The 56,446-nt window shown below is 75.4% G+C and carries 53 protein-coding genes and 1 tRNA gene (1 of these 54 cut by a window edge); 22 read left to right on the forward strand and 32 right to left on the reverse strand.

The window, feature by feature from the left end; genetic code table 11:
• Positions 1 to 206 precede the first annotated feature (206 nt).
• Both ACI79L_RS19800 and ACI79L_RS19805 read left to right on the forward strand, forming a co-directional pair.
• Positions 207 to 710 carry a phage holin family protein gene (locus ACI79L_RS19800; protein ID WP_456938428.1) on the forward strand — a complete coding sequence of 168 codons (504 nt, stop codon included), beginning with the start codon at positions 207 to 209 and terminating at the stop codon, positions 708 to 710.
• A 140-nt stretch (positions 711 to 850) separates the two neighbouring features.
• The gene (locus ACI79L_RS19805) at positions 851 to 1,654 is read left to right on the forward strand and encodes an alpha/beta fold hydrolase (protein ID WP_456938429.1); all 804 of its coding nucleotides are present in this window, start codon (positions 851 to 853) and stop codon (positions 1,652 to 1,654) included.
• Between the two features lies 1 nt (position 1,655).
• Here ACI79L_RS19805 and ACI79L_RS19810 read toward each other — a convergent pair whose 3' ends face one another.
• The 5 genes from ACI79L_RS19810 to nth are packed head-to-tail and all read right to left on the reverse strand — an operon-like array spanning position 1,656 to position 5,426.
• Positions 1,656 to 2,837 carry a MarP family serine protease gene (locus ACI79L_RS19810; protein WP_456938430.1) on the reverse strand — a complete coding sequence of 394 codons (1,182 nt, stop codon included), beginning with the start codon at positions 2,835 to 2,837 and terminating at the stop codon, positions 1,656 to 1,658.
• A gap of 3 nt (positions 2,838 to 2,840) precedes the next feature.
• Positions 2,841 to 3,299: a cupredoxin domain-containing protein gene (locus ACI79L_RS19815; RefSeq protein WP_456938431.1), complete on the reverse strand. Its 459-nt coding sequence runs from the start codon at positions 3,297 to 3,299 to the stop codon at positions 2,841 to 2,843.
• Positions 3,296 to 4,066 carry an NUDIX hydrolase gene (locus tag ACI79L_RS19820; protein WP_456938432.1) on the reverse strand — a complete coding sequence of 257 codons (771 nt, stop codon included), beginning with the start codon at positions 4,064 to 4,066 and terminating at the stop codon, positions 3,296 to 3,298. The genes ACI79L_RS19815 and ACI79L_RS19820 overlap by 4 nt, the downstream gene beginning before the upstream one ends.
• A complete protein-coding gene (locus ACI79L_RS19825; protein WP_456938433.1) occupies positions 4,063 to 4,647 on the reverse strand; it encodes a TlpA family protein disulfide reductase in 585 nt (194 codons plus the stop codon). Before ACI79L_RS19825 ends, ACI79L_RS19820 begins: the two co-directional genes overlap by 4 nt.
• Positions 4,644 to 5,426: an endonuclease III gene (gene nth, locus ACI79L_RS19830; protein WP_456938434.1), complete on the reverse strand. Its 783-nt coding sequence runs from the start codon at positions 5,424 to 5,426 to the stop codon at positions 4,644 to 4,646. The genes ACI79L_RS19825 and nth overlap by 4 nt, the downstream gene beginning before the upstream one ends.
• 40 nt (positions 5,427 to 5,466) lie before the next feature.
• On the opposite strand from nth, the gene ACI79L_RS19835 reads away from it, so the two are divergent.
• Entirely contained in the window at positions 5,467 to 5,760 is a 294-nt protein-coding gene (locus tag ACI79L_RS19835) for a hypothetical protein (protein ID WP_456938435.1), read from the forward strand.
• 202 nt (positions 5,761 to 5,962) lie between these two features.
• Positions 5,963 to 6,640: a Crp/Fnr family transcriptional regulator gene (locus ACI79L_RS19840; RefSeq protein ID WP_456938436.1), complete on the forward strand. Its 678-nt coding sequence runs from the start codon at positions 5,963 to 5,965 to the stop codon at positions 6,638 to 6,640.
• Between the two features lie 121 nt (positions 6,641 to 6,761).
• Here ACI79L_RS19840 and ACI79L_RS19845 read toward each other — a convergent pair whose 3' ends face one another.
• From ACI79L_RS19845 to ACI79L_RS19855, 3 genes are read right to left on the reverse strand one after another with little or no spacing between them, the layout of a single operon-like run.
• Positions 6,762 to 7,553, reverse strand: a complete 792-nt coding sequence (locus tag ACI79L_RS19845; RefSeq protein WP_456938437.1) for an NUDIX hydrolase — start codon at positions 7,551 to 7,553, stop codon at positions 6,762 to 6,764.
• The gene (locus ACI79L_RS19850; protein ID WP_456938438.1) at positions 7,550 to 8,029 is read right to left on the reverse strand and encodes a RidA family protein; all 480 of its coding nucleotides are present in this window, start codon (positions 8,027 to 8,029) and stop codon (positions 7,550 to 7,552) included. The genes ACI79L_RS19845 and ACI79L_RS19850 overlap by 4 nt, the downstream gene beginning before the upstream one ends.
• 10 nt (positions 8,030 to 8,039) lie before the next feature.
• Positions 8,040 to 8,213, reverse strand: a complete 174-nt coding sequence (locus ACI79L_RS19855) for a hypothetical protein (RefSeq protein WP_456928384.1) — start codon at positions 8,211 to 8,213, stop codon at positions 8,040 to 8,042.
• A gap of 95 nt (positions 8,214 to 8,308) precedes the next feature.
• Here ACI79L_RS19855 and ACI79L_RS19860 point away from each other — a divergent pair, with 95 nt between their 5' ends.
• The 3 genes from ACI79L_RS19860 to ACI79L_RS19870 are packed head-to-tail and all read left to right on the forward strand — an operon-like array spanning position 8,309 to position 12,793.
• Positions 8,309 to 9,298, forward strand: coding sequence for an ArsA-related P-loop ATPase (locus ACI79L_RS19860; protein WP_456938439.1), 990 nt, complete (start codon positions 8,309 to 8,311; stop codon positions 9,296 to 9,298).
• The gene (locus ACI79L_RS19865) at positions 9,295 to 10,527 is read left to right on the forward strand and encodes an ArsA family ATPase (protein ID WP_456938440.1); all 1,233 of its coding nucleotides are present in this window, start codon (positions 9,295 to 9,297) and stop codon (positions 10,525 to 10,527) included. Before ACI79L_RS19860 ends, ACI79L_RS19865 begins: the two co-directional genes overlap by 4 nt.
• Before the next feature lie 40 nt (positions 10,528 to 10,567).
• Positions 10,568 to 12,793, forward strand: coding sequence for a transglycosylase domain-containing protein (locus ACI79L_RS19870; RefSeq protein WP_456938441.1), 2,226 nt, complete (start codon positions 10,568 to 10,570; stop codon positions 12,791 to 12,793).
• Between the two features lie 33 nt (positions 12,794 to 12,826).
• Here ACI79L_RS19870 and ACI79L_RS19875 read toward each other — a convergent pair whose 3' ends face one another.
• Positions 12,827 to 13,279, reverse strand: coding sequence for a GatB/YqeY domain-containing protein (locus ACI79L_RS19875; protein ID WP_456938442.1), 453 nt, complete (start codon positions 13,277 to 13,279; stop codon positions 12,827 to 12,829).
• A 69-nt stretch (positions 13,280 to 13,348) separates the two neighbouring features.
• Between ACI79L_RS19875 and ACI79L_RS19880 the strand changes: the two genes are divergently transcribed.
• The 4 genes from ACI79L_RS19880 (at position 13,349) to ACI79L_RS19895 (ending at position 16,946) form a co-directional block, all read left to right on the forward strand.
• On the forward strand, positions 13,349 to 14,260 hold the full coding sequence (locus tag ACI79L_RS19880) for a metallophosphoesterase (RefSeq protein ID WP_456938443.1): 912 nt from the start codon (positions 13,349 to 13,351) through the stop codon (positions 14,258 to 14,260).
• A 58-nt stretch (positions 14,261 to 14,318) separates the two neighbouring features.
• Positions 14,319 to 14,392, forward strand: a tRNA-Pro gene (locus ACI79L_RS19885).
• A gap of 83 nt (positions 14,393 to 14,475) precedes the next feature.
• Positions 14,476 to 15,831 carry a hemolysin family protein gene (locus ACI79L_RS19890; protein WP_456938444.1) on the forward strand — a complete coding sequence of 452 codons (1,356 nt, stop codon included), beginning with the start codon at positions 14,476 to 14,478 and terminating at the stop codon, positions 15,829 to 15,831.
• Complete coding sequence (locus ACI79L_RS19895; RefSeq protein ID WP_456938445.1) at positions 15,828 to 16,946, forward strand: hemolysin family protein; 1,119 nt, start codon at positions 15,828 to 15,830, stop codon at positions 16,944 to 16,946. The genes ACI79L_RS19890 and ACI79L_RS19895 overlap by 4 nt, the downstream gene beginning before the upstream one ends.
• Positions 16,947 to 17,013: 67 nt before the next feature.
• Here ACI79L_RS19895 and ACI79L_RS19900 read toward each other — a convergent pair whose 3' ends face one another.
• A complete protein-coding gene (locus tag ACI79L_RS19900) occupies positions 17,014 to 18,291 on the reverse strand; it encodes an MFS transporter (RefSeq protein WP_456938446.1) in 1,278 nt (425 codons plus the stop codon).
• 227 nt (positions 18,292 to 18,518) lie between these two features.
• On the opposite strand from ACI79L_RS19900, the gene ACI79L_RS19905 reads away from it, so the two are divergent.
• Positions 18,519 to 20,330 carry a prolyl oligopeptidase family serine peptidase gene (locus ACI79L_RS19905; RefSeq protein ID WP_456938447.1) on the forward strand — a complete coding sequence of 604 codons (1,812 nt, stop codon included), beginning with the start codon at positions 18,519 to 18,521 and terminating at the stop codon, positions 20,328 to 20,330.
• Positions 20,331 to 20,385: 55 nt separating this feature from the next.
• Here ACI79L_RS19905 and ACI79L_RS19910 read toward each other — a convergent pair whose 3' ends face one another.
• The 3 genes from ACI79L_RS19910 to ACI79L_RS19920 are packed head-to-tail and all read right to left on the reverse strand — an operon-like array spanning position 20,386 to position 23,966.
• Positions 20,386 to 21,645: a glycosyltransferase 87 family protein gene (locus ACI79L_RS19910; protein WP_456938448.1), complete on the reverse strand. Its 1,260-nt coding sequence runs from the start codon at positions 21,643 to 21,645 to the stop codon at positions 20,386 to 20,388.
• Between the two features lie 6 nt (positions 21,646 to 21,651).
• Positions 21,652 to 22,701: an aspartate-semialdehyde dehydrogenase gene (locus tag ACI79L_RS19915; RefSeq protein ID WP_456938449.1), complete on the reverse strand. Its 1,050-nt coding sequence runs from the start codon at positions 22,699 to 22,701 to the stop codon at positions 21,652 to 21,654.
• The gene (locus ACI79L_RS19920; protein ID WP_456938450.1) at positions 22,698 to 23,966 is read right to left on the reverse strand and encodes an aspartate kinase; all 1,269 of its coding nucleotides are present in this window, start codon (positions 23,964 to 23,966) and stop codon (positions 22,698 to 22,700) included. The genes ACI79L_RS19915 and ACI79L_RS19920 overlap by 4 nt, the downstream gene beginning before the upstream one ends.
• Before the next feature lie 94 nt (positions 23,967 to 24,060).
• On the opposite strand from ACI79L_RS19920, the gene ACI79L_RS19925 reads away from it, so the two are divergent.
• The 3 genes from ACI79L_RS19925 to leuA all read left to right on the forward strand — a co-directional run bounded on the left by ACI79L_RS19925 (position 24,061) and on the right by leuA (position 28,505).
• The gene (locus ACI79L_RS19925) at positions 24,061 to 25,653 is read left to right on the forward strand and encodes a phospholipase D family protein (RefSeq protein WP_456938451.1); all 1,593 of its coding nucleotides are present in this window, start codon (positions 24,061 to 24,063) and stop codon (positions 25,651 to 25,653) included.
• A gap of 284 nt (positions 25,654 to 25,937) precedes the next feature.
• Positions 25,938 to 26,591 carry a helix-turn-helix domain-containing protein gene (locus tag ACI79L_RS19930; protein WP_456938452.1) on the forward strand — a complete coding sequence of 218 codons (654 nt, stop codon included), beginning with the start codon at positions 25,938 to 25,940 and terminating at the stop codon, positions 26,589 to 26,591.
• Between the two features lie 177 nt (positions 26,592 to 26,768).
• Positions 26,769 to 28,505 carry a 2-isopropylmalate synthase gene (gene leuA, locus ACI79L_RS19935; protein WP_456938453.1) on the forward strand — a complete coding sequence of 579 codons (1,737 nt, stop codon included), beginning with the start codon at positions 26,769 to 26,771 and terminating at the stop codon, positions 28,503 to 28,505.
• Positions 28,506 to 28,526: 21 nt separating this feature from the next.
• On the opposite strand, the gene mnhG is transcribed toward leuA, so the two are convergent.
• The 8 genes from mnhG to ACI79L_RS19975 all read right to left on the reverse strand — a co-directional run bounded on the left by mnhG (position 28,527) and on the right by ACI79L_RS19975 (position 36,729).
• On the reverse strand, positions 28,527 to 28,892 hold the full coding sequence (mnhG, locus tag ACI79L_RS19940; protein WP_456928369.1) for a monovalent cation/H(+) antiporter subunit G: 366 nt from the start codon (positions 28,890 to 28,892) through the stop codon (positions 28,527 to 28,529).
• Complete coding sequence (locus tag ACI79L_RS19945) at positions 28,889 to 29,191, reverse strand: monovalent cation/H+ antiporter complex subunit F (RefSeq protein WP_456938454.1); 303 nt, start codon at positions 29,189 to 29,191, stop codon at positions 28,889 to 28,891. Before ACI79L_RS19945 ends, mnhG begins: the two co-directional genes overlap by 4 nt.
• Positions 29,188 to 29,742, reverse strand: coding sequence for a Na+/H+ antiporter subunit E (locus tag ACI79L_RS19950; RefSeq protein WP_456938455.1), 555 nt, complete (start codon positions 29,740 to 29,742; stop codon positions 29,188 to 29,190). Before ACI79L_RS19950 ends, ACI79L_RS19945 begins: the two co-directional genes overlap by 4 nt.
• Positions 29,739 to 31,397, reverse strand: a complete 1,659-nt coding sequence (locus ACI79L_RS19955; RefSeq protein ID WP_456938456.1) for a Na+/H+ antiporter subunit D — start codon at positions 31,395 to 31,397, stop codon at positions 29,739 to 29,741. Before ACI79L_RS19955 ends, ACI79L_RS19950 begins: the two co-directional genes overlap by 4 nt.
• Positions 31,394 to 31,825: an NADH-quinone oxidoreductase subunit K gene (locus ACI79L_RS19960; RefSeq protein ID WP_456938457.1), complete on the reverse strand. Its 432-nt coding sequence runs from the start codon at positions 31,823 to 31,825 to the stop codon at positions 31,394 to 31,396. The genes ACI79L_RS19955 and ACI79L_RS19960 overlap by 4 nt, the downstream gene beginning before the upstream one ends.
• A gap of 84 nt (positions 31,826 to 31,909) precedes the next feature.
• Complete coding sequence (locus ACI79L_RS19965; protein ID WP_456938458.1) at positions 31,910 to 34,777, reverse strand: Na+/H+ antiporter subunit A; 2,868 nt, start codon at positions 34,775 to 34,777, stop codon at positions 31,910 to 31,912.
• A 117-nt stretch (positions 34,778 to 34,894) separates the two neighbouring features.
• Positions 34,895 to 35,554 carry a response regulator gene (locus tag ACI79L_RS19970; protein WP_456938459.1) on the reverse strand — a complete coding sequence of 220 codons (660 nt, stop codon included), beginning with the start codon at positions 35,552 to 35,554 and terminating at the stop codon, positions 34,895 to 34,897.
• Positions 35,551 to 36,729, reverse strand: a complete 1,179-nt coding sequence (locus ACI79L_RS19975; RefSeq protein WP_456938460.1) for a sensor histidine kinase — start codon at positions 36,727 to 36,729, stop codon at positions 35,551 to 35,553. The genes ACI79L_RS19970 and ACI79L_RS19975 overlap by 4 nt, the downstream gene beginning before the upstream one ends.
• A gap of 185 nt (positions 36,730 to 36,914) precedes the next feature.
• Between ACI79L_RS19975 and ACI79L_RS19980 the strand changes: the two genes are divergently transcribed.
• Positions 36,915 to 37,622 carry a hypothetical protein gene (locus tag ACI79L_RS19980; protein WP_456938461.1) on the forward strand — a complete coding sequence of 236 codons (708 nt, stop codon included), beginning with the start codon at positions 36,915 to 36,917 and terminating at the stop codon, positions 37,620 to 37,622.
• 92 nt (positions 37,623 to 37,714) lie between these two features.
• On the opposite strand, the gene ACI79L_RS19985 is transcribed toward ACI79L_RS19980, so the two are convergent.
• Complete coding sequence (locus ACI79L_RS19985; protein WP_456938462.1) at positions 37,715 to 39,475, reverse strand: ABC-F family ATP-binding cassette domain-containing protein; 1,761 nt, start codon at positions 39,473 to 39,475, stop codon at positions 37,715 to 37,717.
• 227 nt (positions 39,476 to 39,702) lie between these two features.
• Between ACI79L_RS19985 and ACI79L_RS19990 the strand changes: the two genes are divergently transcribed.
• A complete protein-coding gene (locus tag ACI79L_RS19990) occupies positions 39,703 to 40,470 on the forward strand; it encodes a hypothetical protein (RefSeq protein ID WP_456938463.1) in 768 nt (255 codons plus the stop codon).
• A gap of 41 nt (positions 40,471 to 40,511) precedes the next feature.
• On the opposite strand, the gene ACI79L_RS19995 is transcribed toward ACI79L_RS19990, so the two are convergent.
• Genes ACI79L_RS19995 through ACI79L_RS20005 form a run of 3 tightly spaced genes read right to left on the reverse strand, consistent with a single transcriptional unit; the run spans position 40,512 to position 43,974 of the window.
• Positions 40,512 to 41,411, reverse strand: coding sequence for a transglutaminase family protein (locus ACI79L_RS19995; protein WP_456938464.1), 900 nt, complete (start codon positions 41,409 to 41,411; stop codon positions 40,512 to 40,514).
• Positions 41,408 to 42,358 carry an alpha-E domain-containing protein gene (locus ACI79L_RS20000; protein WP_456938465.1) on the reverse strand — a complete coding sequence of 317 codons (951 nt, stop codon included), beginning with the start codon at positions 42,356 to 42,358 and terminating at the stop codon, positions 41,408 to 41,410. Before ACI79L_RS20000 ends, ACI79L_RS19995 begins: the two co-directional genes overlap by 4 nt.
• Positions 42,352 to 43,974 carry a circularly permuted type 2 ATP-grasp protein gene (locus ACI79L_RS20005; RefSeq protein WP_456938466.1) on the reverse strand — a complete coding sequence of 541 codons (1,623 nt, stop codon included), beginning with the start codon at positions 43,972 to 43,974 and terminating at the stop codon, positions 42,352 to 42,354. Before ACI79L_RS20005 ends, ACI79L_RS20000 begins: the two co-directional genes overlap by 7 nt.
• Positions 43,975 to 44,141: 167 nt before the next feature.
• Here ACI79L_RS20005 and ACI79L_RS20010 point away from each other — a divergent pair, with 167 nt between their 5' ends.
• From ACI79L_RS20010 to ACI79L_RS20025, 4 genes are all read left to right on the forward strand, one after another.
• Positions 44,142 to 45,128, forward strand: coding sequence for a pirin family protein (locus ACI79L_RS20010; protein WP_456938467.1), 987 nt, complete (start codon positions 44,142 to 44,144; stop codon positions 45,126 to 45,128).
• 90 nt (positions 45,129 to 45,218) lie between these two features.
• Positions 45,219 to 46,130 carry a DUF5996 family protein gene (locus tag ACI79L_RS20015; RefSeq protein WP_456938468.1) on the forward strand — a complete coding sequence of 304 codons (912 nt, stop codon included), beginning with the start codon at positions 45,219 to 45,221 and terminating at the stop codon, positions 46,128 to 46,130.
• Between the two features lie 62 nt (positions 46,131 to 46,192).
• Positions 46,193 to 47,164: a pirin family protein gene (locus ACI79L_RS20020; protein WP_456938469.1), complete on the forward strand. Its 972-nt coding sequence runs from the start codon at positions 46,193 to 46,195 to the stop codon at positions 47,162 to 47,164.
• Positions 47,161 to 47,589, forward strand: coding sequence for a PPOX class F420-dependent oxidoreductase (locus ACI79L_RS20025; RefSeq protein WP_456938470.1), 429 nt, complete (start codon positions 47,161 to 47,163; stop codon positions 47,587 to 47,589). The genes ACI79L_RS20020 and ACI79L_RS20025 overlap by 4 nt, the downstream gene beginning before the upstream one ends.
• A gap of 32 nt (positions 47,590 to 47,621) precedes the next feature.
• Here ACI79L_RS20025 and ACI79L_RS20030 read toward each other — a convergent pair whose 3' ends face one another.
• The gene (locus tag ACI79L_RS20030; RefSeq protein WP_456938471.1) at positions 47,622 to 49,691 is read right to left on the reverse strand and encodes a TPM domain-containing protein; all 2,070 of its coding nucleotides are present in this window, start codon (positions 49,689 to 49,691) and stop codon (positions 47,622 to 47,624) included.
• Positions 49,692 to 49,801: 110 nt separating this feature from the next.
• Here ACI79L_RS20030 and ACI79L_RS20035 point away from each other — a divergent pair, with 110 nt between their 5' ends.
• The gene (locus ACI79L_RS20035; protein ID WP_456938472.1) at positions 49,802 to 50,161 is read left to right on the forward strand and encodes a Rieske (2Fe-2S) protein; all 360 of its coding nucleotides are present in this window, start codon (positions 49,802 to 49,804) and stop codon (positions 50,159 to 50,161) included.
• Positions 50,162 to 50,165: 4 nt separating this feature from the next.
• On the opposite strand, the gene ACI79L_RS20040 is transcribed toward ACI79L_RS20035, so the two are convergent.
• The 6 genes from ACI79L_RS20040 to recR form a co-directional block, all read right to left on the reverse strand.
• Complete coding sequence (locus ACI79L_RS20040; RefSeq protein WP_456938473.1) at positions 50,166 to 51,305, reverse strand: ABC transporter ATP-binding protein; 1,140 nt, start codon at positions 51,303 to 51,305, stop codon at positions 50,166 to 50,168.
• Entirely contained in the window at positions 51,302 to 52,381 is a 1,080-nt protein-coding gene (locus tag ACI79L_RS20045) for an ABC transporter ATP-binding protein (RefSeq protein WP_456938474.1), read from the reverse strand. The genes ACI79L_RS20040 and ACI79L_RS20045 overlap by 4 nt, the downstream gene beginning before the upstream one ends.
• On the reverse strand, positions 52,378 to 53,319 hold the full coding sequence (locus ACI79L_RS20050) for an ABC transporter permease (protein ID WP_456928347.1): 942 nt from the start codon (positions 53,317 to 53,319) through the stop codon (positions 52,378 to 52,380). The genes ACI79L_RS20045 and ACI79L_RS20050 overlap by 4 nt, the downstream gene beginning before the upstream one ends.
• A 16-nt stretch (positions 53,320 to 53,335) precedes the next feature.
• Positions 53,336 to 54,340 (reverse strand): ABC transporter permease, encoded by a 1,005-nt coding sequence (locus ACI79L_RS20055; protein ID WP_456938475.1) that lies wholly within the window; start codon positions 54,338 to 54,340, stop codon positions 53,336 to 53,338.
• 87 nt (positions 54,341 to 54,427) lie between these two features.
• Positions 54,428 to 56,134 (reverse strand): ABC transporter substrate-binding protein, encoded by a 1,707-nt coding sequence (locus tag ACI79L_RS20060; protein ID WP_456938476.1) that lies wholly within the window; start codon positions 56,132 to 56,134, stop codon positions 54,428 to 54,430.
• A gap of 192 nt (positions 56,135 to 56,326) precedes the next feature.
• Positions 56,327 to 56,446, reverse strand: partial view of a recombination mediator RecR gene (gene recR / locus ACI79L_RS20065; protein ID WP_456938477.1) — the end only. Its footprint extends 480 nt past the window's final position; the window shows 120 of its 600 coding nt (coding positions 481-600); the start codon falls outside the window, past its right edge; its stop codon occupies positions 56,327 to 56,329.

Below are 56,446 nucleotides of genomic sequence, written 5' to 3' on the forward strand. Positions count from 1 at the left end.
CAATAAATCTCACCCCCCGCGCCCCCCCCGCCCCCCCCCCCCCCCCCCCCCCGCCCCCCCCCCCCCCCCCCCCCCCCCGCCCCCCCCCCCCGCCCGCGTCCCGGCCGCCCGATCGGGTTCCGGGTGCGTGATCCGGGCGGTCACGGGGCAAGATCCTCCCCAGGCCGTCCGCGGCCGTCCGCCAGTCCGACCAGGGAGGAGCCCCCGTGGCCCACAGCGCGTCGACCACCCAGCCCGCCGGGCGGCATGCCGTCAGCGCCGACCCCTCCGTGGGCGTGCTGGTGCAGAGCGCCATGGCCGACGTCTCCACGCTGATCCGCGGGGAGATCGAGCTGGCCAAGACCGAGATCGGCCGCTCGGCGAAGAAGGCCGGCATCAGCGGGGGGCTGTTCGCCGCCGCCGGCGTGCTCGTGGCCTTCGCCGGCATCTTCCTGTTCATCATGCTCGCCGAGCTCTTCACCTGGCTGGGCCTGCCCCGCTGGGTCTCCTACCTCATCGTCACGGCGGGCCTGCTGCTGATCGCCGGCCTCGTCGCGCTGATCGGCATGCGCATGGTCAAGCGGATCGACAAGCCGGAGCGGACCCTGGAGTCGCTGCGCGAGCTGCCCGACGTCATGCACCGCGAGCAGCCGGGTCAGCGGCGCCGCGCGCTGCCGACGGTGAGCAACGGGCGCGTCGAGCGGCGCTCCCCCGACAGCTACCTGGTCTGAGCGTCGCGAGGTCCGGGGGCGCTCCCCCCGACGAGCGCCCCGACGCCACCAGCGTCCTGCTGCCCGGCTCCTGGATCCACCGCGACGTCTCCGCCAACGGCGTCCGGCTGCACCTGGCCGAGGCCGGGGAGGGCCCGCTGGTGCTCCTGCTGCACGGCTTCCCGCAGTTCTGGTGGACCTGGCGCGCCCAGCTCCCGGCCCTCGCCGCGGCCGGCTTCCGGGCGGTCGCGCCGGACCTGCGCGGCTACGGCGCCAGCGACAAGCCCCCGCGCGGCTACGACCTGCCGACGGCGGCCGGCGACGTCGCGGCGCTGGTCCGCGCGCTCGGCGAGCGGGACGCCGTCGTCGTCGGGCACGACTGGGGCGGGCTGGTCGCCTGGACGATGGCCGCGCTGCACCCGCGCAGCGTGCGCCGCCTCGTCGTCGTCTCGATGGCCCACCCGCGGCTGCTGCGCGCCGGCCTCCGCGACCCCGCCCAGCGGCGGGCGCTGCGGCACGTGCTGGGCTTCCAGGTGCCGCGGCTGCCCGAGCGGCGGCTGACCCGCACCGACGACGACCCGGTCGCGGAGTTCCTGCGCACGTGGGCCGGGCGGGACTGGACGCACACCGCCGACTTCGCCGAGGCCGTCGAGCGGTACCGGTCGGCGGCGCGGATCCCGCAGGCGGCCTACGGCTCGATGGAGTACTTCCGCTGGGCCGGGCGCTCCCAGCTGCGGCCCGACGGGCTGCGCTACGCCCGCCGCATGGCCGCGCCGGTCACCGCGCCGACCCTGCAGCTGCACGGCGACGCCGACCCGCTGGTGCTGCCGCGGACCGCCCGCGGCTCGGGCCGCTACGTGGCCGGCGCCTACGAGTGGCGCGAGCTCCCCGGCATCGGCCACTTCCCGCCCGAGGAGGCCGCCACCGAGGTCACGGCGGCGATCACGGGCTGGGCGGCCGGCTGAGTCATTCGCACGGGCCGGTGTCGACCTCGACGGTGGCGGTGGCGCCGGCGGTGGCGGCGGGCGCGACCTGCTGGGCGGTGAGCGCGTAGCCGGTCCGGGGGTCGTCGATCGCCGAGGCGAACACGACGCCGAGGACCTGCCCGGCCGGGTCGAACAGCGGCCCGCCGGAGTTGCCGGCGCGCACCTCGCCGTGGAGCGCGTAGACGTCGCGCTGCACGGTGCGGGTGTTGCGGAAGTCCGGGCCGCTGATCGGGCCCTCGTCGCGGACGCGGGCCGGGCCGATGAACAGCTCCCCGCCACCCGGGTAGCCCATGATGATCGCGTCGTCGCCGGTGCCGGCGACCTCCGGGGCGAAGGCCAGCGGCACCTGCGGGAGGTCCGGGACGGCGAGCACCGCGACGTCGACCTCCTCGTCGACGTACACCGGCGTCGCGTCGTACTCCTCGCCCTCGGCCTCGACGACCGGGGCGTCCACGCCGGCGAGCACGTGCGCGTTGGTCATCACCCGGCCGGGCGCGTAGACGAACCCGGAGCCGTCGATCTGCCGCGAGCACGACGGCGCGATGCCGCTGATCTTCACGACCGACCCCCGCACCTGGCCGACGACCGGGCTCGCGGCCAGCGCCGGGTCCGGGTCCTCGACCTCGCGCGCCTCGGTGGGCGTGAGCGGGTCCAGGACGTCGGGCAGCCCGCGCCGGTCGATCGCCTCGCGCAGCGAGTCGTAGACCGCCCGGACGCCGTCGGGCACGGCCCGGTCCACCGCCTGCACCAGCGCCGACTTGCGCACCTGCCCGGCCAGCCCGGGGAACGGCGCGGTGGCCAGCGGGGTGGCGACCATCCACGCCACGAGCAGCACCGCGATCGCCGACACCACGGCGCCGGCGACCGAGTCGAGCACCTCCGCGGGCTCCCAGGTGACCCGGCGGCGCACCGCCCGCCCGATCGCGCCGGCCAGCACCTGCCCGAGCAGCGCCCCCGCCAGGACGACGACGAGCGCGGCGAACACCCGGGTGACCGGGGAGCCGTCGAGCCGGTCGGCGACCGGCCCGGACAGCTGGGCGCCGAGCACCGCGCCGCCGAGGAAGCCGAGGAACGAGGTGGCCGACACCAGCAGGCCCTGCCGGAAGCCGGTGAAGGCGAAGACCAGGGCCAGCACGATGAGGACGAGGTCGACCAGCGACATGGGTCAGCCGCGCACCGTCATGACGCCGGTCTGGCCCAGCTGGACGTGGAAGCTGCACTCGAACGGGTGGTCGCCGGGGGCGGTGACCTCGAACTCGATGGTCTCCGTCGCCCCCGCGGCCAGCAGCGGGATCTCCTCGCGGATCTCCTCGACGCCGGCGCCGGGCGTGAAGCGGAAGTTGTGGGTGGCCTGCGTGGCGGTGCTCTGCACCGTCAGCCGGACCCGGCCGGGCGCCACGGTGAAGGTGTCGGGGACGAACACGTAGTCGTCCGGCGTCTGGACGGTGACCTCCTGGACGCCGTCCTCGGCCGTGGTGACCGTGCCGAGCGACGCCTCGGGGCTCGGCTGCGCCGCGGCACCGCCGCCGCCGTCGTCGCCGGAGCCGCAGCCGGCCAGCACCCCGGCCGCCAGCGCCGCGCCGGTCAGCGCCGCGGGGAGGCGGCGCGTCCAGATCCTGCTCATCGCCGCGGAACCGTACTTGTCGCGGCGTCCCCGGTCGCGCCGTCGGCCACCGTCGGCGCGGCGGCGTCCTCGGCGCCGCCCTCCCCCAGCGACCCGGGCGCGGCCGCCGGCCGCGCACCGGCCGCCGCCAGCGGGCGCACGTCGCGGACGTCCCAGGGCCGCGCGAGGCCCGCGGCCTCGAGGACGGCGTCGAGCAGCCCGGCGGTGAAGCCCCACACGACCATCCCGGCGACGCCGAACGCCGGGCCGACGTAACCCGCCGGGTGGCGCACCCGGAACCGGTTGGCCGGGTCGGTGAGGTCGGCCAGCGGCACCCGGGCCACCCGGGCCACCTCCCGCGGGTCGCCGACCGCGACGTCGCGGGGGTCGTCCCACCAGCCCACGACCGGGACGACGAGGTTGTCCGACGGCCCGAGGAACAGCTCGGGCAGGGTGGCGAGCACCCGGACGCCGGCCGGGTCGACGCCGGCCTCCTCGTGCGCCTCCCGCAGCGCGGTGCCGACCGGGTAGTCCTCCCCCGGGTCGGCGCCGCCACCGGGGAAGGCCGGCTGCCCGGCGTGCGTGCGCAGCAGCGCGGACTTCTCGATGAGCAGGACGTCGGCGCCGTGCGGGCCCTCGCCGAAGAGGATGAGCACCGCGGACCGGCGCGCGGTGTCGGTGGCCGCCTGCACGCGGTGCCGCAGCGGGAGGTCGGCCGCCTCGGCCACCAGCCGCAGCAGGTAGTCCGGCAGCCCGGTGGTGTCCGCGCCGGGCAGGAGCCCGGTCACAGCGGCACCCCGAGGTGCTCGCCGACCAGGGCGCGCAGCTCGTCGAGGGACTCGACCGCGCCGGTCCGCACGAAGGCCACCGACCCGTCGGCGGCGAGGAACACCGTGTGGGGGAGGCCACGCAGCCCGAGCGCCGCGGCGACGTCGCCGTGCCCGTCGAACGCGCCGGGGATCGTCACCCCGGCGTCCTCCGCGAAGGACGCCGCCTGCGGGACGCCGTCCTGGCTGATCACGCCGACGACCCGGACGCGGTCGCCGGCGGCGTCGGCGAGCTGCTGCACCAGCGGCAGCTCCTCCCGGCAGGGGCCGCACCAGCTCGCCCACAGGTTGAGCACGGTGGGCACGCCCGGGGCGCGGCCGAGGTCGAGGGTGCCGCCGCTGAAGCACTCGATCGGCGCGACGCCCGCCAGGTCGCCGCCGGCAGCGGGGGCGTCGGGCTGCTCCGGGCAGGCCGCCAGGTCCGTCCGCGTCTCCGCGACGGTGGCCCGCTCGGGCGCCTCGGGCTCGTCGGCCGCGGCGGTGCAGGACGACAGCAGCACCCCGAGGCCGGCCAGCAGCGCGGCCGCGCGCCGGGCGCTCACTCGGTGTCCGACGCCGCGGGCGTCTTGACCAGCTTCGTCGCCGCCTCCGGGTCGGTCGGCCCGATGCCGTAGGACGGGCACCAGCGGGCCAGTCCGCACGCCCCGCAGGCGGCCTTCTTGGCGTGGCAGACGCGCCGGCCGTGGAAGATCACGCGGTGGCTGAACATGGTCCAGTCGCGCTTGGGGACCAGCTCGGCGACCTCGGCCTCGACCTTGACCGGGTCCTCCTCGGCGGTCCAGCCGAAGCGGCGGACCAGCCGGCCGAAGTGGGTGTCGACGGTCAGCCCCGGGATGCCGAAGGCGTTGCCGAGGACGACGTTCGCCGTCTTGCGGCCGACGCCGGGCAGCGTGACCAGGTCGGCCATGCGGCCGGGCACCTCGCCGTCGAAGCGCTCGACCAGCGCCTGCGCCAGGCCCAGCACCGAGTTGGCCTTGGCGCGGAAGAAGCCGGTGGGCTTGAGGATCGCCTCGAGGTCGGCCCGGTCGGCGCCGGCGAGCGCCACGGCGTCGGGGTACCTCGCGAACAGTGCGGGCGTGACCTTGTTCACCGTCTTGTCGGTGGTCTGCGCCGAGAGCACGGTGGCCACGAGGAGCTCGAAGGCGTTGGTGAAGTCGAGCTCGCAGTGCGCGTCGGGGTGGATGACGGCCAGCTCACGGGCCATCCGGCGGGCGCGGCGGGTGCGGGCCAGCGGCGTCTCGTCCGGGTCGAAGGGCACGGCGGCCGGACGGCGGGCGGGAGCACGGCGCGCAGCGGGGCGCGCGTAGGCCGGCGTGGACACGCGGTCGAGGGTAGGCGGCAGCGGCGACACCCTCGGAGCCGTGCCACCATGGCTGTACTGGCCCGCTCAGCAGCGACCGGACCCGGGAGGTGACGTGGTCGCGCTCATCGTCATCCTCTTCCCCCCGATGGTCATCGCGTTCCTGCTGGTCATGGAGCGCGTCGAGGAGCCCCTGCGCCGTCCGACGTCCCCGCGCGAGGTGGCCGAGTTCCTCGAGTCGGCGACCCCCGGTGAGGTGGACACGCTGGCCGCGTCGGGCATCCGCCGGGCGATGGCCCGCTGGCGCCGCCGCCGCCGGTCGCGGGTCCGCCAGAGCACGGGACCGCTGGTCTGACGAAGGACCACCCTTCCCCCCACGCCTCTCGAGGTCGGCGCGGGCCCCTGGATGGTGGCCGCCGCGAGGGGCCGACTCACCCCGCGGGGGCACCCCGTGTGTCTCCGAACGGGTGACCGTGCGCACAGCCGCCTAGACTCCGTGTGGATGCGGGGCCGACGCCCCGCAGGTCGAACGCGGAACGGTGGGGTGGAGAGAAATCGTGGTGGACGAGGTGCTGGCCCAGTCGGGGCTCTTCCAGGGACTCTCGGAGGACGCCGTCGACCCCGTCGCCAGCCGTCTGGAGACGATCACCCTGCCCCGCGGTCGGGTCGTGTTCAACGAGGGTGAGCCGGGCGACAGCCTCTACATCGTGCTGAGCGGCAAGATCAAGCTGTCCCGGCGCTCCCCCGACGGCCGCGAGAACGTGCTGGCCGTCATGGGCCCCTCCGACCAGTTCGGCGAGCTGTCGGTGTTCGACCCCGGCCCGCGCACGGCCACGGCCACCGCGGTCACCGACGTCAAGCTGGCCAAGATGCCGCAGTCGGTGCTGCGCCCGTGGATCGAGGCGCACCCCGAGGTCGGCGAGCGGCTGCTGCACGTGCTCGCCCGCCGGCTGCGCCGCACCAACGACTCGGTGGCCGACCTCATCTTCACCGACGTCCCCGGCCGGGTGGCCAAGGCGCTGCTGCAGATGGCCGACCGGTTCGGCAGCCGCGAGACCGACGGCCTGCGGGTCAAGCACGACCTCACGCAGGAGGAGCTGGCCCAGCTGGTCGGCGCCTCGCGCGAGACGGTCAACAAGGCGCTGGCCGACTTCGTGCACCGCGGCTGGATCCAGCTGCAGGGCAAGTCGGTCGTCGTCCTCGACGAGGACCGCCTCCGCCGCCGCGCGCGCTGAGCGTCTGAACGCGAGAGGCCCGGAACCAGGACGGTTCCGGGCCTCTCGCGTTCGAGGCACCCGAGGTGAGCCGCCCCGCGGAGCTGGGGGACGGCACCTGGCCGCGGTGTGACCCGGAGGGTCACGAGGGAAGCGGCACCACGAGGCCGATGCGGGTGCCGTCGGGCAGCTCGGCGAAGCGTCCCTCGGGCGTGGTCCGCAGCTCGGGCATGATCGGGTGCAGCGGCTCCGGCGGGGACCCGGCCAGCGCGGCCGCCACGTCGGGGAAGGCCGACAGCTGCCGCAGCGTGTGGATCGTCGGCGGCAGCATCGGCCTCGTGCCGGCCCGCATCTCGGTCAGCGCCGCCTCCGGCGTCAGCCAGCTGGCCTCGTCGGCCTCCCCGGAGACGTCGCGGGCCTCCTGCCCCACCGGCAGCGCCGCGACGAAGAAGCGGGTGTCGTAGCGGCGGGTCTCCTGCGGCGGGGTGATCCAGTGCGCGAACGGCCGCAGCAGGTCCGCCCGCAGCGCCAGCCCCCGCCCGGCCAGCAGCCCGGCCAGCGACAGCTCGCGGGTCAGCAGCGCCTGCCGCTGGGTCTCCCAGTCGTCCCCGGACACGTCCGGCACGACGCCGCTGCCGTCGGGTGAGCCGGCCAGCAGGACGCCGGCCTCCTCGAAGGTCTCGCGGACGGCGGCGCACACCAGCTCCCGCGCCACCCGCTCGTCGCAGCCCAGCGCCTGCGCCCACTCGGCGGGCGGCGGCCCGGCCCAGGCGACGGCGGTGTCGCCGTCGCGCGGGTCCACCCCGCCGCCGGGGTAGGCGGTCATCCCCCCGGCGAAGGGCATCCCGCGGGTGCGGCGCAGCAGGTGGACCTCGAGCCCCTCCGCGCCGTCGCGGAGCAGCAGGACCGTCGCCGCCGGGCGGATCGCCGTCATCCGCGCAGTTCGACCGTCAGCTCGATCTCCACCGGCGCGCCCAGCGGCAGCTCGGCCACGCCGACCGCGCTGCGCGCGTGCCGGCCGGCGTCGCCGAAGACCTTCCCGAGCAGCTCGCTGGCGCCGTTGACCACGCGCGGCTGGCCGCTGAAGCCCTCCGCGCTGGCCACGTAGCCGACGACGCGCACGATCCGGGCCACCTGGTCCAGGCCGACCAGCTCGTCGACGGCGGCCAGCGCGTTGAGGGCGCACAGCTTGGCGTCGGCGGCGGCGTCCTCGGGGTCGACCGAGCCACCCACCTTGCCGGTGCGCCGCAGCCCGCCGTCGACGAACGGCAGCTGGCCGGAGGTGAACACCAGTTGCCCGGTACGCACGGCCGGCACGTAGGAGGCGACCGGCGCGGCCACCGGGGGCAGCCGGATGCCGAGTTCGCGCAGCCGCGCGTGCCAGCTCTGGGCCTGCATCCCCTGCGTCATCGCCGGCGCCTCAGGCCAGCGGGCGCTTGAGGTAGGCGACCGGCTGCTCGGGGCCGGTCGGGCCGGGCAGCACCGTCACCAGCTCCCACCCGTCGGTCCCCCACGAGTCGAGGATCGCCTTGGTGTTGTGGATCAGCAGCGGGATGGTGGCGTACTCCCACCTGCGGCGGGCCGGTTCACTCATGGGGGACGACGCTAGCGCAGCGCCGGGGGCCCGGCGGCGGGTGCGCTGCGCCCGCGGCGGGCCGCGATCCCCGGAGTGCTCCTAGGCTGGTCAGGGTGAGCCCCGACTTCCCCGTGCGCTGCCACGTCGTCACCGGGAAGGGCGGGACCGGCAAGACCACCGTCGCCGCCGCCCTGGCCCTGGCCCTGGCGTCCGAGGGCCGCACCGTCCTGCTCGTGGAGTGCGAGGGCCGCCAGGGCATCGCCCAGCTCTTCGACACCCCGCCGCTGCCCTACGAGGAGCGCCGGGTCGCGGTCACCCGCCACGGCGGGGTAGTGCGGGCGCTCGCGATCGACGTCGAGGAGGCCCTGCTCGAGTACCTCGAGATGTTCTACAACCTCCGCCGCGCCGGCCGGGCGCTGCGCAAGATGGGCGCCGTCGACTTCGCGACGACGATCGCCCCGGGCCTGCGCGACGTCCTGATCACCGGGAAGATCAAGGAGGCGGTGACCCGGCGCAAGGACGGCCACCGGGTCTACGACGCGGTCGTCGTCGACGCCCCGCCGACCGGGCGGATCACCAAGTTCCTCAACGTGACCAGCGAGATGGCGGGCCTGGCGCGCTCCGGCCCGATCAAGACGCAGAGCGACGGCGTCATGGCGGTGCTGCGCTCCCCGCAGACGGCGGTGCACCTGGTGACCCTGCTCGAGGACATGCCGGTGCAGGAGACCGCCGACGCGATCGCCGAGCTGACCGAGGCCAAGCTGCCCGTCGGCTCGGTGATCGTCAACATGGCCACCGAGCCGGTGCTGCCCGAGCCGGCGCTGGTGCGGGCCGCCGAGGGCGCGGTCACCGGCGCCGACCTCGTGCCCGGGCTGACCGCCGCGGGCCTGCCCGCGGACCCCGCGCTGGCCGACGCGCTGGCCGCGGAGGCGGTCGAGCACGCGCAGCGGTGGGCGGCGCAGGACGCGCTGCGCGCCCGGGTGGAGTCCTTCGACCGGCCGACGGTCGAGCTGCCGCTGCTGCCCGGCCCGATGGACCTCGGCTGCCTGTTCGAGCTGGCCGACCGGCTCGAGGAGCACCTCGGCGCGGAGGTGGCGGCGTGAGCGCGGCCCGCGCCGCCGCGTCGCCGGCGGCCGACCGGCACGCGCCCCCGATGGACCTCGCCGCGCTCATCGAGGACCGCGACACCCGGATCGTCGTCTGCTGCGGCTCCGGCGGGGTCGGCAAGACCACGACGTCGGCCGCACTCGCCCTGGCCGCCGCGGAGGCCGGCCGCCGCGTCGTCGTCCTGACCATCGACCCGGCCCGCCGGCTGGCACAGTCGCTGGGTCTCGTGGAGCTGGACAACGAGCCGCGGCCGGTCGACGTCCCGGGGGCCGCGGGCGAGCTCCACGCGATGATGCTGGACATGAAGCGGACGTTCGACGACATCGTGTCCGCGCACTCGACGCCCGAGCGGGCCGAGCAGATCCTGGCCAACCCCTTCTACCAGACCCTGTCCTCGTCGTTCTCCGGGACGCAGGAGTACATGGCGATGGAGAAGCTGGGCCAGCTGCGGGCGGCCGACACCTGGGACCTGATCGTCGTCGACACGCCGCCGTCCCGGTCGGCGCTGGACTTCCTCGACGCGCCCAACAAGATGAGCCGGTTCCTCGACGGCACGATGATCCGGCTGCTCACCGCGCCGGCCCGCGCCGGCGGCCGGGCCGGGCTGCGGGTCGCCGGGGCCGGGCTGATGTTCTTCAGCCGGATCATCAGCAAGGTCCTCGGCGGCCAGCTGCTGCGCGACATCTCCGCGTTCGTCACCGCGCTGGACACCATGTTCGGCGGCTTCCGCGAGCGGGCCACCGCCACCTACGAGCTGCTGCGGCGCCCGGGCACCTGGTTCGTCGTCGTCGCGACGCCGGAGCCGGACGCGCTGCGCGAGGCCTCCTACTTCGTCGACCGGCTCTCGGCCGAGGGGATGCCGCTGGCCGGGCTGGTGCTCAACCGCACCCACCCGCCGGCGAGCACCCGGCTGTCGGCCACCCGCGCCGAGGCGGCCGCCGAGGCCGCCGCGGAGAACGGGGACGGCGACCCGGCCGCGGCGCTGGCCGCCGGCGCCCTGCGGGTGCACGCCGAGCGGATGACCGTGGCCGCGCGCGAGCAGCGGCTGGCCGACCGGTTCACCAGCGCCCACCCGGAGGTGGCGATGCGGGCGGTCCCGGCGGCCGCCGGCGACGTCCACGACCTGGACGGGCTGCGCACCATGGCCGAGGCGCTGACCGGTCCCGACGACGACACGCCGACCGGCGTGCCGCGCACCCGCGTGCTGCCCGCGCGCCGCGCCTGATCACCCGTCCGGGCTACGCCGGGCCCGTACATTGGCAGCGATGTCTGCTGCCTCCCGCGCCCGAGTCCTGGGCAAGCTCGTCGCGATGATCGTCGTGGCCGGCGCGCTCGTCGCCGGCCTGCTCTTCCCCCTCGTCGGCGGGAGCGGGCTGGTGGCGCGCAACTCCGCGTCCCTGCTCGACGCGCTGCCGGTGGAGCTCACCGACGCGACCCCCGCGGGCAACTCCCGCGTGCTCGCCGCCGACGGCTCGCTGATCACCAACTTCTACGCCCACAACCGCACGGTGGTGGCGTCCGACCAGATCGCCGACGTGATGAAGCAGGCGCTGGTCGACATCGAGGACTCGCGCTTCTACGACCACAACGGCCTGGACGTGCAGGGCACGCTGCGCGCCGCGGTGACCAACGTGGCCGCGGGCTCGGTGCAGGAGGGCGGCTCGACGATCACCCAGCAGCTGGTCAAGCAGACCCTGCTGGAGACCGCCGACAGCGCCGAGGAGCGGCAGGAGGCCATCGAGCAGGACGGCGTCGAGGGCCTGTCCCGCAAGCTGCGGGAGGCCCGGCTGGCCCTGGCGCTGGAGGAGACCTACTCCAAGGACGAGATCCTCACCCGTTACCTCAACATCGTGTACTTCGGGCAGGGCGCCTACGGCATCCAGGCCGCCGCCCAGAAGTACTTCAGCGTCAACGCCGCCGACCTGACCCTCCCCCAGGCGGCGATGCTCGCCGGGCTGGTGCAGAGCCCGACCAACGACGACCCGATCACCCAGCCGGAGAACGGCCAGACCCGCCGCAACCAGGTGCTGCAGCGGATGTTCGACCTCGGCCACGTCGACGGGACGACCGAGGAGCAGCTCGCCGCGCTCATGGCCGAGCCGGTGCAGGTGGCGCCGGGCATCAGCCCGCCCAACGGCTGCATCGACGCGGCGATCGGCGGGTTCTTCTGCGCCTTCATGCAGCAGTACCTGACCCAGGTGCTCGGCATCAGCCAGGAGCAGCTGGACAACGGCGGCCTGACCATCCAGACGACGCTGAACCCGCAGCTGCAGACCCTCGGCGACCAGGCGGTCCTCAACACCCTGCCGATGGGCGCCCAGCTCGCCGGCATGTTCACCGCCGTGCAGCCGGGCACCGGCGCGGTCCTGGCGATGAGCGTCAACCGGCAGTACGGCTGCGCGGACCCGCAGTGCGAGTCCGTCGTCCTGCACACCGCGGCCAGCAAGGGCTCCGGCTCGACCTACAAGGTGTTCACCGCTGCCGCGGCGCTCGAGGCCGGCATCCCGGCCAGCACCGTGATCAGCACGCCGGGCAACCAGTACACCTCGCGGGTCTTCCGCGGCCCCTCCTGCGGTGGCGACCGGTCGCAGTCGACCGGCATGTACTGCGTCGAGAACGCCGGCAACTACCCCGACACCCTCGACATGGTCGGCGCGCTGGTCCGCTCGTCGAACACCTACTTCCTCGCGCTGGAGGACCGGCTGGGCAGCGTCGAGGGCCCGGTGCGGATGGCCGAGCGGATGGGCATGAGCTTCGACCAGCCCACCCAGAACTCCGCCGACGAGATCATCGACGGCAACTTCGGCTCGTTCACGCTCGGCGCCGAGGCCACCAGCCCGCTGGACCTGGTCACCGCCTACTCGACGCTGGCCGCCCAGGGCACCCAGTGCGACCCGATCCCGGTGGTCCAGGTGCTCGACCGCAACGGCGAGCCGCTCACCGGCGACGACGGCCGGCCGGTGGTCCGCGGCGACCAGTGCACGCCGAACGCGATCCCGGCGAACATCGCCAACACGCTGGCCAACATCCTGGTCGGCGACACCGCCAACCCCGAGGGCACCGGCACCCGGGCCGCCATCCCGGGTCACGCGATCGCCGGCAAGACCGGTACCGCGCAGGGCCGGGACTCGGTGGCCTTCGTCGGCGTCATGCCCGAGTACGCGGCCAGCGTCATGGTGTTCAACCCCAAGGAGCAGCAGGACGTCGGCGGCTACGGCGGCAACATGCCGGCCACCATCTGGCACGACGCCTTCGCGCCCTTCCTCGCCGACAAGCCCACCTCGGCGTTCCCGCCGGCCGACCCCGCGCTGCTGCAGGGGCAGCCCGCGCCCGCCCCGCCGGCGCCGAGCGCCCCCACGCCCACGCCGGACCAGGGGACCGCGACGCCCGACCAGGGCGGCGCCGGCCAGGACGACGCGGACCAGGGCAACGCGAACGGCTGGCCCGGCAACGGCAACTGGAACGGCGGCAACGGCCGCGGCGGCAACTGAGCCCGCTCCCGGCCGACCCGGGGCCGCCCCGGGTCAGCCGAGCTGCCGGCGGACCTCCGCGGCCACCCGGGCGCCCTCGGCCCGGCCGGCGACGGCCGCGTTGGCGGCGCCCATGACCCGCCCCATGTCCTTCATGCCGCTCGCGCCGGTGCGGGTGATCGCGTCGGCGACGATCGCGGCGAGGTCGGCGTCGTCGAGCTGGGCGGGCAGGTAGGCGGCCACCACCTCGCCCTCCGCGCGCTCGCGGCCGGCCTGCTCGGCGCGGCCGGCCCCGTCGAACGCCTCGGCCGCCTCGCGGCGCCGCTTGGCCTCGCGCCGCAGCACCGCGAGCACCTCGTCGTCGGACAGCTCCCGGGCCTCCTTGCCCGCGACCTCCTCCGCGCTGACCGCCGCGAGCACCATCCGCAGCGTCGCGGTGCGCAGCTCGTCGCGGCTCTTCATGGCGGAGGTCAGGTCGGCGCGCAGCCGGTCCTTCAGGTCAGACACGACGTCAGCCTGGCACGACGCCCGCCGTCCCGGCCGCCGGGGCCGATCACGGCCCGTAGGCTCGGGCCCGTGCGCTGGTACACCGCCCTGCCCACGGCCGCCGTCGCCGCGGGCGCCTCCACCGTCGCCTACGCGTCGCTGTACGAGCGCAACCGCTGGACGCTGCGCCGCTTCGACGTCCCGGTGCTGGCCCCCGGCTCGGCGCCGCTGACCGTGCTGCACCTGTCGGACCTGCACATGACCGCCGGGCAGCGGTCCAAGCGCGACTGGGTGGCGGCGCTGGACGGCCTCGAGCCCGACCTCGTCGTCGACACCGGGGACAACCTGGCCGGGACCGACGCCGTCCCGACGGTGCTGCAGGCGCTGGACCCGCTGCTGGACCGGCCGGGGGCCTTCGTCACCTCGTCCAACGACTACTACGGGCCGCGGCCGAAGAACCCGCTCAGCTACCTGACCCGCCCCGACAAGCGGGTGCACGGGACCGAGCTGCCCTGGCGCGACCTGCGCGACGGGCTGACCGGCCGCGGCTGGCTGGACCTCACCAACGCCCGCGGCGAGCTGACCGTCGCCGGCCGCCGGATCGTCCTCGCCGGCTGCGACGACCCGCACATCCAGCGGGACGACTACGACGCCGTCGCCGGGCCGGCCGACCCGACGGCGGACCTGCGGATCGGCGTCGTCCACTCCCCCGAGCCGCGGGTGCTCGACCGCTTCGCCGCAGACGGCTACGACCTGCTGCTGTGCGGCCACACCCACGGCGGGCAGCTGCGGGTGCCGTTCTACGGGGCGCTGGTCACCAACTGCGGCATCGACCGGGACCGGGTCCGCTGGCTGCACCGCTGGGCCGAGCCCGCCCCGGGGCGGCCGAACGGCACCTGGCTGCACGTCTCGGCGGGCCTGGGCACCAGCCCCTACGCGCCCGTTCGGTTCGCCTGCCCGCCCGAGGCGACGCTGCTCACGCTGACGGCGCGGCCCGCGTGACACCCGCTCGACCCGCCGCCGGGCCCGTGGCGCGGCTCGGCTACAGTGGTCCAGGCACCGGGGTGTGGCGCAGCTTGGTAGCGCGCGTCGTTCGGGACGACGAGGCCGCAGGTTCAAATCCTGTCACCCCGACTCCAGCTCAGGGGCCGCCTGCGGGCGGCCCCTGAGTCGTTTCCCGGGGTTGGCCGGGCGCCGATGCGGGCACCGGGGATCCGATGACCGAGTGGCTGCTCCTCCTCGCCGCCGTGCTGCTCACGGCACTGACCGGCTTCTTCGTGGCGGCCGAGTTCTCCCTGACCACGGTCGACCGCGGCCGCGTCGAGGAGGCCGCCCGCGCCGGGGACGCCCGCGCCGGCGGCGTGGCGACCGCGCTGCGGACCCTGTCCACCCAGCTCTCGGCCGCGCAGCTCGGCATCACGCTGACCACGCTCGTCGTCGGCTACCTGGCCGAGCCCGCGATCGGCCAGCTGCTGCACGGCCCACTCGAGGCGCTGGGCCTGTCGCAGGCGGCGGCCACGGGCGTCTCCTACGGCCTGGCGCTGGCCCTGGCGACGACGCTGCAGATGCTGCTCGGCGAGCTCGGGCCGAAGAACCTGGCGATCGCCGACCCGCTGGGCATCGCGAAGGTCGTCGCGCCGGGGATGCGGGCGTTCACCGCGGTCGCGGGCGTCGTCGTCAACGCGCTGCAGCGGCTGGCCAACGCGATCGTGCGCCGGCTGGGCTTCGAGCCCCGCGAGGAGCTGGACTCCGCCCGCGGCGCCGAGGAGCTGGCCGCGGTGGCCCGCCGGTCGGCGGCCGAGGGCGACCTCTCCCCCGTCGCCGCCCGCCTGCTCGAGCGCTCGCTGGGCCTGCGCGCCAAGTACGCCACCGACGTCATGACGCCGCGGACCCGGCTGTGGACGCTGCGGGCCAGCGCCACCGCCGCCGACGTCATCGTCGCGGCCACCGAGTCGGGCAACTCGCGCTTCCCGGTCTACGGCTCCGACCTCGACGAGGTCACCGGGGTCGTGCACGTCAAGCGCGCGGTCGCCGTCCCGGAGGCCGAGCGGGGCCGCCGCACCGCCGGCGAGCTGGCCGACCCGGTGCTCGCCGTCCCCTCGTCCCTGCGGCTGGAGCGGCTGCTGGACCTGCTGCGCGAGCAGGGCCTGCAGATCGCGCTGGTGGTCGACGAGTGGGGGGCCACGCACGGCGTCGTGACGTTGGAGGACATCGTGGAGGAGCTGGTCGGGGAGATCGCCGACGAGACCGACCGGCCGCTGCGCACCATCCGCCGGGTCGACGACGTGCGGTGGGTGCTGTCCGGGCTGCTGCGCCCCGACGAGGTGCTCGACCGCACCGGGATCGCGGTGCCCGAGGGGCGGTACGAGACGCTGGCCGGGTTCCTCGCCGAGCGGCTGCAGCGGCTGCCCGAGGTCGGCGACCACGTCGAGTTCGACGGCGCGCAGCTGACCGTGCAGAGCCTCGACGGCCGCCGGGTCGCCCGGATCCTGGCCGAGCGGACGGTGGTGCTGCCCCCGGGCGCCACGGCCTCGCGGGCGCGGGCGCGGGCGCGGCAGGAGGCGGCGGCGTGAGCGACGTCGTCAGCCTGCTGATCCTCGTCGGCCTGCTGCTGGGCAACGCGTTCTTCGTGGCCGCCGAGTTCGCGCTGGTGTCCGCGCGGGTCGACCAGATCGAGCCGCGCGTCGCGCAGGGCTCGGCGCGGGCGGCCAGGACCCTGGCCGCGATGCGCAACGTGTCGCAGAACATGGCGGGCGCCCAGCTGGGCATCACGCTCTGCTCGCTGGGCCTGGGCGCCGTCGGCGAGCCCGCCGTCGCCCACCTCATCGAGGCGCCGCTGCACGCGCTCCACGTGCCGGACGCGCTGCTGCACCCGATCGCGCTGGTCATCGCGCTGGCGCTGGTGACCGTGCTGCACATGGTGCTCGGCGAGATGGTGCCCAAGAACATCACCATCGCCGGCCCGGACCGCGCGGCGATCGCGCTCGGCCCGCCGCTGGCCGCCTTCACCCGGCTGCTCAAGCCGGTCATCTGGTTCTTCAACACCACGGCCAACGGCTTCGTGCGGCTGTTCGGCGCCACGCCCACCGACGAGGTGGCGGCCAGCTTCGACGAGGCCGAGATCCGCTCGATGATCACCCAGTCGCGGCGCGAGGGGCTGCTGGGCACCGAGGTCAGCGAGCTGGCGGCCGGCGCGCTCACCTTCGAGCAGCACACCGTCGAGGACGTGCTGCTGCCGATGGACACCGTCGTCACCGTGCCGCGCGCGACCACGCCGCGGCAGCTGGAGGCCGTCGTGGCCGAGCACGGCTTCAGCCGGTACCCGGTCCGGGCGGACGACGGGTCGCTGACCGGCTTCGTGCACGTCAAGGACGTGCTGGGCATCGGGGCCGAGGGCCGGGACCGGCCGATCCCGGAGGAGCACGTCAACCGGCTGGTGCCGATCGCGCCCGGCACGGGGCTGCCCGAGGTGCTCTCGGAGATGCGCGCGCAGGGCGCCCACCTCGGCGGCGTGGTGGACACCCGCGGCGGGGAGCGGCACACCGTCGGCCTGGTGGCGCTGGAGGACGTGCTCGAGCTGCTCATCGGCGACGTCCGCGATGCCGCCGCCGACGCCGCGGCCGAACAGGCCCGGGCGATCGCCGCCCGGGGCGGCCGGAGGGCCGGGGCGGGCGCCGGGGGTCGCTGACGCGGCTCGGACGTCGCGACGGCGGCCCGCTCCCAGGGGGATCGGGCCGCCGTCCTCGCCCGCCGGCTCAGCGGGAGGCGGCCAGCCGGGGCGGGAGCACCATCCGGCGCGCGTCGACCAGCAGCAGTGCCGCGAGGCCCACGACGGGGAGCAGGGTCAGCTGCACCAGCCCGGCACCGTCCCAGCCCATGCCCGCGACCAGTCGGGCGAAGAGCAGCCCGGAGAAGGCCGCGGCCACGTAGTAGGTCAGCATGAACAGACCCGCACCGCGCCCCACGTGCTCGGGGCGCACGGCCCGCTGCATGGCCGTCGTGCAGTTGGTGAACAGCACCCCGCTGGCGAACGCACCCATGAGGAAAGCCAGGACGTACTGCGCGGCCGGGCCCTCCGCGAACCGGTAGGCCGCCAGCGCCGTGAGCGAGGAGCCGACGAAGCCGACGGCGAGCAGCGCGCGCTGGTCGTAGCGGTCGGCGAGCCAGCCGACCGGCAGGGCCGTCATGGCGCCGAACCCGACCAGTGAGGCGGCCAGCGCGGCCTGCGGAGGCGTGAAGCCCAGCTGCTCCTGCAGGAAGGTCGGGTACAGGCCGAGGAAGCCGTAGAACACCAGGCCGGAGACCGCCGAGGCGATGCCCAGCCCCAGCGTGCCCCGGTTGTACGGGCTGGCCGGGACGTGGCCGTAGGCGTGCGCCTCCGCGGTCCCGCCCCGGCCGGCCACCGCCTCGCTCATCGCCCGCGGCACGGTGAACAGGAGCGCGACCGCCATGGCCAGGCCCGCGGCACCGAAGACGACGAACGGTGCACGCCAGGTGTCCGCCGACGTGGCGAAGGCCTGCCCGATGACCGGACCGAGGAAGACGCCGAGGCCGAAGGCCAGCCCGATGAAGCCTGCGGCGAGGGCGCGGCGGTGGAAGAAGAACGCGCCGATGACGGCGTAGATGGCGGTGGCCTGGACGCCCTCGCCGACCCCGGACACCAGCCGGTAGACCGCCATGTCGCCGAAGCCGGCCGACAGCGGGATGGCGAGGGTCCCGAGCGAGTACACGACCACGCTGAGGACGACGATCGTCTTCCGCGGGAGCCGGTCGAGCAGGTAGCCGGCCGGAACGCCGGTGAGCGCGATGCCCAGAGTGAAGCCGGTGGCCAGCAGCCCGGTCTGGTCCAGGGAGAAGCCGAACTCCTCCCGGATCTGCGGCAGCAGCGGGTAGAAGACCTGCCGGTCCATCGCGTTGAGCATGTACGAGAGGCACAGGACGGTGAAGCCGACGGCGACGGCTGCCGCCGACAGCCGTGCGTCCGGGCCGGCCTCCGAGGGCGCGCTCGCCGGACTCCGGGTGGATGAGGACATGGCTCTCCTGACGACATGGTGTCCGCTGTACGGACACCCGTCCGTGTTTGGTCGCGCCCATGGTGCGGATCACTGTGACGCACGTCAAGTGCCGGTCCGAGCGGTCACCGGGCAGACCCACGGCGAGCGGCAGGGTCCCGAGATTCCTGGGCGCACGCGCGGAGGGCGGACGGATGTCCGGGGAGACCGGCACCGCGCCGTACGCCTGGTTCAGGGAGGATGAGCGGGTGCGAGACGACTCGGCCCCCCCGTCCGACCCGCCCGCCGCGTCGCTCCCCTCGGAGGTCACCGCTCGCTGGCAGGCCCGCTTCCGCGCGCCCCGTGTCAGCCTGCCCGACTGGGCGCTGCGCGCGCCGCAGCGCTGCCTGTACGCCTCGGACGTCAGCGGCGTCGTCGAGCAGTACGCGTGGGACCGCACCACCGACGTGCACCGCCAGGCCACCGACCGGCCCAACGGCACGCTGATCGGCACGCTGTCCCCCGACGGCGAGACGATCTGGTGGTTCGCCGACACCGACGGCGACGAGTTCGGCGTCTGGATGGTGCAGCCCTTCGCGGGCGGCGACGACCGGGTCGCCGTCCCGGAGGTCGGGCCGGCCTACCCCGCCGGGCTGGAGATCGGCTCCTCGCTCGTGGCGATCGGCCGCTCCACCGACGACGGCAGCGAGCTGTGGCTGGCGCCCACCGGCGGGACGCCGCGGGTGGTCTACCGGCACGAGGACCCCGCCTCGGTCGACGCCCTCACCCTCGACGACGAGCTGCTGGTCATCTCGCACTCCGAGCACGGCGACCCGCGCTACCCGGCGCTGCGGGTGCTGCGGACCGCCGACGACGCGGTCGTGGCCGAGAAGTGGGACGGCGAGGGCCGCGGCCTGCACGCGCTGGAGTTCGCCCCGCTGCCCGGCGACCGGCGGCTGCTGGTCGGCCACGAGCGGCGCGGCCGGGAGGAGCTGCTGGTCTGGGACGTCGCGGCCGACACCGAGACCGAGATCGTGCTCGAGCTGCCCGGCGACGTGACCGCCGGCTGGTACGCGGACGGGTCGGCGCTGCTGGTCGGCCACGACCACGCCGCCCGCAGCGAGCTGTACCGCTACGACCTGGCGACGGGTGCGCTGGAGCGGCTGGACACCCCGTCCGGTGTCGTCCGGGGGGCCACCGCGCGCCCGGACGGGACCGTGGAGCTGGCCTGGTCGTCCTCGGAGCGCCCGCCGGTGATCCGCCGCGCCGACGGGCCGGTGGTGCTCGCCGCGCCCGGTGAGGAGCCGCCGGCGGCGCACCCGGTCGAGGACCGCTGGGTGCCCGGCCCGGGTGGGGACGTGCACGCGCTCGTCGTCCGGCCGGCCGGGGAGCAGCCGTACGCCACGGCGTTCCTGGTGCACGGCGGCCCCGAGTCCGCCGACGACGACTCCTACCGCGCCCGCCGCGCCGCCTACGTCGACGCCGGCTACGCGGTCGTGCACGTCAACTACCGCGGCTCCACCGGCTACGGCAGCGCCTGGCGGGACGCGCTGACCGGCCGGCCCGGGCTCACCGAGCTCGAGGACGTCGCCGCGGTCTACGACGCGCTGGTCGCCGAGGGCTTCCTCGACCCGGCGCGCGCGGTGCTCACCGGCGGCTCGTGGGGCGGCTTCCTCACCCTCCTGGGCCTGGGCACGCAGCCCGAGCGGTGGGCCGCCGGCATCGCCGAGGTGCCGGTGGCCGACTACCTGGCCGCCTACGAGGACGAGATGGAGGGCCTGCGGGCCTACGACCGGGCGCTGTTCGGCGGCTCCCCCGACGAGGTGCACGAGCGCTACGTGCGGTCCTCGCCGATCACCTACGTCGAGCAGGTGCGGGCGCCGGTGCTCGTCGTCGCCGGGGCCAACGACCCGCGCTGCCCGATCCGGCAGATCGAGAACTACCTCACCGAGCTGGACCGGCTGGGCCGCCCGCACGAGGTGTACCGCTTCGACGCCGGCCACGGCTCACTGGTCATCGAGGAGACGATCCGGCAGGTCGAGACGGCGCTGTCGTTCGCGCTCAGGCACGTCACGCCGTGACGTGTGGTCCCGGGCGCGGGGGCCGGAGGCCTCCCGACCGGGACCACGGAGCGGCTCATCGGCGGTCGGGGACGGCACCTGGCCGCGGTGTCGGCCGGCAGGCCGACGGTGTCATCGCGCGGGCCGGGAGCAGGGCGACGACGGCGAGCGTCGTCAGCAGGTAGAGGTCCTCCACCACGAGCCCCGGGACGCCGAGGTCGTGGTGGTGGCCGGGGTCGGCCTCGGCGAACCAGATCGACGACGACGCCAGCACCAGCCCGGTGACGACGGCGAGCGCCGCGGCGGCCCGGCGTCCGGACAGCCGCCCGGGCGCCGCCGGGCTGCCCGCGGCGACGTCCACGAGGACGACCAGCGCGGGCACCAGCCAGACGAAGTGGTGTGACCAGGCGATCGGGCTGACCAGGCAGGCGGCCAGGCCGGTGAGCGCCACGCCGGCCAGGTCGTCACCGGCGCGGGCGGCCCGCACCGCGCGGGTGAGCACCAGCGCGAGGACGGCGACGGCGAGGACCAGCCACACCCCCCGCGGCGGCTGCGCGGGGTCGGTGAGCCGCGCCAGCGCGCCCAGCAGCGACTGGTTGGACGTCTTGTCCAGCCGGCCCACCCGCTCGGTCTGCCACAGGGTCTCGGTGAAGAACCGCCACGACGTCGCCGGCGCGACGGCGAACGCCAACCCGGTGGCGACCGCCGCGGTGCCGACCGCGACCGCCGCCGCGCGCCAGCGCCGCGTCAGGAGCAGGTACACGACGAACAGCCCCGGCGTGATCTTGAACGCGGCGGCCAGGCCGATGCCGGCGCCGGCCCACCGCCACCCGCGGTGCAGCGCGGCGACGTCGGCCAGCACCAGCGCGAGCAGCAGCAGGTTGACCTGGCCGAAGCCGATCGTCTCCCGCACCGGCTCGACCACGAACACCACCGGCAGCGCGGCCGCGACGGTGAACGCCACCGGCCACCCGTGCCGGCGGGCGAGCGGCGCGACCAGCCACGCGGTGATCCCGGCCAGCACCACCAGGTTGAGCGCGGCGTGCACGGCCGCGACCGCATCGATCGACAGCAGCGTCATCGGCAGCACCGCCAGCGCCGCGAACGGCGGGTAGGTGAAGCCGTAGTCGGTGCGGCCGAACGTGTAGTCGTAGAGCGGCCGGCCCGAGCGCCACCACTCGACCGCGCCGTCGTAGACCCGCAGGTCGAACCAGTTGTGCCAGGGGTCGTTGGGACCCAGGGCCGAGACCAGCCCGGCGAGCACCGCCAGCGCGAGGACCACGGCGACCTGCGCGGCGACCCGCCACCCGGCCCACGGACGGCCGACGGGTGCCACCTCCGCTCAGCGCCGGAGCAGCAGCTCGGCGATCTGCACGGTGTTGAGCGCCGCGCCCTTGCGCAGGTTGTCGTTGCTGACGAACAGCACCAGCCCGCGGTCGTCGTCGACGCTCTGGTCCTGCCGGATGCGCCCGACGTAGCTGGGGTCCTGCCCGGCGGCCTGTTGCGGCGTCGGGACGTCGGTGAGCTGCACGCCCGGCGCCCCGGTGAGCAGCTCGGTGGCGCGGGCGACCGGCAGCGGCCGGGCGAACTCGACGTTGAGCGACAGCGAGTGCCCGGTGAAGACCGGCACCCGCACGCAGGTGCCCGCGACCCGCAGGTCGGGGATGCCGAGGATCTTGCGGCTCTCGTTGCGGAGCTTCTGCTCCTCGTCGGTCTCGAGCGAGCCGTCGTCGACGACGCTGCCGGCCAGCGGCAGCACGTTGAACGCGATCGGGCGCACGTACTTCTGCGGCTCGGGGAAGGCCACCGCCGCGCCGTCGTGGGTGAGCTCGGCGGCCTTGTCGACGACCGCCCTCACCTGCCCGTCGAGCTCCTCGACGCCGGCCAGGCCGCTGCCGGAGACCGCCTGGTAGGTGCTGGCGACCAGCCGGACCAGCTGCGCCTCGTCGTGCAGCGGCTTGAGCACCGGCATCGCGGCCATCGTGGTGCAGTTCGGGTTGGCGACGATGCCCTTGCGGATGTCGGCCAGGGCGTGCGGGTTGACCTCGGCGACGACCAGCGGGACGTCGGGGTCGCGGCGCCAGGCGGAGCTGTTGTCGACGACGGTCACGCCGGCCTCGGCGAACCGCGGCGCCTGCGCCCGCGAGGTGCTGGCGCCCGCGGAGAACAGCGCGACGTCGAGCCCGGTCGGGTCGGCGGTGGCGGCGTCCTCGACGGTGATCTCGCCGTCCGCCCAGGGCAGGGTGCTGCCGGCGCTGCGGGCGCTGGCGAAGAACCGCAGCTCGCTGAGCGGGAACTGCCGCTCGGCGAGGATCCGGCGCATGACGGCGCCGACCTGGCCGGTGGCGCCGACGACGCCGACCCGCAGGCCGTCGCGCTTGAAGATGCTCATCGTCCGGTCCCTCCGTAGACCACGGCCTCCTCCTCCTCGCTGCCGAGGTCGAAGGCGTCGTGCACCGCGCGGACGGCGAGGTCCACGTCGCTGTCGCGGCAGACCACGGAGATGCGGATCTCCGAGGTGCTGATGAGCTCGAGGTTGACGCCGGCGTCGGCCAGGGCGCCGAAGAAGCGGGCCGAGACGCCGGGGTGGCTGCGCATGCCGGCGCCGACCAGGCTCACCTTGCCGATGTGCTGGTCGAAGCGGACGTCGCTGTAGCCGACCGTGTGCTTGACCTTCTCCAGCGCGGCGATCGCGGCCGGGCCGTCGCTCTTGGGCAGCGTGAACGAGATGTCGGCGAGCTTGCTGGCCTCGGCCGACACGTTCTGCACGATCATGTCGATGTTGATCTCGGCGTCGGCGAGCACGCGGAAGATCTGCGCGGCCTCACCCGGCCGGTCCGGGACGCCGTAGACGGTGATCTTGCCCTCGCTGCGGTCGTGCGCGACGCCGGTGATGATCGCCTGTTCCACGCTGAGGTCCTCCATCGAGCCGGTCACCACGGTGCCGGGGAGCTGTGAGTAGGAGCTGCGGACGTGCACCGGGATGCCGTAGCGGCGGGCGTACTCGACGCAGCGGAGCATGAGCACCTTCGCGCCGGAGGCCGCGAGCTCGAGCATCTCCTCGTAGGTGACCGTCTCCAGCCGCCGGGCGTTGGGGACGATCCGCGGGTCGGCGGTGAAGACGCCGTCGACGTCGGTGTAGATCTCGCAGACGTCGGCCTGCAGCGCCGCGGCGACGGCGACCGCGGTGGTGTCCGACCCGCCGCGGCCGAGCGTGGTGACGTCCTTGGTGTCCTGGCTGACGCCCTGGAACCCGGCGACGATGACGACCGAGCCCTCGTCCAGCGCCGAGCGCAGCCGGCCGGGCGTGACGTCGATGATCCGCGCCTTGCCGTGGCTGGAGGTCGTGATCACCCCGGCCTGCGAGCCGGTGAACGACCGGGCCTCGTAGCCGTGGGTGCTGATCGCGATGGCCAGCAGCGCCATGGAGATGCGCTCGCCCGCGGTGAGCAGCATGTCCAGCTCGCGGCCGGGCGGGTCGTCGGTGATCTGCGCGGCCTGGTCGAGCAGCTCGTCGGTGGTGTCGCCCATCGCCGAGACCACGACGACGACGTCGTTGCCGGCCTTCTTCTCCGCGACGATGCGCTCCGCGACGCGCTTGATGTGGGCGGCGGAGGCCACGGAGGAGCCACCGTACTTCTGCACGACGAGGGCCACGGGTCCACAGGCTACCGATGCCGTCCTCCTCCCCCGTGAATCAGCCCGGCGCCGTCCCGTTGCGTCCCGCCGCCGCGGGCGATGTGATCACCGGGTGACCGCTCCCGAGGACTGGCTGCTCAGCGCCGAGGAGCGGGGCAACGCGGCCACGGAGCTGCCGGCCTGGACCGAGGGGAACCTCGCCGTGCCGCTGGTGCACGGCGCCACCTACTTCGACCGGCTGGTCGAGTGCGTCGAGGGGCTCGACGAGGGCGACCACCTGTTCTTCACCGACTGGCGCGGCGACCCCGACGAGGAGCTGCGCCCCGGAGGGCCGACCGTCGCCCAGCTGTTCACCGAGGCGGTGGGCCGCGGGGTGACCGTGCGCGGCCTGGTCTGGCGCTCGCACGTGGACTGGCTGTCGTTCAGCGCCCGCGAGAACCGGGCCCTGGACCGCGAGGTCGAGGACGGCGGCGGCCTGGTGGTGCTCGACCAGCGGGTGCGCCGCGGGGGCAGCCACCACCAGAAGCTCGTCGTCTGCCGGCACGACCAGGACCCGACGAAGGACACCGCCTTCGTCGGCGGGATCGACCTGTGCCACAGCCGCCGCGACGACGCCGACCACCGCGGCGACCCGCAGACGCTGCCGATGGCCGCGGCGTACGGCCCCACCCCGCCCTGGCACGACGTGCAGCTGATGATCCGCGGCCCGGCCGTCGCGGCCCTGGACACGGTGTTCCGCGAGCGGTGGGACGACCCCACCGACCCCGACGAGGGCAACCCGATCGCGCACGTGATCGACCGGTTCCGCCGGGGCCGCATGTTCGCCGACCGGCTGCCGCCGCAGCTGCCGGCCCCGCCGCCGATGGGGCCGCACCTGGTGCAGAGCCTGCGGACCTACCCGGCGATCCGGCCGCGCTACGACTTCGCCCCCGACGGGGAGCGGTCGGTCGCCCGCGGCTACTCGAAGGCGATCCGGCGGGCGCGGCGGCTGATCTACCTCGAGGACCAGTACATGTGGTCCGCCGAGGTGGCGGAGCTGTTCGCCGACGCGCTGCGCGAGCACCCGGACCTGCACCTGGTCGTCGTCGTGCCGCGGGTGCCCGACCAGGACGGTGCGATCGCCCAGCGTCCGCAGTACGTGGGGCGCTGGCAGGCGATCGAGATGTGCCGCCGGGCCGGCCGGGACCGGGTGCACGTGTACGACGTCGAGAACCACGAGGGGACCCCGGTCTACGTGCACGCGAAGGTGTGCGTGGTCGACGACGTGTGGGCCAGCGTCGGCAGCGACAACTTCAACCGGCGCTCCTGGACCCACGACAGCGAGCTGTCCTCGGCCGTCCTCGACACCACGCTCGACCCCCGCGAGCCGCGCGACCCGGCCGGCACCGGCGACGGCGCGCGCACCTTCGCCCGCGACCTGCGGCTGGTGCTCGCCCGTGAGCACACCGACCGGGCCGGGGACGGCAGCGAGGACGCCGACCTGCTCGACCCGGCCACGTTCGTCGCGACCCTCGACGCCGCGGCCGACGCACTCGACGCCTGGTACGACGGCGGCTGCCGCGGCCCCCGCCCGCGCGGCCGGCTGCGCCACCACAGGGCCGAGCGGCTGACGCTGCCCACCCGCCTCTGGGCGACGCCGCTGTACCGCCTGGTCGACGACCCCGACGGCCGCCCCCTCCGCCTCCGCCGCCGCCGCGAGTTCTGAGCCGCCGCCCACCCACCGGCCCGACCGGCCGGTCCCGGCGCGCCCCGCCCCCGGGGCCGACGGGCCGTTCCCCGCGCCCGGCTCCGCCCGTGCCGGCCCCGGCAGTGCCACCTCCCGAGCGAACTCGTGCCCTGCCCCCGCCCACGGGGCAGAGCACGAAGAAGGACGGGCCCATGTACACCGCGGGTGCTCGTGCTCTGCCCCGCGTCTGTGGGCAGAGCACGAGCTTCCCCAGATCTACCTACCGACCCCGCGCGTCCGACGTACCGGCCCAGGCTCGCCGCATGGCCGACCTCGACCTCGCCGGCGTCCTGCGACGCATCCGCAGGACCGCAGACCTGTCCCAGCGTGAGCTGGCGGGGGCGGTCGGGCTGTCCAAGTCGACCGTCGCGGCGATCGAGGCCGGGACGCGCGGGCTCGACGCCCGCGCGCTGGCACGGCTGGCGGCGGTCGCGGGGCTGCGGCTGGCGCTGCTGGACGCCGAGGGGCGGGAGGTGGCGCCGATGGACGGCGCGGCCGTGCGGGACGAGGGCGACCGGCACTTCCCCGCGCACCTGGACACCCGGCACGGCGACGACGGCTGGTGGCACGGGCCGCACCGGTACGACCGCACGCCGGTCACCTACACGTTCACCCGGGACCGGGGCAGCAGGGACGACCGCCGCCGGGTGCGCGGGACCCCGGAGGACCACCAACTCCCGCAGCCGGGCGACGCCCTGGCAACCCGGGCCGCAGCCCGGCGGGCCGCCGCGGCGCGGGCGCGGGCCGCGGAACGGGCGCGGTTCCTGGAGGAGAGCAGGGGCCGGCCGTTCGCCGACGGTTTCCGCTGCGTGTGCCCGCCGGCCTGCGACGACCTGCTGCTCGACGAGCGGCCGCCCAGGCCGGGCCGGCCCGCCCCGCACGCGCCGGACTGCGCGTGTGGCTGCGACCTGAGCTGACCCGCTGCTACCGTGGGCTCCGTGCGCGGCAGCCTCCTGCTTACCCGCCGCGGCGAGGCCTCCTCCTAGGTCGGCTCCCTCGCCGCGGAGATCCTGCCGTGGTCGATGACGTCCCGGTGCCCGCTGACCGCCCCCCAGGAGCGACAGTCCAGCCCGCACCAGAGGAGTCATCCCACCGTGACCAGCCCCCAGCACCCGCACGCCCGCAACCCCCAGCGCCCGTCGGGGATGCCGATCTCCCGCTACGCCGCGTTCCAGCCGGTCGACCTGCCCGACCGCACCTGGCCGGAGAAGGTCACCACGGTGGCCCCGCGCTGGTGCGCCGTCGACCTGCGCGACGGCAACCAGGCCCTGATCGACCCCATGAGCCCCGACCGCAAGCGCCGGATGTTCGAGCTGCTGGTGCGGATGGGCTACAAGGAGATCGAGGTCGGCTTCCCGGCGGCCAGCCAGACCGACTACGACTTCGTCCGCCAGCTCGTCGAGGACGACCTGGTACCCGACGACGTCACCATCCAGGTCCTCACCCAGGCCCGGGACGAGCTGATCGAGCGCACCTTCGAGTCGCTGCGCGGCGCGAGGCAGGCGATCGTCCACCTCTACAACTCGACCAGCACGCTGCAGCGCCGCGTCGTCTTCGGCAGCGACCGCGCCGGCATCGTCGACATCGCCGTCCACGGCGCCCAGCTGGTCCGCAAGCTGGCCGAGCAGGCCGGCGACACCGAGATCCGCTTCGAGTACAGCCCCGAGTCCTTCACCGGCACCGAGCTGGACTTCGCCGTCGAGATCTGCGACGCGGTCACCGACGTCTGGGAGCCGACCCCCGACCGGCCGACCATCCTCAACCTGCCGGCGACCGTCGAGATGGCCGAGCCGACCGTCTACGCCGACCAGGTCGAGTGGATGCACCGCAACCTGGGCCGCCGCGACGCCGTCGTGCTGAGCCTGCACCCGCACAACGACCGCGGCACCGCCGTCGCCGCCGCCGAGCTGGGCTACCGCGCCGGCGCCGACCGCATCGAGGGCTGCCTGTTCGGCAACGGCGAGCGCACCGGCAACGTCGACCTGGTCACCCTGGGCCTGAACCTGTTCAGCCAGGGCATCGACCCGCAGATCGACTTCTCCGACATCGACGAGATCCGCCGCACCGTCGAGTACTGCAACCAGCTCGGCGTGCACGAGCGGCACCCCTACGGCGGCGACCTGGTCTACACCGCCTTCTCCGGCTCCCACCAGGACGCCATCAACAAGGGCTTCAAGGCCCTGGAGGCCGACGCGGCCGCCGCCGGGAAGCCGGTCGAGCAGATGCCGTGGGCGGTGCCGTACCTGCCGATCGACCCCAAGGACGTCGGCCGCAGCTACGAGGCGGTCATCCGGGTCAACAGCCAGTCCGGCAAGGGCGGCGTGGCCTACATCATGAAGACCGAGAACCACCTCGACCTGCCCCGGCGGCTGCAGATCGAGTTCAGCGGGGTCGTCCAGCGGCACACGGACGACGAGGGCGGTGAGGTCACCGCCCAGCAGATGTGGGCCGCGTTCACCAGCGAGTACCTGCCCGACCCCGACGCCCCGTGGGGCCGGTTCGCCCTCCGCGGCCACCGGCACACCGCCCACGGCGAGCAGCTCGACGAGATGGTGGTCGAGCTGACCGCCGACGGCGTCCCGGTCACCGTGCAGGGCCGCGGCAACGGCCCGATCGCCGCGTTCGTCGACGCGCTGAAGACCCTCGACGTCGACGTCCGGGTCCTGGACTACGCCGAGCACGCGCTGTCCGCCGGCGGCGACGCCCGCGCCGCCGCCTACGTCGAGTGCGCGGTCGGCGAGCGCGTGCTGTGGGGCGTGGGCATCGACCCGAACATCGTCAGCGCCTCGCTGCGCGCCGTCGTCTCGGCGGTCAACCGGGCCCTGCGCTGAGGCACCCGGGGCTCCGCGGCGTCAGTCGCCGCGGAGCCCCGGGTCCGCGTCCCGGCCGGCGTGCTCGGCCACCTCGTCGACGACCAGCAGGTCCCGGCGCACGTGCCGGCGGCGGTAGGCGATCCGGCTGACCATGTGCGCCGACAGCGGCGCGGTCAGCACCTGCAGCATCGCCACCAGCAGCAGCACCCACATCGCGGGTGTCCCGGCCAGCCGGATCGCCCCGCCCACCAGCACCAGCAGCAGACCGGTGACCTGCGGTTTCGTGGCCGCGTGCAGGCGGGTCAGCACGTCGGGGAAGTGCAGCAGCCCGAGCCCCGCGGTGAACGCGAGGAACGACCCGAGCAGCAGGCAGACGGTCGCGACGACGTCGAGGACCGCGCTCACGGCCGTTCCTCCCCCGCCGGGTCGTCGCCCGCGGGCCGGTCGAGCACCATGCCGCCGACGTAGCGGACCACGGCGATCGCGCCGATGTAGCCCAGCAGCGACACGACGACGAGCACCGGCACCGCGGACGCGTCGCGGGACAGCGCCACGTGCACGCCGAGCCCGCCGGCCGTGATGACCAGCATCGCGTCGCCGGCCACGACCCGGTCCAGCAGCGACGGCCCGCGGGCCAGCCGCACCAGCGCGAGCAGCGCCCCCGCCCCGAGCAGGCCGAACGCGACCACGGCCACCCAGCTCACCGCGCCACCTCCGCGGGCTCCCGGTCCAGCGCGGCGCGCTCGCGGGACCGGCCGAACGCCCGCACCACCCGGTCCTCCATGGCCAGCACCCCGGCGCGCTGGCGCTCGAGGTCGTCGCGGTCGCGGACCTCGAGCAGGTGGACGGCGAGCACCCGGTGCTCGCGGTCCAGGTCGAGCACCACCGAGCCGGGCACCAGGCTGAGCGCCTCGCTGATGACGGCGAGCAGCAGGTCGGAGTCGGTGCGCAGCTGCACCCGGATGACGGCGCTGCGCAGCGGCGGGCCCGGCCGCAGCGCGCGCCAGGCCACCTGCGCGCTGGAGACGGCGAGGTCGACGGCGAACACGGCGAGGAAGCGCAGCAGCGCGAGCGGCCGGATGCGGACGTTCTCCACCACCGCCGGGAGCGGCACCACGCGGGTGACGAGGACGGCCACCAGCACGCCGCCCAGCACGTTCGCCCACGACCAGGTGCCCCACAGCAGCACCCAGACCAGCACCAGCCAGACCAGCGCGGGCAGCTGGCGCAGCAGGTGGCGGGCGCGGTCGCTCACCGCTCCCCCTCCACGGCCGTGCGGTAGGGCTCGCGGTCGAGCAGGTCGGTGGCGGCGCGGCCGGCCAGGCCGTAGAGCGGGCCGGCCAGCGCGGTGAGGGCGACGGTCAGCGCGACCAGCGCCGCCGTCGCGCCGACCAGGACGCGCGGCAGCCGCTCCGCGGGCTCGCCCGGGTGCTCGTCGGGCTCCTCGGGCCCCTCGGACGCCGTCGCCACCGCCACCTGCCGCTGCCACGCCGCCGACGGCCGGGCGGCGCCGTTCCCCGAGGGGCGGGTCCCGGCCCGCGGCCCCGCGTCGGCCGCCGCCGCGGCCGCGGTGTCGGCACCGGGCTCCTGCGCCCGCGGCCGCCAGAAGGCACGGGTCCACACCCGGGCCACCGCCAGCAGGGTGAGCAGGCTGGTCACCAGCCCGGCGCCGACCAGCACCAGCGCCAGCGGGCGCCCGTCGGCGACGCCGGCCTGCAGCAGCCCCAGCTTGCCGAGGAACCCGGACAGCGGCGGGATGCCGGCCAGGTTCAGCGCGGGCAGCAGGTACAGCACCGCGAGCAGCGGGGAGGCGGCGGCCAGGCCGCCCAGCCGGCGGATCGACGTCGACCCGCCGGTCCGCTCGACCAGCCCGGCGACGAGGAACAGCGTGGTCTGGACGACGATGTGGTGGACGACGTAGAACACCGCGGCGGTGAGTCCCGCGACGCTGCCCAGCGCGATGCCGAACACCAGGTAGCCGATGTGGCTGACCAGCGTGAAGGACAGGATCCGCCGCAGGTCGGTCTGCGCGACCGCGCCGAGGATGCCCACCACGAGCGTGGCCAGCGCCGCCGCCATCAGCAGGGTGTCCAGCGCGCCGCCGGGGAACAGCAGCGTCTGCGTGCGGATGATCGCGTAGACGCCGACCTTGGTGAGCAGCCCGGCGAACACCGCGGTCACCGGCGCCGGCGCGGTCGGGTAGCTGTCGGGCAGCCAGGCCGACAGCGGGAAGACGGCGGCCTTGATGCCGAACGCGATGAGCAGCAGGGCGTGCAGCAGCGTGCGGGTGCCCTCGGGGACCTCGGCCAGCCGTACCGACAGGTCGGCCATGTCCACCGTGCCGGTGGCCGCGTACACCAGGCCGATGGCGGCGAGGAACAGCAGCGACCCGACCAGGCTCACCACGACGTAGGTGATCCCGCCGCGCACCCGCGGCGCGGACCCGCCGAGGGTGATGAGCACGTAGCTGGCGGTCAGCAGCACCTCGAAGCCGACGTAGAGGTTGAACAGGTCGCCGGAGAGGAACGCGAACCCGACGCCGGCCATGAGCACGAGGAACGTCGGGTGGAAGATCGACACCGGCGCCTGCTCGCCGCCGTCGGCGGCGCCCTGGCCGACGGCGAACAGCAGCACCCCGAGGCCCACGGTGTGCGCCACCACCAGCATCAGCGCCGCCAGCCGGTCGACCACCAGCGAGATCGCCTGCGGCACCGGCCAGTCGCCGACCGCCACCGCGACCGCCCCCGACCGGTCGGCGAGGACCAGCAGGGTCACCGACACGCCCAGCACGGCGGCGAGCACCGCGACGCTGAGCGCCCGCTGGGTCCGCGTGTGGCGGCTGAGCAGCAGCGAGACGGCGGCGCCCAGCAGCGGCAGGACCACCGGCAGCGGGGCGAGGACGCGGATCACCGCGACCGCCGCCGGGCCGGGGGCAGGTCGACGTCGTCCGCGGGGGTGCCCGGCGGCGGCTGCCCGCGGCGCCGGGGCGGCTCGGCGTGGAACGGGCGCCGGTCCTCGGCGGCCAGCCGGTCCGGGTCGATCTCGTCGGGGTCCTCGCGGCCGGTGCGGCGGCCCTCCCGGGTGGCCAGCCGGCGGTCCTCCTCGTCGGCCTCCACCGCCTCCTGGCGGGCCAGCCGCCACGAACGGTGGATCACCGCCAGCAGGAACGCCGAGACGCCGAAGGTGATGACGATCGAGGTGAGCACGAACGCCTGCGGCAGCGGGTCGGCGGTGTCACCGTCGCCGCGGCCGAGCAGCGGCGCGCTCCCGGCCGGGCCCGCGGCGCTGATGAGCAGCAGGTTGGTGGCGTTGCCCAGCAGCAGGAAGCCGAGCAGCACCCCGGGTGAGGCTGCGGTCGAGCAGCAGGAAGACCCCGGCGGCGTACAGGCCGCCGATCACCACGGGCAGGACGACGGTCGGCGTCACCGGGCCACCACCTCCCCCGGTGCGACCTCGACCGGGTCGTCCTCGTCCTCCTGGCGGTCGAGCTCGGCGCCGAGGCTGCGCAGCACGTCGAGCACCAGGCCGACGACGACCAGGTAGACGCCGACGTCGAAGAACAGCGCCGAGACGAGCTTGACGTCGCCGAGGACCGGCAGCGTCCACTCCCAGTAGGTGGACTCGAGTACCTGCCCGCCGAGCACGAGCGCGGCGACGCCGGTGCCGCCGGCCAGCAGCAGGCCCGCGCCGAGCAGCCGGCCGGGGTCTAGGGGGGCGGCCTCGCCGAGCTCGTAGCGGCCGCCGGCCAGGTAGCGCAGCACCAGCGCGAGCCCGGCGACCAGGCCGCCGGCGAACCCGCCGCCGGGGGCGTTGTGGCCGGCGAACAGCAGGTACAGCGAGAACACCAGGACGGTGTGGAACAGCATCCGGACGACGACCTCGAGCACCACCGACCGGCGCCGCGGGTCGAGCGTGCCGCCGGCGGCCAGCCACTCCCCGACCGGCGCGCGCCGGGACCGCCCGGCGGCCTGGTCCTCCCGCTCGGCCCGCTCGATGGCCCCGGTGCGCCGCCGCAGGAAGACCAGGCTGGCCACGCCGGTGGCGGCGACGATGAGCACCGAGATCTCCCCGAAGGTGTCCCAGGCGCGGATGTCGACCAGGGTCACGTTCACGACGTTGTCCCCCTGCGCCTCCTCGGCGAGCCGGGCGTACTCGTCGGACACCGGGGCGGCGTCGCGGGCGGCCAGCGCCACGGCGGACACCGCGCCCATGAGCAGGCCGACGCCGACGGCGAGCAGGCCGCGGCCGGTGCGCTCGCGGCGGCGGTGCCGCTCGGACACGTCCTTGGGCAGCTTCCGCAGCACCAGGACGAACGCCACGATCGTCACCGTCTCGACGAGGAACTGGGTGAGCGCGAGGTCCGGCGCCCCGGCGACCACGAAGAACACCGCCAGCCCGTAGCCGGTGACGCCGACAACCAGCGCCGCCGACAGCCGCTGCCGCACCCGCACCGCCATCGCCGCGGCCATCAGCACGACGACGCCGACCAGCACCTGGACCGGGCTGTCCCAGGCCCGCCACTGCTCCGGGCGCTCGGCGACCGTGGTGAGCAGCGCACCCGGCAGCAGGACGACCGCGGTGAGGATGGTCCCGAGGTAGGCCGGCAGCGACCCGCGCTGCGTCGTCCCGGTGACCAGGACGGCGAGCCGGTCGACGCCCTGCAGCACGTTCCAGTAGCCCTCGTCGGCCGACGCCCGGACCGTGAGCCGCCGCTGCACCCGGGCCACCGCCGCCCGCCCGGCGAACAGCGCCGCGCCGCCGAGCAGGGTGAGCGCCGACAGCGCCAGGGCCGGCTGCAGCCCGTGCCACAGCGCGAGCTCCTCGGCCTCCGGCGCGTACGCGGGCAGCCCCTCGGCGTAGCGGCCGACGACCGGCTCCAGGCCCTTCGCGAGGACGCCGCCCGCGAGGCCGAGGACGGCGAGGACGACGGGGGCGGCGAGGAACAGCGGCCCCGGCGGGTGCGCCGGCTCCGTGGCCGGCCGGCCGGGCTTGGTCGCGAACGCGCCCCACACGAAGCGCAGCGTGTAGGCGACGGTGAGCACCGACCCGAGCACCAGCCCGGCGAGGACCAGCAGCGCGGCGGTGCGGTCGGGCAGGCCGCCGTCGAGCAGCGCGGTGAACGCCGCCTCCTTGCCCACGAAGCCGAGCAGCGGCGGCAGCCCGGCCATCGACGCCGCGGCCAGGCCGGCGACCGCGGCCACCACCGGCACCCGGCGGCCGAGGCCGGACAGCTCGCGCAGGTCGCGGGTGCCGGTGGCGTGGTCGACGACGCCGACGGTGAGGAACAGCGTGGACTTGAACAGCCCGTGCGCGAGCACCATGGCCAGCCCGGCGCGGGCGAGCTCGGCGCTGCCGGCGCCGACCAGCGTGGTGAGGAACCCGAGCTGGCTGACCGTGCCGAAGGCGAGCAGCAGCTTGAGGTCGGACTGGCGCAGCGCCCGGTAGCCGCCGACCAGCATCGTGGCCACGCCCAGGCCGAGCACCACCGGCCGCCAGCCGGGCAGGTCGGCGGTGCCGGGCGCCAGCCGCGCGACCAGGTAGACGCCGGCCTTCACCATGGCCGCCGCGTGCAGGTAGGCGCTCACCGGCGTGGGCGCCTCCATGGCCGCCGGCAGCCAGAAGTGGAACGGCACCAGCGCGGACTTGGTCACCGCGCCGGCCAGCACGAGCAGCACCCCGGCGACGACCGCCGGGCCGCTGCCGGGGTCGGCGACGATCGCCGACAGCCGCGACGTGTCCGCGGCGTGCGCCAGCACGACCAGCCCGGCCAGCATCGCCAGGCCGCCGGCGGTGGTGAGCACCAGCGCCTGGGCGGCCGCCCGCCGCGCCGCCAGCGCCGTCCCCGACCCGCCGATGAGCAGGAAGGAGAAGACCGTCGTCAGCTCCCAGGCGACGTAGAGCAGGTAGACGTCGTCGGCGAGGACCAGCGCCAGCATGGAGCCGGCGAAGGCGGTCAGGCAGCCGGCCAGCCGGCCGGTGCCCTCGGCGTCCGGCTCCACGTAGCGGCTGCAGTAGAGGAGCACCAGCGCGCCGACGCCGGTGACCAGCCCGGCGAACACCAGCGCCAGCGGGTCCAGCCGCAGCGTCACCGACAGGTCGAGCGCGGGCACCCAGGGCACGGTCTCGCGGACGTCGTCGCCGGAGGCGACCGCCGACAGCTGCGCGAGCGTCCAGGCGAACCCGGCCGCGGGCACCAGCGCGAGGGCGAGGAAGGCGTTCCGCCCCCACCACCGCACCAGCACCGGCGCGGCCAGGGCGGCCACCAGGTGCGCGAGCAGCAGTGCGGTCACGGGGCTCCCGGGTCGGCGGTGGAGGGGAGCACGCGACGACGGCGGTGCGGCGGCGTCGCCCCCTCGTGGGGGTACCGCCGCTCCCGCGCCGGGAAACCGACGGCGCGGAGAACCGGGTCATCTACCCGGCGTCACCAGGCCCGACTCGTAGGCGAACGCGACCGCCTGGACCCGGTCGCGCAGGCCCAGCTTGAGCAGCACCCGGCTGACGTGCGTCTTCACCGTCGCCTCGCCGAGGTACAGCCGCGCGGCGATCTCGGCGTTGGACAGCCCGGCCGCGACCAGCGCCAGGACGTCGGTCTCCCGCTCGGTCAGCTGCCCGAGCTCGGCGGCGCGGCCGGGGTCGGGCGCGGGCGCGGCGGCGAAGGACCGGATCACCCGCAGCGTCACGGCCGGGTCGAGCAGCCCCTGCCCGGCGGCGACGGTGCGCACCGCGGCGACCAGGTCCTCGGGCGGGGCCACCTTGAGCAGGAAGCCGCTGACCCCGGCGCGCAGCGCGGCGGCCACGTACTCGTCCTCGTCGAAGGTGGTGAGGACGACGACGCGCGTGGGCAGGCCCGCCTCGACGATCCGCCGCGCGGCCTCCAGGCCGTCCATGCCGGGCATCCGGACGTCGAGCAGCACCACGTCGGGCGCGAGCTCGGTGACCACCCGGACGCCGCCGGCGCCGTCGCCGGCCTCCCCGACCACCTCGATGTCGGGCTCGGCGGCCAGCACCATCCGCAGGCCCGTGCGGATCATCGACTGGTCGTCGACCAGCACCACCCGGATCGTCACGCGCCCACCCCCGCGGGCGCGCTCGCCGGGGCGGGCACCGGGAAGCCGGCGCGGACCCGGTAGCCGCCGCCGCGGACCGGCCCCACGGACAGGTCGCCCCCGGCGACGGCCACCCGCTCGCGCATGTGCAGCTGCCCGTGCCCGCCGGTGCCGGGGACCGGCGGCGGCACGGGGACCCGCGGCCGGCCGTCGTCGGTGACGGTCACGGTCACCCGGCCCGGCGTCCAGGCGACCTCCACGCACGTGGCCGCGGCACCGGCGTGCCGGACCACGTTGGACAGCGCCTCCTGCACCACCCGCACGGCCGCGACGTCGGCCAGCTGCGGCAGCTCGGCCGGCTCCCCGGTCACGACGAGCTGCACCGGCATCCCGCCGGCGCGCAGCTCGGCGAGGACGGCGTCGAGCCGGGACAGCGACGGCTGCGGCGCCGGGTCGCCGCCGCCGGGCTCGCGGAGGATGCCGACCACCCGGCGCATCTCGTCGACCGACTCGCGGCCCAGCCGCTCGAGGCCGAGCAGCACGTCCTGCGCCTCGGGGTGGTCGGGCAGCAGCCGGCGCAGGCCGCCCATCTGCAGCACCATGACGCTCACCGCGTGCGCCACCGAGTCGTGCACCTCGCGGGCGATGCGCGCCCGCTCGGCCACCACCGCGGCGCCGGCCACCGCCTCCTGCTGCTCGGCCAGCCGCGCGGCGAGGACCTGCAGCTCGCGGGCCCGCTCGCGCGACTGGCGCACCAGCACGCCGACGCCCCAGGCGGTCCCGGTGACGACGAGGTAGAAGACGCTCTCCCAGGTCGACGGGCCGAGCAGCAGGCCGGCGAGCACGACGACGGCCGTCGCCGACCCGGCCGCGCGCAGCCCGCGGCGCAGCGGCAGGACCGCGGCGGCGTGCCCCACGAGGACGGCCATCGCGATGAGCTGGGCGCCGCCGGGCCCGGGCGTCCCGAGCGCGTAGTTGCCGAGCACGCTGAGCGCCCCGGTGACCGCGGCCGCCTCCGGCCACCGCGTGCCGAGCGCCACGACCGCGCCGACGGCGACGCCCGGCAGCGCGGTGACCAGCGGGAAGCGGAACGTCTCCTCGGTCACCGTCTCCAGCACCGACAGCACGGCGAGCAGCGCGCCGAGGGCCGGCCACACGAGCCGGCGGGCGGAGGGGGACGACGTCCAGCGGGGCACGGCGAGCACGGTAGGGGCGGGGAGGCGCGGGCGGGATCCCCCGCGCGGCCGATGGACACCCGCCGTCCCTCCTCCTCGCGGCGGAGGACGGTCGGTCCGCCGGGACGGACGTGCCGGCGGGCCCCACGGCCGGAGAGTCCTCGCCGACGCACCGCAGACGGCGGTGCCCGGACCGACGAGGACCGATGACCACCACCCCGCTCCCCACCCGCACCCCCGCCGCCCCCGAGGCGCGCCCGGCCCGCAGCGCCGGCTCGCTCATGCTGCCGATCGCCGGCGCCGCCCTGGTCGGCGGCTCGCTGCTCTACGTCGCCGGCATGGTGACCTCCCCGCCGCAGGACTCCCAGGCCGCGGCCGACTACATCGCGGCGCTGGGCCGCGACGAGGGCCGGACGACGCTGTCGGCGGTGCTGCTGCACTACGGCAACATGGCGCTGGCCCTGGCCTGGCTGGCCGTCCCGACGCTGGTGCGGGGCCGCCGCGGGCGCATCCCGGCCGTCGTCGGGGCGCTGATGTCCGCGATCGGCCTGGTCACCGTGGCCGGCTTCGTGCTCTACGACCACTGGACCGGCGCCATCGGCCGCGAGCTCGACCCGGCCACCGCCCTGGGCCTCTACGACGCCGTCGGGGCGAACCCGGGGGTCGCGGTCGTCGGCGTCCTGACGCTGTTCGGGCTCCTCGGACCGATCGTCGGCTACGCGGGTCTCGCCCGCGCCGGGGTGACCGGCTGGTGGCTGCTGCTCCCGGCCGTCGGCTGCCTCGTGGCCTCCGCGGTGATCCCGTTCTCGCCGACGGTCCACGGCGCCCTCGCGCTGGTCGGCGCCGTCCCGGCGGTCGTCGTCGGCCTGCGGATGCTCGCCCGCACCCGCGCGGAGGCCACCGTCGCCGCGTGAGCACGATCAGGTCAGCTGATCGTGCTGCGTCCTGGCTCACCGCCGACGGTGAGCCAGGACGCGCTCGCGTGAGCCAGGACGACGGCGCCGCGTCAGCCCTCGGCGAGCTCCGCGGCGGCCAGCCAGTCGGTCTCGACCTGGTCCTTCTCGGCCAGCAGGGTCCGCAGCCGGCCGTCGAGCTCCATGACCCTCGCGTGGTCGGTGGCCGCGGCGGCGAGCTCGGCGTGCAGCCGCTCCTCCTCCGCGCCCAGCTTCTCCAGCCGCCGCTCGAGCCGGGCGGCCTCCTTGCGGGCGGCGCGCACCTCGCCCGCCGAGGGACCGGCCGGCGCGGCCGCCGGGGCCGCGCCGCCGGCGGGCGCGAGACCCGAGCCGGCCGAGGGCAGCGCGGCCTCACCGGCGGCCCGGCGGGCGAGGTACTCCTCCACCCCGCCGGGCAGCGCGGCCAGCGAGCCGTCGCCCATCAGCGCGACCACCGAGTCGCACACCCGGTCGACGAAGTACCGGTCGTGGCTGACCACCAGCACCGTGCCGGGGAAGGAGTCGAGCAGGTCCTCGAGCTGGGTGAGCGTGTCGATGTCGAGGTCGTTGGTCGGCTCGTCCAGCAGCAGCACGTTCGGCTCGGCCATGAGCAGGCGCAGCAGCTGCAGCCGCCGCCGCTCGCCGCCGGAGAGGTCACCGACCGGCGTCCACTGCCGCGACGCCGGGAAGCCGAACCGCTCGGCCAGCGACGACGCGGAGATCTCCTGGTTGCCGATCCGGGCGATCCGCGCGACCTCCTGCACCGCCTCGAGCACCCGCAGCCGGCCGGGCAGCTCGGTGACGTGCTGGGACAGGTAGGCCGGGGCGACGGTCTGCCCGCGCACCACCCGGCCGCGGTCGGGCTCGGTCTCGCCGACCAGCAGCCGCAGCAGCGAGGTCTTGCCGGCGCCGTTGACGCCGACCACGCCGATCCGGTCGCCGGGGCCCACGTGCCAGGTCAGGTCGCGGAACAGCGGCCGCGGGCCGTCGTCGGCGGGCACCGCGTAGTCGACGTCCTCGACGTCGTAGACGGTCCTGCCGAGCCGGCGGGCGGCGAAGCCCTTGAGCGCCATCGTCTCCCGGGGCGGCGGCTCGTCGGCGATGAGCGCCTCGGCCGCCTCGATCCGGAACCGCGGCTTGCTGGTGCGCGCCGGCGCGCCGCGGCGCAGCCAGGCGAGCTCCTTGCGCACCAGGTTCAGCCGCCGCTCCTCGGTGACCGCCGCGACGCGGGCGCGCTCGGCGCGGGCCAGCGTGTAGGCCGCGTAGCCGCCCTCGTAGGCGTGCACCGCGCCGTCGGCGACCTCCCAGGTCTGCGTGCAGACCTCGTCGAGGAACCACCGGTCGTGGGTGACGACCACCAGCGCGCCGACCCGCCGCTTGACGAAGTCCGCGAGCCACGCGACGCCCTCGACGTCGAGGTGGTTGGTCGGCTCGTCGAGCACGAGCAGGTCCAGCGGCCGGATCAGCTGCGCGGCCAGCGCGACCCGCCGGCGCTCGCCGCCGGACATCGGGGCGACGGGCGAGTCCAGGCCGAGCCGGTCGAGCTCCAGGCCGGTCAGGACGCTGCGGACGGCCGGGTCGGCGGCCCACTCGTGCTCGGCGGCGAACAGCGTCTCGGGGAGGACGACGTCGCGGACGGTCGCGCCCGGCGGCAGGGTGCCGGACTGGTCGAGGACGCCGACGGCGAGGTCGCCGCGGCGGGTGACCCGGCCGGAGTCGGGCTCCTCGCGGCCGGTGAGGACGCCGAGCAGCGTGGACTTGCCGCTGCCGTTGCGCCCCACGACGCCGATCCGCTCGCCGGCGGCGACGCCGAGCGAGACGTCGTCGAGCAGCACGGTCGTGCCGTGTGCCTTGGAGACCCGCTCGAGGTTGAGCAGGTTCAGCGGGGCGCTCAGGGCCGGGTCCAGGTCATCGGACCCCCAGTATCCCCGGCTGCCCGCACGCCCCGGCCGCCTGGGGGCGGTCCGCTAGTGGACCCCAAGGCACCCGCAAGTGACGTCCGGAGAGTCATCGGCAGCACACCCCGGGTGTCCGGGGCGGACGAGCGGAGGACGACATGAGCATGACGGCAGCGGCCCACGACGCGGCGTTCCCGGGCCCGGCGCCGGCGGCACCGCGCCTGCGGGCGGTCCCGCCGCTGGCCGAGTCCGCCCCGGAGACGACGGCGCTGTGGTGGTCCCGGCTGCTGCGCCGCGGCCCCGGCCCCCTCGAGTACTCGCTGGTGGCGGTCAACTCCGACCGCTTCCCCGACGGCACCCCCGTCGACATGACCGCCGTCGACGCCCGCGGACGCCGCCCCGCCGGCTGGCAGGTCGACGTCCGGCACCGCGCCTCCGACGGCCGGGTGGTGCGCATCGACGTCGCCGAGCAGCTGTCCGGGACCTGCCCGCCGATGTGGTTCGCCGAGGTGACCCACGCGACCAGCGCGGTCCCGGCCGCCTCGCTGCTGGCCTTCCGCGGCAACGCCTTCCGGCCCGGCGCGGTCGTCCGCCCGCACGAGGTCGCCGCCGCCGGGGTGCGGATGACCGACCGGATCGCCGAGGTCCGCTGGTGGATCCGCTCCGGCCTGGTCGACGACGTCACCGTGGAGCCGGTGTACCGCGGCCGCGGCGTGGCCCGCACCCTGGTCACCGCCGCCGAGGGGCTGCGCTTCCTGCGCGGCTGGGCGCCGCTGCGCTCCGACGGCCGGCTCACCGACGCCGGCGCCGCGTGGCTGCAGTCGGCCCCGCCGGCGTGGCGGCCGCGGCTGGCCGACCGCAGCGAGGTGCTCCCCGACGCCGACGCCGCGGAGGAGCTCACCGGCGTCGCCCGGCTGCTCCGGGGCTTCTAGGCGAGGCGCTCCCGGGCGAGGGGCTCCCGGGCGAGGGGCTCCTAGGCCAGGCGGGTGACCTCCACGGTCACCGTGTGCCCCTCGCTGCGCGGGCCGGAGAAGATGCCGGTGAACGGCGGGACGTCGCCGTAGTCGCGGCCGCGGCCCAGGGTCACGTGCCGCGGCCCGATCGGGACCCCGTTGGTGGGGTCGGAGGCGCACCAGCCGCCGTCCCACCACTCCACCCAGGCGTGGCTCTCGCCGGTCACCGTCTCGCCGATGCCGGCCGAGGGGCGGGGGTGCAGGTAGCCGGAGACGTAGCGGGCGGGCAGGCCGAGCTCGCGCAGCAGGCCCACGGTGACGTGCGAGATGTCCTGGCAGACGCCCCTGCCCGCCGTCCACGCCTGCATCGCCGTCGTCCGCACCGACGTCGAGCCGGACAGGTACTCCATGTGCTCGCGGACGAACCGGCACACCGCGGGCCCGGCCAGGTGCGGCGGGGCGTCGCCGACGGCGGCCCGGGCGGCGCGCACCACGGTCGGGTCCATCGCGGTGCGGGGCGTGGGGGCCAGCAGCTCGCCGAAGCGGTCGCGGACCAGCCGGCCGCGGAGGGCGGACCAGCCCACGTGGTCGTGGTCGACGGCGTCGGGCCCGGCCTCCACGATCGAGGTGCCGGTGACCACCAGCTCCCGGTGCGGGGTGTGCAGGTCGAAGGCGGTGACCGTCGAGCCCCAGTAGTCGCGGTAGGCGAACGCGGTCGCGGCCGGCTCGATCTCGACCCGCGAGCGCAGCGTCGTCTGCCGGCCGCTGTTCTCCGGCGTCAGCCGGGCCTCGTTGTAGGAGGAGCGCACCGGCCCGCCGTAGCGGAACCGGGTGGTGTGCACGACCTGCAGCCGCCAGCGGTCGCCGGCCGGGCGCGGCCCCCGGCCCGGGACCTGCACCTGGACCTGCGCCTGGCTCACGCGACCCCCTCCGGCACCCACACCTGCGGCGCCTGCTCGGTGAAGAACCGGCCGGTGACCGCCGCGCTGGCCAGCGAGCAGGTGCGCTGCAGCTCGTCGAGCCGCTGCGGCAGCCGGTCCAGCACCTCGGGCGGCGGCATGAACTCGAGCACCGTGCGCGCCCGGCCGACGATCCGGTGGGCCTCGCCGGCCACGCCGATGCGGGTGGCGTCGCGGACGGTGGAGCGCTCCAGCTCGGCCAGGCACGCCTCGGCCTGCTCCAGCGCGGCGAACACCGACCGCGGGAACAGCCGGTCCAGCAGCAGGAACTCCGCGGCGCGGCTGGAGTCGACGACGCCGCGGTAGGTGCGCAGGTAGGGCTCGTAGGCGCCGGTGGAGCGCAGCACCAGCGTCCACGACGGCGCGGCGTCCCCGGCCAGCACGCGGGTGGACAGCAGCCGCGCGGTCATGTCCACGCGCTCCAGCGAGCGGCCGAGGACGAGGAACAGCCAGGACTCGTCGCGGCTCATCGTGGAGTCGGCCAGGCCGAACACCATGGCCGAGCGCTCGCGGACGAACCGGAACAGCGAGTGCGGCCCGTACCGGCGGGCCATCGTGCGCTGCTGCGGCAGCGCGTTGTGCGTGACGTTGAGCGACTCCCAGATCTCGGCCGAGAGCACCTCGCGGGCGCCGCGGGCGTTCTCCCGCGCCGCCGACAGCGCCCCGACGATCGAGCTCGGGCTGTCCCGCTCGAAGGCCAGGGTCGCCAGCACCCGCTCGGTGTCGGCCTGGTCCTCGGGCACGCCCGCGCCCATGAGGCCGAGCAGGTTCGCGCAGGCCCGCCGCTCGTCGATCCACGGGTCCTCGACCAGCCGCTGGGTGTGCACGTCGAGGATCCGGGCGGTGTCGTCGGCGCGCTCGACGTACCGGCCGATCCAGAACAGCGACTCCGCGATCCGGCTCAGCACTCCACGCCCTCCTGGACGGCAGAAATGGCCATTTCTGCCGCTTGCTGCTGCTGTTGCTGGGACTGGCCGGCGACCGCGTCCTCGAACGGTCCGGGGTCCTGGCCGGGCGGGTCGCCGGGCAGGTCGGCGGCGGTGAACTCGATCCGGGTGCGCGCCGGCGGCTCGTCGGCCTCGGGCGCCGGCCGGGGCGGGCTGAACACCCAGGTGTCCTTCGAGCCGCCGCCCTGGCTGGAGTTGACCACCAGCTCGCCCTCGGGCAGCGCCACGCGGGTCAGCCCGCCGGGCAGCACCCACACCCTCTCCCCGTCGTTGACGGCGAACGGCCGCAGGTCGACGTGCCGCGGGGCGATCCGGCCGCCCACCAGCGTCGGCGACGTCGACAGCCCGATCGGCCGCTGCGCGATCCAGTCGCGGGGCCGGGCCCGGACCTTGACCGCCAGCTCGGCGAGCGTCGCCTCGTCGGCGCGCGGGCCGATCACGATGCCCTTGCCGCCCGAGCCGTCGACCGGCTTGAGCACCAGCTGGTCGAGGGAGTCGAGCACCCAGCGCACGGTGTCCTCGTCGTCGAGCCGGTGGGTCTCGGCGTTGTCCAGGACCGGCTCCTCGGCGAGGTAGTAGCGGACGAGGTCGGGCACCCAGGTGTAGAGCAGCTTGTCGTCGGCGACGCCGTTGCCGACGGCGTTGGCGATGGTCACCCGGCCGGCGCGGGCGGCGTTGAGGACGCCGGCGCAGCCGATCACCGAGTCGGGGCGGAAGTGCACCGGGTCGAGGAAGTCGTCGTCGATGCGCCGGTAGATGACGTCGACGCGGCGCTGGCCGTCGGTGGTCCGCATGCTCACCTGGTTGCCGGCGCACACCAGGTCGCGGCCCTCGACCAGCTCCACGCCCATCTGCCGGGCCAGCAGCGCGTGCTCGAAGTAGGCGGAGTTGTAGACGCCGGGGGTGAGCAGGACGACGGTCGGGTCGCTGACGTTGGGCGGCGCGGAGGCCTTGAGCGCCTCGAGCAGGCGGGTCGGGTAGCCGGCGACCGGCTCGATGCGGTGGTCGGCGAACAGCTCGGGCAGCACCTGGCTCATCGCCGCGCGGTTCGTGATGACGTAGCTGACCCCGGACGGCGAGCGCAGGTTGTCCTCGAGCACCCGGAAGTCGCCGGCCTCGTCGCGCACCAGGTCGATCCCGGCCACGTGCACCCGCACGCCGTTGGGCGGCACCAGCCCGTGCGCCTGCCGGTGGAAGTGCGCACTCGTGGTGACCACGCTGCGGGGCACGACGCCGTCGGCGAACACCTCGCCCGCGCCGTAGACGTCGGCGAGGAAGGCCTCCAGCGCCTGCACCCGCTGGGCGACGCCGCGCTCGATCACCGCCCACTCGTCGGCGCCGATCACCCGCGGCACGATGTCCAGCGGGAACGGCTGCTCCTCGCCGGCGTGGGCGAAGGTGACCCCGGCGTCGCGGTAGGTCTGCGACAGCAGGTCCGCCCGCGCGGCGAGCTCCTCGCCGGCCATCGGCTGCAGCGAGGCGAACAGCCCGGCGTAGGCCGGCCGGGGCTGGGCCGGTCCGCCGAACATCTCGTCCCACTGCTCCCCGAGGGGATACCCGTCGAAGAGGTCCGCCATGGGCCGGAACCTAGTTCGGGCGTGTGTCGCGCGCGTTTCCGGACGGCGACGACGCGCCGGGCGGGTGTGCCCGGACCCCGTCACCACCCGGCGCCGGTCGGGAACAACCCGGGCCCGCCCGGTGCTACGGTCGCCACTGGTTGAGAGCTCAACTGAGGAGGCCGGCCATGCCCGCCGTCACCGTCGAGGACACCACCACCCTGCCCCGCGTCCCGGTCCCCGTGCCGGGCACCGTGCGGCGCCGCACCCGCTCGGTGACCACCGCGCCGTCGGGCTTCGAGGGCGAGGGGTTCCCGGTCCGCCGCGCCTTCGCCGGGGTGGACCTGCGCGACCTCGACCCGTTCCTGCACATGGACCAGATGGGCGAGGTCGAGTACGCCCCCGGTGAGCCCCGGGGCACCTCCTGGCACCCGCACCGCGGCTTCGAGACCGTCACCTACATCATCGACGGCACGTTCGAGCACGCCGACTCGCACGGCGGCGGCGGCACGATCAGCAACGGCGACACGCAGTGGATGACCGCCGGCGGCGGCGTGCTGCACATCGAGCGGCCGCCGGAGCACCTGGTGGTCAGCGGCGGGCTGTTCCACGGCCTGCAGCTGTGGGTGAACCTGCCGCGGGCGCAGAAGTGGGTGCAGCCCCGCTACCAGGACCTGCGCGCCGACCGGTCGGTGCTGCTGGCCAGCCCCGACGCCGGCGCGTTCCTGCGGGTCATCGCCGGCGACGTCGCCGGGCACCGCGGGCCGGGCTCCACCTACACGCCGATGGCGATGGTGCACGCCACCGTCTCCCCCGGCGCGACGCTGGACTTGCCGTGGGACCCCTCGTTCAACGCGCTGGTGTACGTGCTCTCCGGCGCGGGCTCGGTCGGCATCGACGGGGCGCCGGTGCGCACCGGGCAGCTCGCCGTCCTCGGCCCCGGGGACACCGTGACGGTGCGCGGCGCCGAGCGGCAGGAGTCGCGGACGCCGGCGCTCGACGTCGTCGTCCTCGGGGGCCGGCCGATCCGCGAGCCGATCGCCATGTACGGGCCGTTCGTCATGAACACCCGGCAGGAGCTGCTCGACGCGTTCGCCGACCACCGGGCCGGCCGGCTCGGCAGCATCCCGGCCACCTACGCGCACGGCTCCGTGCGCGGCGAGACCGGGCAGTGAGCACCGGGCGGTGAGCACGGCCCCGGTGGCGGCTTCCGCGCCGCGGCCGGGGCCTGCATGCTGGCCGCGACCGCCGATCGAGGAGCCCCCGTGTCCGTCTTCCCGCCGATCCCGCTGGCCGAGTGGGCCGACACCAAGGACACCCTCCACCGGTTCCTGCAGGTCGTGGGCAAGCTGCGGCTGGCCAACGCCCCGCGGCGCAACCACTGGTGGCACGTCCCCTTCCACCTCACCGGCCGCGGCCTGACCACCCGGCCGATGGGCTTCGACCCGGTCTTCGCCGTCGACCTCGACCTGGTCGACCACCGGCTGGAGGTGGCCGTGGCCGACGGGCGGCGGACGTCCTTCCCGCTGCCCGGGCTGAGCGTGGCGGCGTTCTACCGGCGGCTGCTCGGCAGCCTGTCGGCGCTCGGCCTGCCCGCGACCGTCGAGCTGCCCGTCCCGTTCGACCTGGCCGACGGCACACCGTTCGCCGAGGACGAGCACCACGCCGCCTACGACCGCGCCGCGGTGACCCGCTACTGGGTGGTGCTCGGCCAGGTGGCCCAGGTGCTCGAGGAGTTCGCCGGCCGCAGCTACGCCAAGACCAGCCCGGTGCACCACTTCTGGCACACCCTCGACCTGGCCGTCACCCGCTTCTCCGACCGGCGGGTGGAGCAGCCGGCGGCGGTCGACCCGGTCACCCGCGAGGCGTACTCGCACGAGGTGATCAGCGCCGGCTTCTGGTTCGGCGACGACCAGGTCCCGGAGCCGGCGTTCTACACCTACACCGCGCCCGAGCCCGCGGGCCTGGCCGAGGAGCCGCTGCGGCCGGCGGCGGCGCGGTGGGTCGACAGCCGCGGCGCGCACCTGGCGCTGCTGCCCTACGAGGACGTGCGGACGGCGGCCGACCCGCGCGCCACCGTCCTGGACTTCCTGGAGAGCGCCTACGCCGCCGGCGCCCGCCGCGCCGGCTGGGACCTGGCCGCGCTGCGCTGCCCGACCGCGCCCGAACCGCGCTGACCCTGCCCGCCGTCCCCTGCCTGCTGTCCCCCGCCCACCGTCCGCCGTCCGGAGGTCCGCCCATGAGCAACACCGAGCCCCGTCCCAGCGCGCGGGAGGTCGGCGGCCTGGCCGACACCCCCGCCGGGCCGGCCCTCGACCTGCTGCCCGCCAAGGAGGTGCCGCTGGGCGCGAACACCGTCGTCCGGCGGCTGCTGCCGACGCTGGGCCGCCGGATGGTCGGCGCCTGGGCGTTCGTCGACCACTACGGCCCCGACGACGTCGCGGCGACCTCCGGCATGCAGGTGACGCCGCACCCGCACACCGGCCTGCAGACGGTGTCCTGGCTGCTCCAGGGCGAGGTGCACCACCGGGACTCGCTCGGCAGCGACGTCACGTTCGGCCCCGGCCAGCTCGCGCTCATGACCGCCGGGCACGGCATCGCGCACTCCGAGCAGTCGCCGGTGCCGCACCCGCGGTTCCTGCACGGCGCCCAGCTGTGGGTGGCGCTGCCCGACGCCGCCCGCGACACCGCGCCGGCGTTCCAGCACCACGCGACGCTGCCCGGGTTCACCTCCGACGGGCTGACCGCGACGGTGCTCATGGGCGGCTTCGGCGGCGCGGTGTCGCCGGGCACCGCGTACACCCCGATCGTCGGCGTCGACCTGGACCTGGCCGCGGGGGGCGACGTCGAGGTGCCGCTGGAGCCGGACTTCGAGCACGCGCTGCTCGGCGCCTCGGGCGGGGCCGACGTCGAGGGCGCGCCGCTGGCGCACGGGGCGATGGTCTACCTCGGCACCGGCCGGCGGTCGGTGCGGATCCGGACGGAGGCGGCGACGAGGCTGCTGCTGCTCGGCGGCGAGCCGTTCGAGGAGCGGCTGGTCATGTGGTGGAACTTCGTCGGCCGGTCCGGCGAGGAGATCACCGAGTACGCCGAGCGGTGGAACGACGGCGACCCGCGGTTCGGCGTCGTCGCAGGGTTCGACGAGGACCAGCGGCAGCTCGCCCCGCCGCTGCCGCCCGTGCCGCTCAAGGCCCGGGGGCGGGTCCGGTGACCGTGCACGACCGGCACCTGGCGTTCGTGGCGGAGCACCAGATGGGCGTGCTCGCCACGGTCAAGCGCGACGGGCGGCCCCAGGTGTCCAACGTCGGCTACGCCTACGACCCGGAGCGGCGGCTGTTCCGGATCTCGGTGACCGACGACCGGGCCAAGACCCGCAACCTCCGGGCCGACCCGCGGGTCACCCTGCACGTGACCTCCCGGGACTTCTGGTCCTGGGTGGCCGTCGAGGGCACCGCGGAGCTCACCCCGGTCGCCGCCGACCCGCACGACGCCACCGTGGAGGAGCTGGTCGCCTACTACCGCGGCGTCTCCGAGGAGCACCAGGACTGGGACGACTACCGCCGGGCGATGGTGACCGAGCGGCGCCTGGTCGTCCGGTTCACCCCCGAGCACACCTACGGCCAGCTGCCCGGCTGACCCGGCCCGGCTCAGGCGGCGGGCGGCTCGTGTCAGAAGCGGCCGCCGCCGCTGCGGCCGCGGCTGCGCGAGCCGCCGAAGCTGCCGCCGCGCGGCCGCCCGCCCCCGGCGCCCCCGCCGAACCCGCCACCGAGGCCCCCGCCTCCGTGGCCGCGGCCGTGCCCGCCGCCAAAGCCGCCGGCCAGGATGCCGCCGAGCACGAGGCTGCCGAGGTCCACGCCGCCGCGGCCGCCGCCGTAGCCGTACCCGGGCGCGTAGCCCGGCCCGTGGCCGCCGCCGTACCCCCCGCCGTAGCCCCCGCCGTAGCCCGAGGACCAGCCGGCGACGTCGGACTGCGCCAGCTGCAGCGCCGACTGCGCGAGCTGGTCGGCCAGCTGCGCCTCCCGCAGCGCGCCCTCGGGGTCGGTGCGCCCGGTGCCGACGGCGGCGTCGAGGTGGCGCTGCGCCTCGGCCAGCCGCGTGCGGGCCTCGGGGCCGACCGCGCCGCGCCGGGTGGCGACGAAGTCCGCCGCGGCGGCCACCGTCGAGCGGGCCCGCAGCAGCGTCTGGTCCAGCGCCGCGGCCGCCCGGCGGGCCCGGGTCTGCGCGTCGCGGGCGACGGCGAGCGCCTGCTCCAGCGCGACGTCGGCCTCCTCCAGCCGGCGCAGCGCGGTGAGCGGGTCGGGCAGCGCGCCGTCCGCGGAGCCCATGGCCTCCTCAGCGGCGGCGAGCCCCGCCTCGGCGCGGGCCACCTGCGGCCGCAGCCCGCCGGCGTCCCCCGCGGCCACCAGGGCGCGGGCCTCGGCGAGGTCCTCCTCGGTCTCGGCGCGGACGGCGGGCAGCCGGGCGGCGGCCTCCTCGAGGTCGCGCTCGAGCCGGGCGACGGCGTCGAGCAGCGTGCCGACCTGGGCCACCGCGTCCTCGGCCGCCCGCAGGTCGCCCACCGCCTCGCCGGAGCGGCCGGCGTCGAGCGCGGCGCGGGCCTCGGCGACCTCCTGCTCAGCGGCGGCCAGCCGCGCCCGGGCCTGGTCGAGGTTGTCGGCCACCGGCGCCAGCGCGGAGGCCGCGTACCGCCGCTGCAGCCAGGTCATCCGCTGCTCGTCCTGCGGCAGCCGGCCGTGCAGCGCGGTGATCCGCGGGCCCAGCGCCTCCAGCGCCTGCGGGGCGGTGCGCTCGAGGTCGCGCAGCTGGTCGAAGGCCTGCGCCTGCTCGTCGAGCCGGGCGTCGGCGGCCGCGGTGAGCTGCAGGATCTCGCCCAGCACCCGCCGTCGCGTCGGCTCGTCCATGCCTCCGTCCCGCCCGCCCACCTCGTCGTCCAACTGCTGGCGGAGCGTGAAGGCGCGGGTGAGCTCCTGCCGCGACTGCCCCAGCGCCTCGGTGAACCCGGCGACGGCGGCCTCGCCGTACTGCAGCCGGGCGAAGTCCAGGTCCAGCTGCGAGGTCTTCACCGCCTCGTCGAGGTCGAGCAGCGCGGCGCTGGCCCGGCCCTGCAGCTCCTCGGTGGGCACGCCGGCGTTCGGGTCGGGCCGCTCGATCCGCGTCGTCGTCGGCTGCGCGCCCTGCCGGCGGCGCCGCGACCGCGCCACCAGCCAGGCGCCCCCGCCGACGACGGCGACCCCACCGACGACCGCGGCGGTGAGGGCCCCCGAGCCGCCGTCCGAGCCGGTCCCGGAGCCCGCCGCGTCGCCGACGCCCTCGGCGAAGGCCACCCCGGCGCCGGCCCAGTCGTCGGCGCCGAGCTCGGGCTCGACGTCCCGCGCCAGGAAGTCCTCGATCTCCGCGTTGCTCTGCGGGAACGCGTCGTCGACCCAGTAGCCGTAGCGCCGGTCGTCCACGGCGACGGCGAACAGCACGTCGGTCGACCCGAGCCCCGACGCCTCCGCGGTGGCCTGCGCCCACGCCCCCTGGTCGACGCCGTCGAAGCTGGCCACGTAGACGACGAACGCCTGCGTGCCGTCCTCGGCCTGCCGCTCGTCGACCGCCTGCTGCACCTGCGCGAGGCCCCCGGAGCCGAGCACACCGGCGCGGTCGGTCACCTCGTCGGGAACGTCGAAGGGCGGCTCGGCCAGCGCCGGGCTCCCGCCGGCGACCAGGACCGCGGTCGTGACTGCGAGGAAACCCATCAGCCGGCGCACGGTCCCGACCCTAGGTGGGTGATCGCTCCCCGGCCGGATAGGACGGGCGCGACCGGGTAGGGGGCGGTCGACCCAGCCCCGGCCCGAGGAGGACCCCCGTGAGCGAGACCGACCGCATCCCCGCCGACCGGCTGCCCCCGGGGACGGTGGGCCGGGCCGGGAAGTGGGCCGTGGCCAACCGCGACGGCGAGTACTTCGCCGTGTCCCGCCGCTGCCGCCACCAGCTCGCCGACCTCTCCGAGGGCTCCCTCGACGAGAACGGCTGCCTGGTCTGCCCGTGGCACCAGGCCCGCTACGACGTCCGCACCGGCGACATGGTCGAGGGCCCGCGCGGCTTCCTCGGCTACCACGGGCCCACGCCGGGCTACACCCAGTTCGTCCGCGGCTACGCGAGAGTGCTGCGGCTGCGGGTGAAGCGGGCGCTGCGCCGCGGCGACGACGTCGTCGTGGAGGACTGAGGCGCTAGAGCCGCTCGATCGGCGAGTCGAGACCCTGCACGAGGGCGTCGCTCTCCGGGCTCTCCGCGCCGGTCGGGCGGACGCTGACGCCCTGGGTGGCGGCGACCTCCTCCGGCGAGCGCGGCGCGAGCAGGCCGTCGCGAATCTCCTCCGCCCAGTGGCAGCCCACCAGGTGCCCCGTGCCGAGCTCGCGGAGGACGGGCACCTCGTCGTCGCACCGGGTCTCCTGCCGCCACGGACAGCGGGTGTGGAAGCGGCAGCCGCTCGGCGGGTTGGCCGGCGACGGCAGGTCCCCGGCCAGCAGGATCCGCTCACGGCTCTCCTCGACCACCGGGTCGGGCACCGGGACGGCGCTCATGAGCGCCCGCGTGTACGGGTGCAGCGGCTCGGAGTAGAGGACGTCGGAAGGGGCCTGCTCGACCAGCGCGCCCAGGTACATGACGCCGACGACGTCGCTGATGTGCCGGACCACCGCGAGGTCGTGCGCGATGACGAGGTAGGTCAGGCCCAGCCGCTCCTGCAGCTCCTCGAGCAGGTTGACGACCTGCGCCTGGACGCTGACGTCGAGCGCGGAGACCGGCTCGTCGGCGATGAGCAGGTCCGGCTCGAGGGCGATCGCGCGGGCGATGCCGATGCGCTGGCGCTGCCCTCCGGAGAACTCGTGCGGATAGCGGCGCAGCGCGGCCGACGGCAGGCCCACCGCGTCGAGCAGCGTCCGGATCCGCTCGGCGATGCCCTGCCGGCCGCCGCCCAGTCCGTGGGCGGCGAGCGGCTCGGACAGCAGCGACTCGACGTTCTGCCGGGGGTCGAGGCTGCCCAGCGGGTCCTGGAAGACCATCTGCATGCGCCGGCGCATAGTCCGCAGGGGCTCCCCCGACAGGGAGCTGACGTCGGTCCCGTCGAAGACCACCCGCCCGCCGGTGGGCTCGACCAGGCGCAGGACGGCGCGCCCGAGCGTGGACTTGCCGCAGCCGGACTCCCCCACCAGCCCGTACGTGGTACCGCGCCCGATGCTCAGGTCGACGCCGTCCACTGCGCGGACGTGCCCCACGGTGCGGTCGACGAGCACCCCCCGCTTGATCGGGAAGTGCACCTGCAGGCCCTCCACCCGCAGCAGCGGGTCGGCGGACGGCACGGCGGTCATCGGGCGGCTCCGGACGCGGTGGCCCCGGCCGGGGCCACGGGGTACTCGAGGGGGTGCCGGCAGCGCAGCTCGCGGCCGGGTCCGTCGTACTCCAGCGGCACCGTGCTGCCCGCGACCTCGGTGAGGCAGTCGTCCTGGGCGTTGTCGCACCGCGGTGCGAACGCGCAGCCCTCGGCCCAGGGGATGGCGTCCCGCGCGGAGCCGCGGATGGGGTGCAGCGGCGTGCCGCGGGCGCCGTCCAGCCGCGGGACGGAGGCCAGCAGGCCCCCCGTGTAGGGCTGGCGGGGCCGGGCGAACAGCTCGTGCCGGTCGGCCGACTCGATGATCCGGCCGGCGTACATGACGTGCACCCGGTCGCAGAGCCCCGCGACGACGCCGAGGTCGTGGGTGATCATCACCAGCGCCGTCCCCGAGTCGACGACGAGCTCGCGCAGCAGCTCGAGGATCTGCGCCTGGATCGTCACGTCGAGCGCGGTCGTGGGCTCGTCGGCGATGAGCAGCCGGGGCGCGCAGGCCAGCGCCATCGCGATCAGCGCCCGCTGCCGCATGCCGCCGGAGAGCTGGTGCGGGTACTCCTTGAGCCGGCGCCGGGGATCGGGGATGCCGACGCGGTCGAGCAGGCGGGTGGCCTCGTCGACGGCGTCCTTCTTCGACAGCTCACGGTGCTGGAGGAGGACCTCGGTCACCTGGGTCCCGATGGGCACCGTCGGGTTCAGGGAGGACAGCGGGTCCTGGAACACCATGGCCATGTCCGCGCCGCGCCGGTCCCGCAGCTCCCGCTCGGGGGCGCCGACCAGCTCCGCGCCGTCGAGCCGGACCGACCCGCCGACCTCCACGCCGCGGCGCGGCAGCAGGCCCATGACCGCGAGGGACGTCACCGACTTGCCGCAGCCGGACTCGCCGACCAGCCCGATCGTCTCGCCCGGCGCCACGCTGAAGCTGACGCCGTCGACGGCCCGCGTCGGCTGCTCGCCGCGCCGCGTGAACGTGACGGTGAGGTCCTCGACCTCGAGCACGGGCAGACCGGTGCGGTCGACGGACCTGGGCGGCAGCTCCTCGATGGTCAGCGGGCTCACCTCCGGAACTTCGGGTCGAGCGCCTCGCGCAGCGACTCGCCGAGCAGGGTGAAGCCGAGCGCGACGACGATGATGCACACGGCCGGGTAGATCGCCAGCTCCGGCCGGACGGACAGGAAGTCCTGCGCGTTGGACAGCATGGCCCCCCACTCCGGCCGGGCCAGGTCGGGGTCGCCCAGGCCGAGGAAGGACAGGGCCGCGGCCTCGATGATCGCGGTCGCCAGCGACAGCGTCGTCTGGACGATCACCGGCGACAGCGAGTTGGGCAGGACGTGGCCGAACACGATCCGGCCGCGCCGGATGCCCAGGGCCTGGGCGGCGAGGACGTAGTCGCTGTTCCGCTGGCTCAGCATCGACCCGCGCAGCAGCCGGGCGAAGACCGGGACCTGGGTCACCGCGATCGCGATCATCAGCGACCACTGGTTCTGCCCCAGGAGCACCGAGATGCTGATCGCCATCAGCAGGCTCGGGATGGACAGGACGATGTCGACGAACCGCATGATGACGGTGTCGACCCAGCCGCCGAACGCGCCGGCGAGGACGCCGAGGGACATGCCGACGACGACGCCGAGCAGCGTCGACACCACCCCGATGAGCAGCGACTGGCGGGAGCCGACGATCAGCCGCGACAGCAGGTCGCGGCCGAGTTCGTCGACGCCGAGGGGGAAGCCCGCCTGGGCGCCCGGGATGTAGCCGGGACGGATCTCCGACAGGAGCGTCTGCGCCAGCGGGTCCCGCGGGGCCAGCAGCGGTGCGAACGCCGCGACCAGCAGGAACACCACGACGATGACCGCGCCGAGGATCGCCACCGGGTTGCGCCGCAGCCGGCGGAACGCGCTGCGGGTGAGCGAGACGCCGCCCTCGCCCTCGGGCACCTGGCCGGCCCGGGCGGCCAGCTCGTCGATCCGCCGCCGGCGGACGTCCCCCACCGCGGTCATCGGCCCTCTCCCTGGTTCACGAGACCCTGACCCGGGGGTCGAGCAGCCCGTAGGAGATGTCGACCAGCAGGTTCACCAGCACGTACATGATGGCCAGCATGAGGACGAAGCCCTGCAGCAGCGCGTAGTCCCGCTGGAAGATCGCGTCGTAGATGGCCGACCCCACCCCGCCGAACGCGAACACGGTCTCGGTGAGCACCGCCCCCGACAGCAGCAGGCCGGTCTGCAGGCCGATCGTCGTCGACACGGGCAGGAGCGCGTTGCGCAGGACGTGCCGGCGGCGGACGGTCGCCGTCGCCAGGCCCTTCGCGTTCGCCGTCCGCACGTAGTCCTCGTTCACCACGTCCAGGACCGAGGCCCGGGTGATCCGCACGATGATGGCCAGCGGGATCGTGCCGAGCGCGATCCCGGGCAGGATCAGGTGCTCGAAGGCGTCCCAGGCGGCGTCCCACTCGCGGGTGAGCAACCCGTCGAGCACGTAGAAGTTGGTGACCCGGGTGGCGTCGATGCGCACCTCCTGGCGTCCGGAGCCGGGCAGCCAGCCCAGCTCGACGGCGAACAGCAGGCGCAGCAGGTAGGCGAGGAAGAAGACCGGGATGGCGACCCCGAGGAGCGAGCCGACGACCGACGTCGAGTCCAGCCAGCTGCCGTGCCGGCGGGCGGCCAGGTACCCCAGCGGGATGCCGACGCCGATCGCGAACACCATCGCGAACACGGTCAGCTCGATGGTCCCGGGCATCCGCTCGAGGAACTCCTCGGTGACCGGGCGCCCGGTGCGCGCGGAGTTGCCGAAGTCCAGCTGCACGGCGCGGCCGAGGAAGCGCAGGTACTGCACGTAGAGCGGCTGGTCGAGCCCGAACAGCTCGTTGTAGCGGGCGATCGCCTCGGGGGTGGCGCGCTCACCGAGGGCGGCCTGGGCCGGCCCTCCGGGCAGCGCCCGCAGCCAGGCGAAGAGCAGGACCGACAGCCCCAGCAGGATCGGGATCAGCTGCAGGAGCCGCCGGACGACGAAGCGGAGCACGCGCTCGGGTCACCTCTCCGGGGCAGTGACGGCGCCGGCCGCGCCGGGGACAGGATCCACCTGCCCCGGCGCGGCCGGCACTTCGGGTCAGTCGCTGAGCGACACCGTCGAGAAGACCTCGGCGGTCAGCGGGCTCGGCTCCAGGCCCTGCACGTTCTCGGCGACCACGAGGGCCGGCGGGGAGTGCGAGATCGGGACACCCGGCAGGTAGTCCATGATCAGCCGGTTGGCCTCCTGGTAGAGCTCGGTGCGGCGGCTCTCGTCGGGCTCCTGGTCGGCCTGGGCCAGCGCCTGGAAGATCTCCGGCGCGCTGAAGGCCCCGAACTCCGCCGACGCCTGGTTGTTCGACTGCTCGGCGAAGAACGTGCCGATGAAGTTGTAGGCGTCGTTGTAGTCACCGGTCCAGCCGAGCAGGTGGACGTCCGCCTGGCCGGCCTGCACCGCGTTGAGGTAGTCCGGGTTCCACGGCAGCGCCGTCGGCTCGACCGTGAAGCCGGCGTCGATCAGGTTCTGGTTGATGACCTGGAACAGCGCGGCCGGGTCCGGGAGGTAGGGCCGGCTGACGTCGGTCGGGTAGTAGAACCGCAGCGTGGTGCCGAGCTGGCCGGCCTCGGTGAGCAGCTGCCGGGCGCGGTCGGGGTCGTAGTCGTAGGTGGTGACGTCCTCGGTCCAGCCGTCGACCGTCGGCGGCATGAACTCGACCGCCTGCTCCGCCCCCTCGGGGAGCAGCGAGTTGACGATCGTCTCGCGGTCGATGGCGTGGGCGATGGCCTGGCGCACCCGGATGTCCTGCAGGGCGGGGTTGGCGCCGCTGTCGGGCACGTTCCCGCCGTTGATCCCCAGGTAGAGGATGTTGAACGGGTCGCGCACGAGAACCTGGAAGCCCTCGTCCTCGAGGGACTGGTAGTCGGCCGGCGCGACGAAGTCGTAGCCGTCGATGGAGCCGGCCTGCAGCTCCTGCCGGCGGGTGTTCCCGTCCGGGATCGTCCGGAAGATGATCTCGTCCAGCAGGGCCGCGTCGCCCCAGTAGTCCTCGTTCCGGACGATGGTCACCTCGCCGTTGCCGCGGTCCCAGCTCTCGAACCGGAACGGGCCGGTGCCGACCGGGTGCGCGAGGGCGTACTCGGAGTAGGTGAGCGCGTCCTCGCTGCCGGAGAGGTTGTCGGCGTCGTACTGCTGCAGGGCCGTGGGGCTCTGGATGGAGAACGCCGGGAGGGCGAGCGCGGAGGGGAACTTCGAGGTGACCTGGGTCAACCGGATGACCGCGGTGTTCTCGTCGGTCGCCTCGCAGCTCTCGTAGATGCTCGGGGTGTCCGGCGTGCTGGCGAAGCCGCCGAAGACCGCCTGGTAGTAGTACGAGGCGCTGGGGCTCTGCGCCAGGCCCTCGAAGTTGTACCAGCGGTCGAAGTTGAAGCAGACCGCCTCGGCGTTGAAGTCCGTGTCGTCGTGGAACTTCACGCCCTGGCGCAGGTTGAACGTGTACTCGAGGCCGTCCTCGCTGACCTCCCAGTCCTCGGCGAGCTCGGGCACCGGGTCGGTGCCGCCGAGCTCGTTGCCCAGGAGGCCCTCGAAGATCTGCCGGGAGACGCGGAAGGTCTCGCCGTCACTGCCGAAGGCCGGGTCGAGCATGGCCGGGTCGCCGGCCGCCCCGAAGACGAGGGTGCCGCCGGACTGGGCCTCGCCGCCCTCCCCGCCGGATCCGGAGTCCCGGTCACTGGAGGCACAGGCGGCCAGGGTCACTGCGGTGAGCACGGCCGCCGAGGCGGCCAGCGCACGCTGTGGTCGACGCTGCATCGCGGAAGACCTGCCTTCTCGACCCCGCGGGGCCGGATGAGTTCGACGCTGGGCGGCCGTGCGGTGGAAGAACCGCACGGACGTGCGTCGGACCCTAGGTCTCCCGGGGAGCGCTTCCCGAGCCGTCGGCCCCCATCGACACCATCCTGTGACCTGGCCGGACGGCGCCTGTGACCGTCGGGGGCGCAGGTGCTAGGCGTCGATGCGGCGGCGGCCCTCGAACGCGCGGCCCAGGGTGATCTCGTCGGCGTACTCGAGGTCGCCCCCGACCGGGAGCCCGCTGGCCAGGCGCGAGACGGTGAGGCCCAGCGG

It is taken from the genome of Geodermatophilus sp. SYSU D00684 (assembly GCF_054050455.1).

Bases quoted from the DNA above. Each gene is read 5' to 3' on its own strand.
- ACI79L_RS20050 (WP_456928347.1), bottom strand. From the start codon at position 53,319: ATGACCGCGGTGGGGGACGTCCGCCGGCGGCGGATCGACGAGCTGGCC.
- ACI79L_RS19990 (WP_456938463.1), top strand. From the start codon at position 39,703: ATGACGGCAGCGGCCCACGACGCGGCGTTCCCGGGCCCGGCGCCGGCG.
- ACI79L_RS19810 (WP_456938430.1), bottom strand. From the start codon at position 2,837: ATGTCGCTGGTCGACCTCGTCCTCATCGTGCTGGCCCTGGTCTTCGCC.
- ACI79L_RS19855 (WP_456928384.1), bottom strand. From the start codon at position 8,213: ATGAGTGAACCGGCCCGCCGCAGGTGGGAGTACGCCACCATCCCGCTG.
- ACI79L_RS19850 (WP_456938438.1), bottom strand. From the start codon at position 8,029: ATGACGCAGGGGATGCAGGCCCAGAGCTGGCACGCGCGGCTGCGCGAA.
- ACI79L_RS19845 (WP_456938437.1), bottom strand. From the start codon at position 7,553: ATGACGGCGATCCGCCCGGCGGCGACGGTCCTGCTGCTCCGCGACGGC.
- ACI79L_RS19915 (WP_456938449.1), bottom strand. From the start codon at position 22,701: ATGAGCATCTTCAAGCGCGACGGCCTGCGGGTCGGCGTCGTCGGCGCC.
- ACI79L_RS19815 (WP_456938431.1), bottom strand. From the start codon at position 3,299: ATGAGCAGGATCTGGACGCGCCGCCTCCCCGCGGCGCTGACCGGCGCG.
- ACI79L_RS20060 (WP_456938476.1), bottom strand. From the start codon at position 56,134: ATGCAGCGTCGACCACAGCGTGCGCTGGCCGCCTCGGCGGCCGTGCTC.
- ACI79L_RS19890 (WP_456938444.1), top strand. From the start codon at position 14,476: ATGACCGAGTGGCTGCTCCTCCTCGCCGCCGTGCTGCTCACGGCACTG.
- ACI79L_RS20040 (WP_456938473.1), bottom strand. From the start codon at position 51,305: ATGACCGCCGTGCCGTCCGCCGACCCGCTGCTGCGGGTGGAGGGCCTG.
- ACI79L_RS19980 (WP_456938461.1), top strand. From the start codon at position 36,915: ATGACCACCACCCCGCTCCCCACCCGCACCCCCGCCGCCCCCGAGGCG.
- ACI79L_RS19930 (WP_456938452.1), top strand. From the start codon at position 25,938: ATGGCCGACCTCGACCTCGCCGGCGTCCTGCGACGCATCCGCAGGACC.
- ACI79L_RS20010 (WP_456938467.1), top strand. From the start codon at position 44,142: ATGCCCGCCGTCACCGTCGAGGACACCACCACCCTGCCCCGCGTCCCG.
- ACI79L_RS20005 (WP_456938466.1), bottom strand. From the start codon at position 43,974: ATGGCGGACCTCTTCGACGGGTATCCCCTCGGGGAGCAGTGGGACGAG.
- ACI79L_RS19870 (WP_456938441.1), top strand. From the start codon at position 10,568: ATGTCTGCTGCCTCCCGCGCCCGAGTCCTGGGCAAGCTCGTCGCGATG.
- ACI79L_RS20030 (WP_456938471.1), bottom strand. From the start codon at position 49,691: ATGGGTTTCCTCGCAGTCACGACCGCGGTCCTGGTCGCCGGCGGGAGC.
- ACI79L_RS20020 (WP_456938469.1), top strand. From the start codon at position 46,193: ATGAGCAACACCGAGCCCCGTCCCAGCGCGCGGGAGGTCGGCGGCCTG.
- ACI79L_RS19900 (WP_456938446.1), bottom strand. From the start codon at position 18,291: ATGTCCTCATCCACCCGGAGTCCGGCGAGCGCGCCCTCGGAGGCCGGC.